The sequence below is a fragment of the Litorivivens sp. genome, assembly GCF_041624475.1.
Taxonomy (GTDB): domain Bacteria; phylum Pseudomonadota; class Gammaproteobacteria; order Pseudomonadales; family Spongiibacteraceae; genus Litorivivens.
This window is the reverse complement of the sequence record NZ_JBFJUX010000017.1, coordinates 1-51145: the sequence shown is the minus strand read 5'-3', so window position 1 is coordinate 51145 and position 51145 is coordinate 1. Positions and strand designations below refer to the sequence as shown.

Below are 51145 nucleotides of genomic sequence, written 5' to 3'. Positions count from 1 at the left end.
GCGACCGCTTCAATCGCGTCCACTTCCAAGCCGGCCATCGTGATCTGGTCGGCCAGTTGCTGTGTATTCAGCTCCGGATTTACCCATTCTCGAAGCCACTGTTCGCTGAATTTCATCGCTATTCCAATCGCTGTGCCCGCTATCTACGGGCGGAAGTTTTGTTGTCTGATGTCATTGCGAGGAGGATACGGCGAAGCAATCTCTCTGCGCTGGTGCCACAACCGATAAGATTGCTTCGCTGCGCTCGCAATGACGAAATCCCTACGCAAACTGCCGTAAAAACTGCAGATCACTCTCAAAAAACAGGCGCAAATCGTTTACCCCATAGCGCAGCATGGAGAGACGCTCCACGCCCATACCAAAGGCAAAACCGCTGTATTTGTCGGGGTCGATGTTCGAGTACTCAAACACTTTAGGATGGACCATGCCGCAGCCCATGATCTCGATCCAGCCTGTCTGACTGCACACCCGGCAACCCTCACCGCCGCAGATCACACACTGAATATCCACCTCAGCCGAAGGCTCGGTAAAGGGGAAATAGGAGGGACGAAAGCGCACGGCCAGCTCTTTCTCGAAAAAGGCGCGCAGGAAGGACTCGATCAAACCCTTTAAGTCCGCAAAGCTGCTGTCTTCAGAAATCAACAGCCCTTCTACCTGATGAAACATGGGTGTGTGAGTCAGGTCTGAATCGCAACGATACACGCGCCCGGGGCAAATCACCTTCAGCGGCGGTTCGCGCTCTTCCATCACCCGCACCTGTACCGGCGAGGTATGGGTGCGCAGCACGGTGTTGTCCGACACATAAAAGGTGTCGTGCATGGCGCGCGCCGGGTGATGGGCCGGAATATTAAGGGCTTCGAAGTTGTGGTAGTCGTCTTCGATTTCCGGGCCTTCGACCGATTCAAAACCAATGCTGCCAAAGAAGGCCTCGATGCGCTCGATAGTGCGCGTTACCGGATGCAGGCCTCCGCTGTCCACGCCGCGACCGGGCAGCGTGACGTCGATAGTTTCCTTGGCGAGTTTTTCAGCGACAGCGGCGTTTTCCAGGTCGGCTTTGCGGGCCTGAATCTGGTCCGACAGCAGCGCTTTCACGCGGTTGATCTCAGCTCCGGCCTTGGGCCGCTCTTCGGCCGACAGACCACCCAAGCCTTTCAGCAGGGCCGTGATCGAGCCTTTTTTGCCCAGATAGGCCACGCGCACATCATCCAGCGCTCTGGGGTCGCTCGCGGCTTGAATTTTTTGACTTGCCTCGTCAGCCAATGCTTCGAGGTTTTCCATGCTTTTGCCTCTGCTTGTTACCGCCGGCGGCGGATCACGATACAAAAAAATAGGGAAAGAGCGGCAGCCCTTTCCCTATCTGTAAACTTATACTGGCGGCACTGCGAGCCGCCAGGGCAATTACGCCAAGGCTGCTTTTGCTTGCTCTACGATGCTCGCAAAAGTGTCTTTGTCGTGCACTGCCAGATCAGCCAGAACGCGACGGTCCAGGCCAATTTCTGCCTTTTTCAGGCCAGCGATCAGACGGCTGTAGCTCAGGCCGTTAGCACGGGATGCCGCATTGATGCGGGTGATCCACAGTGCGCGGAACTGGCGCTTCTTCTGACGACGGTCACGGTAAGCATATTGACCGGCTTTGATGACCGCTTGCTTGGCTACGCGGAATACACGTGAACGTGCACCGTAGTAACCTTTGGCTTGCTTCAGTATTTTCTTGTGGCGACGGTGTGCTGTCACACCACGTTTTACGCGGGGCATAGTCTACTCCTTACCTTAGTTAGCGCGCATCATGCGATCGATAAGCACTTTGTCTGAAGCGTGAACTTCAGAAGTGCCACGAAGCTGACGCTTACGCTTGGTGGTCATCTTGGTCAGGATGTGACTCTTGTGCGCGCTTTTACGCTTGTAGCCGGAAGCCGACTTCTTGAAGCGTTTAGCTGCCCCACTGTGTACTTTCTGTTTAGGCATCTTTCGATACTCCGCATTTTTGCAAAAATATAAAGCAGGCCCTACGAGCTCACTGCTTGCGTTTTTTGGGAGCGATAACCATTGTCAACTGGCGGCCTTCCATTTTTGGAAACTGTTCAACAGAACCGTATTCTTCGAGGTCTTTTTCAACCCGCTTCAACAGTTCCATACCAATTTCCTGGTGGGCCATCTCGCGGCCTCGGTAACGCAGGGTTACCTTGGCTTTGTCCCCGTGCTCAAGGAAACGCATCAGGTTGCGCAGTTTTACCTGATAGTCACCTTCTTCAGTTCCTGGACGGAACTTGACTTCTTTCACCTGGGTTCGCACTTGTTTCTTTTTCTGGGCGTTCTGTTGCTTCTTCGCCTCGAAAACGTGCTTACCGTAGTCCATCACCTTGCAGACAATCGGGTCTGCGTCGGCAATCTGAACCAGATCCAGTCCGGCCTCTGTTGCGACCTGCCTTGCCTGATCAATGGGTACAATGCCTACCTGTTCACCGTCGGCACCTATCAAACGCACTTCGCGCGCAATAATTTCATCGTTCAGTGGCGGCTTTTTCTCGCGGCCCTTACTGTTATCTCGTCTGATCGTTAACTCTCCAATGCAACGCGGCCGCGACGCTCGACATCAGCGGCGAGATGTTCAGCGATCTGGTCCCATGTCATGGTTCCCAGATCCTCGCCCTGACGCGCACGTACGGCCACGGTTTGATTCTCGACCTCCTTATCACCCATGACGAGGATGTAAGGAGCCTTCTGAATAGTGTGCTCGCGGATTTTAAAGCCGATCTTCTCATTTCTCAAGTCCGCATTTACCCGGAAACCCTTGTGAGCCAAGAAATTTTCCAGTTTTTTGACTGACTCGGCCTGATTGTCGGTGATATTACAGATTACTGCCTGCGTCGGCGCCAGCCAGGTGGGGAAAGCGCCCTCGTAATGTTCGATCAGAATACCAATAAAACGCTCGAACGACCCCAGAATGGCGCGGTGCAGCATAACCGGAGTTTTGCGCTCGCCGCCTTCCGATACATACTGCGCCCCCAGACGCCCCGGCATGGAGAAATCCACCTGGATGGTGCCCAACTGCCAGACGCGACCGATACAGTCTTTGAGGGAGAACTCAATTTTCGGACCATAGAATGCGCCCTCGCCCGGCAATTCCTCCCAGGGCAGCCCCTTGGCGTCCAGCGCTTGAGCCAGTGCCTTTTCGGCGCGATCCCAGTCTTCATCGCTTCCCACTCGTTTTTCCGGGCGGGTCGAGAGGCGGTAGATCACCTCGGTAAAACCAAAGTCGTCGTACACGCTGTGCAGAAAATCAATAAAATCAGCCACTTCGGGCTGGATCTGATCTTCGGTACAAAATATATGCGCATCGTCCTGGGTAAAGCCTCGCACCCGCATAATGCCGTGCAGGGAGCCCGAAGGCTCATTGCGGTGGCATGAGCCGAACTCCGCCAAGCGTAGCGGCAGATCACGATAGCTGCGCAAGCCCTGATTAAACACCTGCACATGGCAGGGACAGTTCATGGGCTTGACCGCAAAATCGCGCTCTTCTGCCTTTAGCATAAACATATCGTCGCCGAACTTGTCGGCATGTCCCGACTTCTCCCACAACGACAGATCCACCACCTGCGGTGTGCGAATTTCTTCGTAGCCATTCCAGTTCTGCTGCTCGCGCATGTACTGTTCGATGGTTTTGTAGATGGTCCAGCCCTTGCTGTGCCAGAACACCATGCCCGGCGCCTCTTCCTGCATATGGAACAGACCCAGCTTTTTGCCAATCTTGCGGTGGTCGCGCTTTTCCGCCTCTTCCAGACGGGTCAAATAGGCTTTCAGCTCTTTCTTGTTACGCCAGGCGGTGCCGTAAACCCGCTGCAGCATGGCGTTGTTGCTGTCGCCGCGCCAGTAGGCGCCAGCCACTTTGGTCAGCTTGAAGGCTTTCAGTTTGCCGGTTGACGGCACATGAGGCCCCCGGCACAGATCCATCCAGTCGCCCTGCTTATAAAGAGATATCTCTTCACCGGCAGGCAGATCGCGGATAATTTCGCATTTGTACTCTTCGCCGAGCTTTTTGAAGGCCTCAACCGCTTCGTCGCGATCCATGACAATGCGCTCTACCGGCAGATCTTGCGAGGCCAGTTCACCCATGCGCTTTTCAATGGCTTCAAGATCTTCCGGGGTAAAGGCGCGCTCGTAGGCAAAGTCGTAGTAAAAACCGTCTTCGATGGTCGGGCCTATAGTGACCTGAGCACCGGGAAACAGATCCTGCACCGCCATCGCCAGCAAGTGGGCGGTGGAGTGACGAATCACCTCCAGCCCGGCTTCGTCCCGCTCGGTGATGATGGCGAGCTGGGCATCGTCAGTAATCGTGTAGCTGGTATCGACTTCGCGGCCGTCGACCACACCCGCCAGTGCCGCCTTTGCCAGGCCAGGGCCGATATCCATGGCGACATCGGCAACAGAGACAGGATTATCGAAAGAGCGTTGACTTCCGTCAGGGAGGGTTACAACAGGCATTGTGCGTCCTTTTTCCAGTGGTGACCCCTACTAAAGGCCACGTGCAAGGCTATTTTGACACCGCGAAACACGGTGAGTAACAGCATGAATTTAGTGGAGGCGTATTATCGGGAAGTATGAGGGTTGTTACAAGCGTCAAAGCCCCTCCCCCCAAGGAGCGAGGCGTACTGAAGCAGATAATTGGAATCCCCTCTCCCGGGGGAGAGGGTTAGGGTGAGGGGAAAGCCTTACGCTGCAGGCTTGATTTCCGCTTTGGTCGGTCCAATACGCTCCGCAATCGGCACCAGCTTCTCACGGTCAAAGCCATAGAACTTGATCGCATTCTCGCCCAGCATTTTCGCTACTTCGTCATGCGGCAGGTCATGAAAGGTGTCGATCATTGCATCGCGAGTACTCGGCCAGGTGCCTTCCGGGTGCGGGTAATCACTGCCCCACATCACCTGATCAATACCCATATCGTGACGGTACTTCATATCGCCACGGGGTATGCAGGACGCGCCAATACCCACATTGCGCTTGAAGTATTCCGTAGGCGCCATAGAGAGGTGAGATCGGAAGTCACCCAGCTTGGCAGAAAAATGCACGTCGTTGTAATTGTGATCCAGCAATTGCAGGTAAGGCGGCAGCATCCAGCTGGTGCCGGTTTCTGTTACCGCGACCTTGAGCTTGGGAAAACGCTCGAAAACACCGGCCCAAATCATGAAAGTGAGGGGACGATAGGTCCAAAAGAAAACTTCCGACACGTAGATACCCATCCCGCCAGGGTAATTGTCAGGCGCTTCTTCTGGGAAATTCGGCCCAAAGTATTCCTTGGTCATGGCGCCACCGGAGTGGAAATTTACGATCACACCGAGGTCTTCACAGGCACGCCAGAAAGGGTCGTACTTCACATGATGATAGGGTTCGAAGGGACCGGTAGAAAGTGGAATAAGCACCGCTTTCAGGCCGCTTTCCTTCACCCACTTCACTTCTTTGACTGCTTCCTCGATATCCCACAACAGCGGGATTGAGGCTACACCCGCGTGACGCTCCGGCGCCTGTGAGCAGAACTCAGCCAGCCAGCGGTTGTGGGCGCGGGCACCGGCCCACTGTAATTCAGGCACGATGGTCTCGTCTGAAGGCAAGCCCAAACCGGCACCAAAAGGTGGGCTGTTGCGCTCGGTGATACCGTCGACGAACACCACCTCACCGGCAATGCCGTCTTCGTCGAGCATCTTAATACGCTGGTCATGATCCCAGGCACCGTGCAAGCCATCTTCCACACCGGCTCGCCACTCGTCATTGATGTCTTTCATCAAAAAACTCTGCTCAGCCTTTTCCGTCATTTCCAACTGGATGGGCAGAGCCATATCAAAGGTTTCGCGGTACTGAGGGTCCAGGTAGTCGCGATATTTTTCAGGGGGCAAGCCCGCGTGACAATCTGAGGAAATAACGATGTAGCGATCCATAACATACTCCTGCGGTTGCGCCGGCCGGGGCCGAATCCGTCGTTATTGTAAGTTTAGACCGGTAAATTTACACACCGTTCTACTTTTTTCAACAAAGGCCTCATTACACTTTTGTAGGGAAGCGTTTGTAGAAAACCCGATCGGAATTGTGAAAGCCTCGAAGTTCGCCGCGGGCCAGTGCTTCAGGCTTTCAGCGCCAATATCCGGCGCGAACCGTTCAGCACAACCCCGGTAATCAGCAAACCGATCACCAGGTCAGGGTAAGGCGACTGGGTGAGCATAACCAAGAACCCGGCCACGATGACGCCGGCATTGGCAATCACATCATTGGAGGAGCAAATCCAGGTTGCGGTCATATGCACACCGCGGTCTTTTTTCTTGGCCAGCAATACCAAACAGGTAATATTCGCCATCAGCGCCAGCGCCCCTACTCCCATCATAAACAGGGATTCAGGTTCGCTGCCATAAACGAAGCGTCGCAAAACCTCGACCAACACGCCGACCCCAAGCAACAACTGCAGCCAACCCATTGTGCGTGCAGCCGTCAGTTTCAGCGAAGCAGCTCGGCCGACGGCAAACAGCGCCAGGGCATAGACACTGGCGTCTGCCAGCATGTCGAGGGAGTCGGCAATCAGCCCTGCGGATTGAGCCCAGATACCCGCGACGATTTCCACCACAAACATGACTAAATTAATGACGAGCAGCCAGCGCAGTGTTCTGGCTTCTTCCTCATCACCGGCCGACTGTTTTTGTACCAGCTCAGCGCCCTCGCAGGGTTCTGAATCGATTTGTTCAGCACCAAGCCGCAGGCCGCTCATTGTGCTGTCAATTTCTAAAGATGTCTGGCTGTGAATGATAGCGACCTGACGGCGGCGCATATCGAAACTCAGGGACAATACCTGAGCGCTGCCCTCAAGGGCGCTTTTCACCAGTTGCTGTTCGGCCACACAGTCCATTTTGCGTACAACGTAGGTTGTGCGGTACAGCGGCTTCTCGTTGCCTTCAGGCATGAGCGATAACTCTCAGTATGAACAACGCAGAGGCTAAAGCCTAAACCCAGGAACAGGGTCAATCACCGAGTGTGACCAAACCCACCCAGCACGATCGTCACAACGCCGATCAATATGATTGCTCCGCCGAGCAGGTCGGCGGCTGTCAATTCGATACCATCAACAATACGCAACCACACCAGAGCCGTAGCCACATAAACACCGCCGTAAGCCGCGTAGACACGACCACTGGCGGCCGGGTGCAGGCTCAACAGCCACACAAACATAGACAGACTCACGGCGGCCGGCAGCAATAGCCAGACCGAGCCGTCTTTCTTAAGCCACAGCCAGGGCAAGTAGCAGCCGATAATTTCAGCAACTGCCGTCACAACAAACAATATCGCTGTTTTCAGAATCAGCATCGCCCGGCCTCTCGGTAAGCATGGACACCATCATGCCGCATTGTCGCACCTGCTGCGCCAGCTTTTCACGACGCTCGGGCCACTAAAACCAAGCGCGAATACCCAACACTAGCTGGGTGTCTTCGACGTCATGCCCGGCAGCACTGGCAAAATCTGCGCTGTTACCATATTTTTTCTGCCAGTTAAGCCCGAGATAGGGCGCAAACTCCCGGCGAATTTCATACCTAAGACGCAGTCCCAATTCGGCGTCCGCCAGACCCGAGCCGACTCCAGTTTGCCGATCATTATGACCGTAGGCGTTAAGCTCGATTTCCGGGACCAGCACCAGCCTCTGAGTGAACAGCAGTTCGTACTCTGCCTCAAGGCGCAAGCCAGTGCGCCCGGCACCGCCAATAAAAAGCGAAGCATCCACTTCAAAGTGATACGGTGCCAGGCCCTGCAGCGCAATAACGCCCCACTCGCGCGTTGGCTTGGGCTGGAAGTCTTTACGGGCACCCAGTTGTATGTCCCAGAAAGCAGAGATAGCTCGACTGTACAGGGCCTGAAGTTCCAGCTCTTCACTTTCGTTGTCGACGCGCTCGGCTTCTGCTTTGAGCCAGAACTTATTCAGGTCGTAGCCGGCCCACAGCGCGCCTTCCAACACCAGTGGATCGTCGCCTTCAGTATCGCGCACTTCCAATTGATCCAACTTGCCCATAATCAGAAAGGGATCATCCTTGCCGCCGGCAAATGCTGCACTCCCTACAAAGACGGTTGCTGCAATGAGGCCGACAGATCGAGAAATTCTTATACGGTTAAAACATTTCATGCGCGACCTCCTTTTTCCACCCGCACTTCACGCATCATGCCCGGCATGTGATATAGCAAATGACAGTGGTAGGCCCAGCGACCCAAGGCGTCGGCTGTTACCAAGTAACTGATGGAGGAACCCGGCTGAACAATCACCGTGTGTTTTCGCGGAATATAAGCGGCGTCACCGGTTTCCAGCTCACTCCACAAACCATGCAGGTGAATGGGGTGAGTCATCATGGTGTCGTTAACGAGGGTAATGCGTACCCGCTCGCCGTAGGTCAGCCGTAGCGGCTCGGCGTCGGCAAACTTGATGCCGTCAACGGACCACATATAGCGACTCATATTGCCGGTCAGATGGAGCTGAATTTCGCGCTCAGGGTCTCGCTGATCGATCGTCGGATAGAGGTTTTTAATATCCCCGTAGGTGAGCACCTTTCTGCCGTAACGCTCTTGGTGATCACGTAAACCTACACCGGGATCGTTCAAGCCATTCTGCGGTGCGGGCGCAAGCATATCGACATGTGGTCCGTATTCGGTCGAATCATGCTTTATGGGGCTATTGCTGCCCTCGCCTGCCCTGGCGATTGATTGCATACGGTGCTGACTATGATCCATCCCCTGCATGCCATGCATCTTGTGCATGCTGTGATCCATGCGCTTGTCACCCATTGCGGACATATCATGCTTCATACCCTTCATGCCGCCCATATCATGGCCGCTATGATCCATGCCGCCCATTGCCGCCATCCCCATATCGGCGTGGCTGAGCACCGGGGTGTAATCCATTGCGGGCACTTCGGCTGTCCACGCGGGATCTGGTGTGAGCGTACCGCGAGCATAGCCGGAGCGATCTATGGTCTGGGCGAAGATGGTATAGGCGCTGTCGTCACTGGGCTCAACCACTACATCATAGGTTTCGGCGACGCCAATACGAAACTCGTCAACACTGACCGGCTCGATATTCTGGCCGTCGCTCGCGACCACGGTCATTTTCAAACCCGGAATACGAATATCAAAAATGCTCATGGCAGCGCCGTTGATAAAACGCAGGCGCACTTTTTCACCGCGCTTGAACAAGCCCGTCCAGCCGCTATCGGGTGTGATGCCATTCATCAGGAAGGTATAGGTGTAACCAGTAACATCAGCGATGTCGGTCTGACTCATGCGCATGGTGTTCCACATCTTGCGCTCGTTCCAGGTTTGCGCCAGCCCTTTCTCCTTAATGTCTTTCCACAGGTCGCCCGCCGTACGTTCCTGAAAATTGTAGTAGTGACTCATCTTTTTCAGTTTGGCGTAGATATCGTGGGGGTTCTCATCCGACCAGTCCGACAAAAGAACCACGTAATCCCGATCACATTCCACGGGGTCTTGCTCTTTCGGATCAATCACGATGGCGCCGTATAAGCCGGTCTGTTCCTGAAACCCCGAGTGGGAGTGGTACCAGTAGGTACCGCTTTGATTGACATCAAATTCGTAGTGGTAGGTTTCGCCCGGCTTTATACCGGCAAAACTCAAACCGGGTACACCGTCCATATCTGTCGGTAAAATCATGCCGTGCCAGTGAATGGAGCTGGTATGCGCCAAATGATTAGTGACATTCAATCGGACCCGCTCCCCCTCCTTCCAGCGCAAAATCGGGGCCGGCAGGCTTCCATTGACCGTGGTAGCAGTACGCTCGGCGCCGGTGCAGTTGACTGACTGATAGCCAATGGAAAGATCAAAGTTATTGCCTGTAAGCACTCGAGGCCGGGGATTGACCTCTGCAGCTCTAAGGGGCAAACCGAGCCCCGCAAGCGCGGCGCCAGCCGCCGCGCCAGTGACAAATCGACGTCGGGAAAGGGACGAAAACTGTTCCAGATTCACGATAAACACCTCTTTTACCTGATAGCCATAACAATAAGGGTGGTTATGGCGCAACACACTGCGCTGGCTCTTTTATGCTTGGCGCAGACGGACTGATCCTGTGTCAGGCGAAAATCGGTGGGCGGAAGTGACTCTGGTTCGTAGTGCGAGTTGATTGAGAGGCCGCCGGAAAACGACGATGGTTTGAATGGTAGAGGTTAAGACTTGGCGACACGAGCGCGAGTGTAGACTGACAATGCCCGACGCAGCATTCACACTCCAGGTTGCAACAGTCTTCTGCTTCTGACGCTGCAACGGACTTCCTTAGATCGGCGTGGTGAGCCTGCTCGGTGTCACAATGCCCGGCCGTCGCGTCGTCTGCAACTGACGCGACAGAGGGAAGGCCATGGGAATGGCCGCTGAACATCGCGCTAGCCCACACTGAACCCGCCTGCTGTCCCAGGAAGATCAGTATGACCACAATGGCTACACGTCGTATGTTCATAAGCGAAATTCTATCACCTTCCCTCTGTTCATCTAAGGCCTCTATACGGTTAATGGCAGGCCTTGCCCAGTTTGCGCAGGCGCCAGTAGTTATAGGGCCAGGGGGTCAGGAAACCGGCCAACAGGCTCGGGCCGATTGACCACCAGGTGAGAGCTGCCTTGCCTACCAGCAAATAGTCGGTGAGGTTCATGGCAAATTCCATGGCCAGCATACTCACCAGACTCATGCCAATCGCCGTTTTAAAGGCCAGCTTTAACACCATTTGTCGACTGAGGATAAAGGTTTCCAGCGCAATACTGGTCAGCAGGCCATTTAACATGGCCAGCCCCATCACCAACATCGCATTGGTTTCCGGCGCATAGATCTGAAAGGCCAGAATGGTGCCGAAATCCCCTATCGCACAGCCCAGCAAACACCAACCGGTATTCTTGGCAGACTGACGCCAAACCGAACCCGTGGTCCAGTCAAAACTGGAGGTAGCGGGCTTTGTTTCTTCTTTTACGCAACATGCATGTTCCATAGTACGCTCCTTGAAAGAATCTGCCCTTTGACGGAAGTTTGTCTGGCATTGGTGCCATCTAAAACCCTGTAGTCTACTTTAGAGTCAACTGGAACCAGATTATTTAATACTTTTCTTCCATTTAGGCAGTCTATGCACCGGCTTTCGGATCACAGCATCCTCCGCCTGATTGTATCGGCGGGCATGGCACGCTCCCGTAGGAACAATAAACGCAGCAATCACCGGGAAGCGGCTTCAGAACCGCGTTGCAGTGCCGACATTCGTAGAACCATTGGCAAGCATCAACCGGCATGGTTTCCGATGAGGTTTCGCCGCACTCAGGGCACGTTAATACGGTTTTCAACGCTACGTTCGACATTGAATCGCCCCCGCAGGTTTCAACAAATCAAAGATGGACATGGCAAACATTGCGACCAGCGCCGTGTAGAAAAGTATGGTGCTCCAGCCATAAGCCCACAGGGGATACAGCGCCAGCAGAATGACGATCGGCGGCAACACTGACAGCAAGCCCCGCCAGAATACGCGGTGTCGCGTCCAGCTAACGGCGTTCAAAAACAGCACGAGCAGCGCAAAAAGCGGCAGCAGTGTATTGATAAAAAGGCCTTCGTACTGGGAGAGAAAGCCCAGCCCTAGGATAGCTGCTAAGGCCCCCAGGGCAGGAAAGCAGCCTGCGCACCCCAGGGCGCTGATTACCGCGCCGAGGCTGCCTAACTTTTCAAATACTCAGGGATCCATCATAGTCAATCCTGTGCCAAGCTTTGATCGACGATAAACCCTGTAGTTACTTTAGAGTCAAAGCTACTCCCGATTGAGCAGCACATAGAGAGCGGGGGCAACACTGGTAATACAGCTAACCGTGCCGTTTGCTTGTCTTCAGTCATCGACGGGGTAATGAGCTTTATAGCGGGACACCCGCACAATCGCTGACCTTCACTATTGTCACGGAGAACAGTAGCGAGCAGCCCGCTTTTGGAAGTAAAGGCTGCGATATCCGCAGGCGTTGAGGTTACTGACTAGGGCGCTACTTCAAGGATTGTCTCAAACCTGCCCCAACCAACTTGTTCATCGAACGCAAGGCTGCGTAGACCTTGTGGGAGGTAGTATCCTGCACCTGTCGAAGCATAAACGTTTTATCCGACGGTGCTCCCAAACGGTCAAACAGGGAAAACACTACGCGGGCTACCAGGAAATGCATAGTTTCTATGCCTTGGACTGCGCCGTCGACACCCTGCTCGGTATTGGACTGCCAGCTCTTCAATCGTAAACGCTGCTTTGCCAGCAAATGAAGATCGTTTCTAGCAATCGCTATGCGATTAAGCTCCGAAGCAACTTCACCGATGTTTCTGTTAAGTCGCCAAACCATCGCGCCCAGAACCCATGACGCAAGCATAGTCAGGCCGACACTAGCCCAAACGAACCAAACGGACATCGACTTCTACTCCATTCTCTTTCAGGCCGTTACGCAACTGATCGCGAGTTTGTTTCAATACGATCTTTCGCATTAACTCCGGTGAGAGCGCACTGAACTTGCCGCCAATCCACGAACGCTCTGCCACTAGTGATAGTGGATTAAGAATCTCCAGAGTAATCAGGGTCCTCGGGCCCTGCTCACTCCAGCCGGGAGGAAAGTTTTGCTCTCCACCGCCAAGCTTCGCAGTACTCTCACGCAGCCGTTGCAGATGGGAGTGCAGCCGCCAGACAATTAGGGCCAGCACGACCAAGAGAAGCACATTCAGGGATAGTGCGATATACAGCCAATTCATACCCATAAAGCCCATGTTTTCATTGCGGCCTATTATGCCTGAAACTGTGTTACCAGAGCCTGCCAAATTTAGCTGGAATGTGCACTTCTGCTGCCTGTATTGCCGTTTTTCCACCGGGCAAAGCAGCGCTCCTCTAGCAGGAAGCACCCGTAAAATCTGGAATTTTCCCATTAACCCCTTTTCGATTTTCGGCGTATAGTATTTTCAAAGAAAGACGCTCAGGAGTTCGGATATGACCCAGATTCTGGTTAAAGATGTGATGATCGACAATCCACCTAGCATTAAATGCGGGGAATCACTTGATGGCGCCGTAGAAAAGCTGATTCAGCATAAATTGCTGGGGCTGCCGGTAGTGGACGAGAAAAAGCAGGTGCTGGGTTTTCTGTCGGAACAGGATTGCATACACACGATGCTGATCAGCAGTTACCACTGCGAGGAATCCCGCTCGGTAGACGACATCATGAGCCATCAGGTACTGACGGTGGGCCCCAATGAGTCCATCATTGATGTGGCCCAACGCATGGGCAAGGAAAAGCCAAAGTCCTACCCGGTGGTGTCGGAAGGAAAGCTGATCGGCCTGCTGACCCGCAACAATATTTTGCAGGCTCTGTGGGAAAACCACGCCGAGTGCAGCACCTGAGACGTCGACTCCCTGCCCCATCCCGCTCCAGTAAGAAAATGCCTGATTACTCAGGCATTTTCCGCACTTAGCTGAAATTCCAGGTTATTGACGTCACCCGTTCCTTCACCAGAGTACAGACTCACCAGAATAGGCTGACAGCAAACAGAGCAATCTTCGACATAGCTATCCCCTGCCTGCGTACAATCGAGCAATAGACTGATTTTTTCCCCGCAGTAGGGGCACATGGCCGATCTTTCCTGCAGAGCTTCCATCACTGCCTCCTGTTTAAGGTCTCAGTCGACGATAGTCTTCATAGTGGTGAATAGCAACGCCGCGATAGGCGGAATATTGCCCTCGAAGGCGGGTATTCACTCTGCGCAGAACACCCTGCATAAACCGATCCCCTTCTTCACAGAAAGTAATCTGCTCCGGCTCTATGCACATGGTTTCAACACCGACGATCATGGCCTTACCGGTCGCATTCGCATATCGAAGCTCGGTGTCCGCATCGTTCAGTATGCGGGACTCCGTATCCCGGTAGTCCATCAATGCTACGCCATCGGTCGCATCGATAATCCACTCATGCATCGGCCTCGAGCGTCCGTAGCGCGGCAAGGTATAAATGTCATACCACACCGGCATATCCACCATCAAAGGCATCGATACTGCCGCCAGCCTTCTATCCACTTCCTGATAGAGATCCAGCAACTGATTGGCCACGCTGTTGCGATCACTCTGCCAGTCGTGAATCAAGTGGGCCTCAATATCGAGATGAACAGCGGTCGGCCTTGCTTGGGGATAACGGCGGGTAAACTCAACCGCCTGGTCGGCCAGTGTCAGCACTTCATGGTGGTTGGAATACAGCGCCCATTCGGGTTTACCGAACAGCAGTTCGACCGACAACCCACGGCTTTGTGCCAACTGGATAAATTCAGCCAGCGCCGGCTGGTTGTGCAGCACCGGGGTTCTGGCATCAATATACAAGGTATTCAATTCGCGGTTGGCAGCAAAAGTGAACAGTTCCTGTCGCCGCGTGGCGTTCAACACGGTATCAGCCTTCCACACCCACACAGCGCGGGTGGCCGCCGCATTGCCTTCTGCACCTGCTGTTTGCGACGCCGCCGGTGAATCCGGCGATTCCAGCTTGACGTCTGAGAGATAGATGCGATCAGTACCGTGGTTGGCCGCAAAGAACGGCACGCCATCAGCGGCTGCTACCCCAACATAAACGGTTGTGACATCAGACACGTCGAAGCCCAGCGAAGCGCGATACCAGCCACCTCCCTGCGCATTGAAGCCGACCTGATGACCCGCACTGCGCTGACCAACACCGCCCGTCGCCAAGTCAAAGTAGGTACGGCGTATTTCGCCACTTTGGTGGCGGGTAGCAAGATACACCCAGCGGGCACCGGTATTTTTCATTTGCGCGGAGACAATCCGGTAACCCGATCCGCGTTGTGAGGCGGTCAAATCGTGAATGTAATCGTGCGCGCCGCTGCCGTAAGCCCGCACCGAATAAAACACTTCACCGCTTGGCCCGGATGGACCAGCCCCAACCACCTCTACCTTGTTGGGGCGCATGTCGTTTAACGGCTCTGCAAAAAGTGATGAAACCGGAAAGATAATCAGAATAGCCAGAAGCAATAAATAGGGTGAATTGCGATGTAAAACCGCAGCAAAGGGTTGTGTAACCTGCATGAAAAGAATACCTGCTTTGTTATGACAATAATAAAGCTGGCAGCGCGATGAGCTATGCAATCCCGAGAATACGCCCAACCCTTGCGGCCGACTGCGAAAACTCCCCGATATGAAGCGTCGAAATACTGCGGCTATCAAGATTATTTAGTAAACGTGCCGCCAGACTCGCGCGGATACTACGTGCGACGCCGATCGTTAGAAAGTGTGAGAAAAGCTGAAAAAATAAAGAGTGTGCGCCAGGTCATTGTTAACGTTTTAGCTTGCTCGCAAGTGTCGCATCGCTGCGACATGGAGCGTTACCTGAAAGCAACAGCTTTCAGAACAAAAAGCGCAACCCTAGCTCTGCATGGTGACTGTCGGCGCCCTGCGACTGATCCTGCCGGTGAAGATAAACGTAGGACACCCACGACGGTGAGTGCAGAAAATCGACGCCTGCGCTGAATAAGTATGTATCAACCTGATTCAGGTCAGACTTTCCAAATTGCATTTTCAGAATTCGCGACCTTGAGTTGTGTGCAACACTAAGCAACCTAGCCAGTGAATCAGCTTGGCCCGGCAAGGATTCGCGCTCAGCGGCCAGCCCCAGTTCAAAGGCTCCCAGGCTGCGAAACAGGGTGACTCTGTGGCGACGGGAATAGTCCCCCGCCACATGCTCTTCCGAGGCCAGCGCAATACCGCCCGACTCAGACTCAAACCACAGCGCCGCTGAAATGCCATTATGGCGGTTATCCGCATCGTGCTTGACCACCGCCAGCTCAGCACGAAGGCCCCGCCACGCCGGACTTTGATAGTACAACGAGTCGGTGGCCTGAATATCGCCATTCCAGAGTTTAGAGGGATCAGAAATTGTATCGGGAAAGCGATCAACCGGGTCAGCCAGATGACGCAGTGGCGTTTCAAGGTTGCCGGCACGAATACTACCCAGAGGCGTCTCCAGGCCGAGAAAAGTATCATTCTGGCCGAGATCCTTATCGGCGTCGGCGTCCGCATCAACCTCGTACTCAAACTGCAACAGCAGTTTTATGTTAGCTGTTAAAGCCTGCTCTGCCGAATAGCCCAGATAGGAACCCCGACTATCCATAAAGTAGTCGCTCTCGCCGTCTACTTCACTGTAGCGCGGCCCAAGGTCGAGATAGCCGTACCAACCAGCCTCAACTAGCGGCGCATACGATGCGATGATGCCTGCTAATAATCTTCCACCCAGCCTGTTCAAACACTCCCCCCGAATAACTGCAGGCCTTAGCTTAAAACAAGTTGAGTTTAAGTGTTAGTCAAGCCCCAGCATTTGCACGATACCGTGGGAGTGGCCTGCGGTATAACCGCCATCAACCACGAGTGAGTGACCGGTAATGTAAGAAGCCTCATCCGACGCGAGGAAGTTGGCCGCAGCAGCAATTTCCTCTGGCTTGCCAAATCGACCTAGCTTGACCTGGTTTTGTATGCTTGCTCTGACTTCGGTCATTGAACTGTCGTTCATGATGTCGTCGAACATGGGGGTCTCGATAAAACCCGGGCATATGGCGTTGCATCGAACCCCTTTGCGACCGTAATCCATCGCAATATTTTTGCTCAGCAGCACCACACCGCCTTTCGATGCGTTGTAGGCACCGCCGCCTTCATTGGCGACCAGCCCCTCGATACTGGCAATGGTGATGATGCTGCCTTTACCTTTGTTGATCATGCCGTTGAGTACAGCCTGCGCCGAAAGAAAAGTACCGTTGAGGTTGATATTGATGACCCGTTCCCATTGCACTTGATCCACCATGGTAATGGGGCCTGCCTCACCAACGCCTGCAGCGGTTACCAGTATGTCAACAGCGCCGAATTTTGCTTCGATCTCGGCGACCACCGCTTTTTGTGCGGGGCCATCGATGACATCGATACTGTAGAAAAGAGCGGAGGGATGGTCTGCGGCAAAAGCTTTCCAGCCTTCCGTTTCCTTCAAATCAAAAGCGATAACCCTTGCCCCTTCGCTGGCAAAGCGGTGGGCACAGGCCAGGCCAATACCGGAGGTTCCACCGGTAATCAGGGCAACACGATCTTTGAGTGCGTTTGTCATTATTATTCCTTGCAGGATTTTTTATAACGAAATTTACGAACTAACCACCCTCACCCTGTCCCTCTCCCAGAGGGAGAGGGCGCACTTAAGCCAAAATGTAGGTTCCCTCTCCCTGTGGGAGAGGGACAGGGTAAGGGGGGGTTGTCGCAGAGATTAAAAGCTAACTTAAGCCGCGACGGTCTGCTCCGGCTTCTCCTGAGAACCCCGAACCAAACGTCCCGGCAAGGCTCCGGTAGGTTGACCGTGATCCATCACTACCTGGCCGCTGACGATGGTGTAGAGGTAACCCTTGGCACCCTGAAATACTCGGCGGCCGCCTGCGGGAAGGTCAAAGATCACTTCCGGCGGCAATACCTGCAGCTCATCAAAATCGATGACGTTGATATCCGCTTTCATGCCAATTTCGAGCGTGCCGCGATCATTCAGGCCCATGCAGCGCGCCGTTTCCTGGGTGTGCATCTGTACCGCACGCTCCAGCTCGAAACGCTCGCCGCGCTGACGATCGCGTACCAGATAGCTCAGCAAGTAGGTGGGCACGCTGGCGTCTGACAGCACGCCACAGTGAGCTCCGGTATCGGCCAGACTGATAACCGTGCTCTCATCCTGCAGCATGGCCATCTGTCGACGTAAATCGCGGGCGCCGTAACCGAATAAGGGGCAGTAAATCATCTGCTTGCCGTCTTTTTCCATTAGCGCGTCGAAGGCGTAGGCCTGCGGCGTAACTCCGGCCGCTTTCGCCTTGTACTCAATGCTGTCCTCGTAGGCCGGTTCGTAGTTGGGAACATCATCCATTACGTACAGGTTGCTGTAGCCGTTGGTGATCGCCTCCAGGAAAAAGTCACCGCCGGTATCCATGGGCGGCTCTTCAACAATCGCCTTGCGAACCGCCGGATCACGCAGTTTGGCCAGCCGTTCTTCGCGTGGCAGTCCGCCCAGTTCGGCGAAAGCCGCCGAGAACATAAAGGGGTGTACGGTGCCGTCCCAGGCCATCAGGATATTGACCGGCCGTGCGCCTACATGGGGAATCAATCGCGCGCCGTCTTTGGCGGCTTCACGTACATAGGCGAGCTGCTGCTCGACTCGCTCCCAATCCTTTTCTTCGCGGAAAAACAGTACAAAGTTGACCTGGCAATTGTTATCGATGGACAGCTTTTTCATCCATTCCATTTCTTCGCGCCAGTTGTGAAAATCCGACACCAGACCATAAATACCTTTGCCGATTTCGCCAATGGCCTGTCCGATTCCCAGCAGCTCCTTGGAATCCGCATAGGTTCCGGGCATGACCTGACCGTGGCGGGTGGTATGCAGCTCGGTGCGCGAGGTAGTGAAACCAATGGCGCCGGCATCGATACCTTCACGCACGATTTCGATCATCTGCCGCACGTCTTCGTCGCTAGCCGGTTCGTTGTTGGTGCCGCGATCGCCCATCACGTAGGTGCGCACAGCACAGTGAGGAACCTGAGCACCAATATCGATGGCGCGCGGCATTTTATCGAGGGTATCGAGATATTCTGGGAAGGTTTCCCACTGCCAGTCGATGCCTTCGCTGAGGGCCGCGCCGGGAATGTCCTCGACGTCTTCCATCACTTCGATCATCTGCTGGCGTGCGGATTCAGTCGGTTTGCATGGTGCAAAGCCCACTCCGCAGTTACCCATAATCAAGGTGGTAATACCGTGATTGACCGCCGGGCTGCAATAGGCGTCCCAGCTGGCCTGACCATCCATATGCGAATGGGTGTCGACCCAGCCCGGTGTGACCAGCTTGCCCTCGGCGTCGATGGTCTGACGAGCGTCACCCTGCACCTTGTTGCCGACCGACACGATCACACCGTCCTGAATGGCGATATCGGCGCTGCGCGCAGCGGAACCTGTACCGTCTACCACGGTGCCGTTTTTTATGATCAGGTCGTACATTGGGAGCCTCCGGAATTCTATATGAACAGAACGGAAGTGTAGTTTGTGGAAGCATTACCTTTAAGATACGATGCCGCAAAACATTATTGCCTTAAAAGAAACAATAAACCGACGATTGAGAACTCATATGGCACGCTGGGACGGAATCTACGAATTTGTGCAGGTGGTCGAACACCACAGCTTCACGGATGCCGCCAAGGCCTTGGACATGTCGACCTCTCAGGTGAGCAAACTCATCTCCCGTCTGGAAGACCGTCTCGGCACCCGCCTGTTACTGCGCACCACGCGCAGCCTCGCGCTCACTGACGAGGGCCAGCAGTTCTACCGCCGCAGCAAGCTCGCCATCGATACCTTTGAAAAAGCGGAAGAAGATCTGGCCCTGTCTCGCAATGAGCCGCGCGGCAACCTGAAAGTAAATATCTCAGGGGTGTTTCAGGAACGCTTTCTGGTACCCATTCTTGCCAATTTCACCAAACAATATCCCCACTTGCAGGTGCAGCTGGACTTTACCGACAAACAGCCGGATCTGGTCAAAGAAGGATACGATTTGTCGGTCTGTTATGGAGAGCTGAAAAGCTCGACACTGGTTGCTCGCAAACTGGCCGATAATTTCAACTACCTGGTTGCCAGCCCTGACTATCTGGATGACAAAGGAGAACCCGAGACGCTGGAAGACCTGCAGCAGCACAATTGCCTGATGGGAGTGGATGCCCTCTGGTATCTGAGCGACGGCAGTGAAACCGTACAGATCCACCCCGATGGCAACTGGCGCAGTGACAACGGTGCCGCCCTGTTAAGCGCCGCCCGCTGCGGGCTGGGCATCGCCAGCCTGCCCTTCTTTTCGGTAATGGACGACATTTCACAGGGCACCCTGAAACAGGTACTGCCACAGTGGAACCAGTACCCACAGCCGGTCTGGATCATGTACCCACAGCAACGCCACCTGCCCATTAAAGTGCGTCTGTTTATCGATTACCTACTGGAGGAACTGAACAATATCGTTCTGTGAACGCAGAACTTTGCCAATTAGACCATATTGACGATTCCGCCCTTCACCTGCCAGCCTATAGTCGCTATTCTCAAGCGTAAGCCCGTGATAATCCAACCAAAAAACCGATAAGGTACAGAGAGTTATCCATGCAGCCTAAAACCTATCCCGTACCCGAAGCTTTTGCCCGCCAGGCCCATATCACCGCGGAAAAATACGAACAGATGTACCGCCAGTCTGTTGAGCAGCCGGAGGCTTTCTGGGCTGAACAGGCCCGCGAGTTTCTGAGTTGGCAGCAGGAATGGGATCAGGTAGTCAGTGCCGATCTCGCCAAGGGCGAGGCGGCCTGGTTTGCCGGCGGCAAGCTGAATGTAAGTGTTAACTGTATCGATCGACACCTGGAAAACCGCGCCGATCAAACCGCCCTGATCTGGGAAGGCGACAACCCAAGCGATGACAAGACCATCACCTACCGGGAATTGCATGAGCAGGTATGCCGCCTGGCCAATGCCATGAAGGCCCGCGGCGTGACGAAAGGTGATCGCGTCTGTATCTACATGCCAATGATTCCCGAGGCGGCCTACGCGATGCTGGCCTGCACCCGCATCGGCGCCATTCACTCGGTGGTGTTCGGCGGCTTTTCCCCTGATGCACTGAAAGACCGGATTAACGACTCCGCATGCAAACTGGTGATAACCGCCGATGAAGGGGTGCGCGGCGGCAAGACTATTCCCCTGAAAGCCAACACCGACAAAGCACTGGGCAACTGCCCCTCCATCGAAACCTGTCTGGTAGTCAAACGCACCGGCGGCAACATCGACTGGCAGGAAGGCCGGGATGTCTGGTATCAGGAGGCGGTAGACGCCGCTGCTGCCGACTGCGAACCGGAGTGGATGGACGCGGAAGACCCGCTGTTCATCCTCTACACATCCGGCTCCACCGGCAAACCCAAGGGCGTACTGCATACCACCGCAGGCTATCTGTTGCAGGCGGCCATCACCCATAAATACACCTTTGATTACCACGACGGCGACGTGTACTGGTGCACCGCCGATGTGGGCTGGGTGACCGGGCACAGCTACATTGTCTACGGCCCACTGGCCAACGGCGCTATCTCGCTGATGTTTGAAGGCATTCCCACCTACCCGGACGCCTCGCGCCACTGGCAGGTAATCGACAAGCATCAGGTGAATATCTACTACACCGCCCCCACCGCCATTCGCGCCTTGATGGGCGCTGGCGATGACTTCGTTACCAAAACCTCGCGCAAGAGCCTGAAACTGCTGGGTACCGTAGGCGAGCCCATCAACCCGGAAGCCTGGGAATGGTACCACCGCGTCGTGGGTGAAGAGCGCTGCCCCATTGTCGACACCTGGTGGCAGACCGAAACCGGCGGCCAGATGCTCACTCCCCTGCCCGGCGCGATTGCCACTAAACCGGGTTCCGCCACAAAACCCTTCTTCGGCGTACAGCCGGCCCTGCTGGATCAGGACGGCAAGGAAATCGAAGGCGCGGGCTCCGGCTATCTGGTGATCAAGGCCAGCTGGCCCAGCCAGATTCGCACCGTATATGGCGATCATCAGCGCCTGATCGATACTTACTTCAGCCAGTATCCCGGCTACTATTTTACCGGCGACGGCGCCCGCCGCGACGAGGACGGTTACTACTGGATAACCGGTCGGGTAGACGACGTACTCAATGTCTCGGGCCACCGCATGGGCACCGCCGAGGTGGAAAGCGCACTGGTGCTGCATAAAGATGTCGCCGAAGCCGCCGTTGTCGGCTACCCCCACGACGTGAAAGGTCAGGGAATTTACTGTTATGTCACCCTGATCGCCGGCCACGAGCCCAGCGATGAGCTGAAGCAGGAGCTGATCCAGCTGTGCGTGAAAGAGATTGGCCCCATTGCCAAACCGGACCTGATTCAATGGGCACCGGGCCTGCCGAAAACCCGCTCGGGCAAGATCATGCGCCGCATCCTGCGCAAGGTGGCAGCCAACGAGCTGGACAATCTGGGGGACACCTCAACCCTGGCCGATCCGGCGGTAGTAGACGAGCTGATTGAAAACCGCCTCAACCGTTAGTCCCTCTCGATACTGGCGCCGTCCCGGCGCCAGCTCCTTAAATTTTTGGCAGAACGCTGATCTCCCCGGTATCAGAACATAAACCGCTGCACAGTATTTGCGTTATGGGTCCGTTTTTGGCGAGTTAATTTTGCCCAATTAACCTTACGTCATTAATAAATTTCACTTACAATCAGCTCAGGCGCAAGAATAAAGAGGCAAGCCATGGCTGGCGAAACACGCTGGGGAAAGCGAAGTCGACACGACGATCCTGATCAGGCACGAAACAATATTCTGTCTGCGACCTACCGGGTGGTAACCCGCAAAGGCGTGGACAAAACCACCATTTCAGAAATTGCCAAACAGGCCAAAGTCTCCCGCCCGACGATCTATCGCTACTTTGACAGTCGCGACGACATCATCCAATGCCTTATGGACAAGCGGCAGGGAGATTTCTTTCAGAGCATGTATGAAGCAACACTGCCGTACCGGGACGACTTCCCGAGACTGGTCGAGGAAATGCTTTGTTTTACGCAGGACTTCAATTCACAGAATCAGGCAAAGGACCTGGTCTCCGGCCCCAATACCGGCCGAATGTCACCCTATCTCTCCGGTGAAGACACGGACCGGTACTTCAGCATGATGCTCGATGAGCCATACCGAAAATACCGGGAAAAAACCGGCAACGTCGTTGACCTGGAAAGCCTGAAGGGATTTCTCGGGGCAATGATTTTGACCATTCGTATCGCCCCTTATAAGAACCACGAAACCCTGCGCAACCAGCTGCAGGCCATCATGGCGCTTGGCCGCACCAACGGCTGAGCGCCCCGCTCAGAACGGCCAGATCAAGGGCACAATAGCCACCGTCACGATACCAACGGCTACTGTCAGCGGCACGCCCATTTTAAGAAAGTCCTGAAATTTATAGTTGCCCGGGCCGTAGACCATCAGGTTGGTCTGGTAGCCAATTGGAGTGGCAAAACAGGTAGAGGCGCCAATCATCAAGGTCACCGCCAACGGCTCCGGTGCGACCCCTAGGCCCTGACTGGCGGCGATGGCCACGGGGAACAGGATAACCGCCGCCGCCATATTGGAAATGACCGCAGAAAACGCTGCGGTCAGCGCAAACAGGCTGATCAAAAGCCCGGTCGGCGAGCCCACCGAAGCGCCAATAATCAACTCCGCTATCGATTGGGCTGCACCGGTTTTTTCCATCGCAGCACCCAGACCGATCGACGCCGCGATAACCAGCAAAACCTCCCAGTCGATACTGCGCCTTGCATCGCGAATTCGCACGCAGCGAGTGAGAACCAAAAGCGCTGCCGCGAGCAGGGCCGCCTTGAACATGGGCACGACACCGGCGCCCACCAAGGCCACCATACCCAGCAGGATTAGCCCGGCCGTACCGCGCTGCTCGTGGCGCACAGGGCGTGAATTCTCGATTTGACTGACCAGCAGAAAATCCCGGGAATAACGCTGGTTTTCAATAAAATCTTCGTGGGTTTCCAGCAACAGAGTGTCGCCGGGTCGCAAATCTACGTCACCGATTTTGGTTTTCAGGTGGCGACCGTCACGGGAAATGGCAATTATCGCCGCGCCGTAGTGATTGCGGAAGCCCATATCGCGAACGGTTTTCCCCAAGTGCGGAAAGTTGGGTGAAATCACAACTTCAACCAGACTGCGCGTTGATTGATGGGCATCGAGTTTGAAAACCTGATCATCAGCCACTCGCAGACCATGAATATTTTTCAAGTCCACAACCGAGCGCACATCGCCCGCAAAAATCAGTCGGTCATTGGCCTGCAGCAACTCACGCGGTGACACCGCCGTCAAAATGCGCCCGGCGCGGTCTATCTCAATCAGAAACATGCCCGGCAACTGGCGCAGGCCGGCATCTTCGATGCTCTTCCCAACCAGCGGGCTGGCCGGCTCCACCAGCATTTCGACAACATACTGGCGGGCATCTTCAAAACGCTGGGCCTGCCCCTTCCTATCCGGCAACAGCCAGCGACTGGTCGCCACGGTGAGGCCCAGCACAACCAGGGTGCAGGGAATACCGACCCAAGCCAGTTCAAACAGAGCCAGGCCATCAATGCCCGGCTGGGCCTTTAGCATGTCGTTAACCACCAGGTTGGTACTGGTGCCCACCACAGTGCAGGTACCGCCAATAATGGCGGCGTAACTGAGGGGAATCATCAGCTGTGAGGAGGAGATATTATTGCGCCGCGCCCAATCGCGCACCGCAGGCACCATCATTGCAACGACAGGGGTGTTGTTGAGTACCGAGCTGAAAATCGCAACCGGCGTCATCAAGCGGATCTGGGCACTTGCCACACTTTTGGGCCGACCGAGCAGGTTATAGGAAATCCAGCTGACCACCCCGGTATCGGACAGGGCCTGAGCCACCACAAAGAGCACCGCCACGGTCGCCAAACCTTCGCTGGCAGCTCCGGCCAGCGCCTCGGCAGGCGTCAGTATATTGGCAAACACCAGCACTGCCACACCGGCCAGCAGTACCATGTCCGCAGGCAAGCGGGTTGTGATCAACAGACCGAAGCAGCCGGCAATCACAAATAGAGTGGCGAGTGCCTCCGGAGCCAGCACGCTATCAGGCCCAGTGGGTAAAGAAGTCAGTGAACTGATCGATAAACTGGCCGAGCTGATCCGCCGGCAGATCATTCACTCCCGCCGCCGCCGCGCGTCCGCCGCCGGTTGGAAACTGACGGCACAACTCATCGGCACCGGTTTTGTTGTTCAATGGTGCGCGCACGCTGATCAGGAAATTGCCGTTGTCTTTGACCGTCAGCACCGCATGGGCGCGATCCGGGCTGCCATTGGCCAGATCATTGCTGTAGACACCGCTGACCCGTCGCGCCCAGGCTTCATTCGGCAGTACAAACACCGCCGCCGAATCCGTGGCCGACTGCGGGCCAACATTGCCCGCCGCTGCCATATCCGCCTGATAACCGTGTTCCAGTTTTTCAAAGGCCTCGCGGTTGTCAGAGATAAAATCGAAGGGCGAGGCATAACCGGCTACCTGCCGGTAAAGCTCCGCCGGATGAAAATGCAGATCTTCCAGATTTGAACCGTAACCGTTGTAGTTGATGTAGATACCAAGATTTTCGAGTTGTTCTACATTCTCTTCGCTGAGATTCAAGGGTTTGGCGGCGACTTGGGCGCTGTTTCTGAGGTTGTCACCAAAGGCACCGGTGACCGCCCACTCCGCAAACTGGCCTTGCAAGTGGCCATTGATAAGCAGGCTGGTGCAAACATCAGACGCGGTATTGATCAGCGCAGTGAGCTTGCCGTGCTCGGGAATGTCACCGGCAAAATGGTGGTCTGAGTAAAACACCTCAGCCCCCTGTTCCAACACCGCCAGCAGCGCCTCCTTGTTTTTGTCCATGGAGACATCGAGCACGGTGATCTGGTCGCCCTGGCTGGCCTGCACCTGGGAAAGCAGCGCGATATCGCGTTTGACACCCGTAATCAAAGTACTTTCGCGGGGCTCGGCATTGCGCAGCTGAACCAGTGAACAGATGCCGTCGGCATCGCCATTAAATACATCCCAGAACGCCATTATTATTCCTGCAGCTAATAAAAAATCCGGCCCAGAATAGCATAGCGGCAAGAGTCGCCCCAACTCCGAATGGGTGAGCCCGGAACGGAAAAAGCCGCCCGAAGACGGCTTTTTGCTCTGATTACACTCGAGCTACTGCAGGACAATCCGCTCGCGATTTTTCTCTATCACCCGGGCGCCCACACCCTTAACCTCGGCCAGCTGCTCAATCGAGGTAAAGTTGCCGTGGGCATCTCGCCATTTCACAATCTCCTGAGCCCGAACCTCGCCAATACCCGTAAGCACCTCAGCCAGCGTTGTGGCATCGGCGGTATTGATATTGACTGTCGCGGGAACATCAGCAGACACCAGGCCACTGACCAGAACAAGCGAGAGGAAAAGGCGTTTCAGCCAGATAGAAAGGTTCATAACACACTCCTTTGTGTTGTCAGAAAATATATGCGCTGCACTGAGGCAGCGCCAATGGCAGTTTAGCGTTGACCGAGGCCTGCGACAATCTGTTTAAGCGCATCCGGCGGCGAGTCTGCGCGAGTGATCGGGCGGCCGATAACCAAATAGTCGCTACCATTACTGATGGCTTGCGCCGGCGTTGCCACACGCCGTTGATCGCCTCGCTCGCTGTCCTGGGGGCGGATGCCCGGCGTTACCAGACAGAAGTCCTTCGCAACCAGCTTGCGCAGCATGATGGTTTCCTGTGCAGAGCAAACCACGCCGTCCATGCCGCTGCGCTCAGCCAGCTGTGCCAGCTCACACACCTGCTCTTCAAGGGCGCGGGTTACGCCCACCTGCATAAGTTCCGCCTGCTCCATACTGGTCAACACGGTTACGGCCGTCAGCAAGGGCGCCGAATCCTTCATGGGCTCCAGCGCCTTGCGAGCGGCCTCCATCATCCGTGGGCCGCCGCTGGCGTGGACGTTAACCATCCAGACACCCAGCTCCGCAGCTGCTGCCACCGCAGCGGCCACCGTATTGGGTATGTCGTGAAACTTCAGATCGAGAAAAACATCGAAGCCCGAATTCACCAATGCCTTGACCAGCACCGGCCCTTCCCGGGTAAATAATTCTTTCCCCACTTTCACCCGGCACAATTTGGGGTCGAGCTGCTCGGCAAGGCTGAGTGCCGGCGCCGACGCAGGGAAATCAAGGGCAACTATAATCGGGGAAATCTCAGACAAGGTTTACTCCAGAAGTAAAAACTGTTTACGCGCGTTAATCGCCTTCGGCACCGCGAATTGGGGCCATCCTCCCCCAGTGCTTGCAGGTTGGGCACAGCCAATGCAGATGGTGTCCGGAAAACCCACAGTGATCGCATTTATACGTGGCTTTTTCCTGCAGGAGCTCGGTCAGCATGGCCTGCAAAACCGTCAGGTTTTCCCGACCACTGTCGGTGACTTTCGGTGCCTGGTAATTGATAACCTGCAACAAGCCTCGCAGCGTAGGCCGCCGTTTCAGTTGCTGGGCCAGAAACTGCTCAGCCAGCTCACTCGACTGCTGTTTCTCAATCAATTCTACCAGCTTGAGCAGCACAGAGCTGCTGGGATATTCATCGTAACAGGCGGTCAGGTAATCCGTGAATTCCAGCTCTTCACCCCGCTTGCGATAGGCCTGATGCATCGGTTCCAGCACTTCACTGATGTACAGCCGGTTTTGGGTAAACACCCGTTTCAGGGTTTTGATCGCCGCCTGAGGGTGGCCGCAGTCGAGCTCGATATGGCCCAGCATCATGGTCGCGCGCACACATTGCCGGTCGTACTGCAGCGCCAGCTTCAGATCTGCGCGGGCGGTATGCAGGTCATTAACGGCACGCGCTTGCTCTGCTTTTTCACAGTAAAAATGAGCGAGACAGCGGTAGGTATCGTCGTCGACCGGGGCGCCTGAGCGCAGCCAGTTTTTCTTGGGTACCAGCTCCTTGCCGACCTCGATGGCTTTATCCCACTCTTTTTCATCCTGATAGATAGACAGCAGATGGCGAAGGGCCGTGCGCCGCCAGGCCGGTGATTGCTGCACCAGATCCTTGAGCATGCGCTCGGCGCGATCCAGCAAACCGGCACTGATATAGTCCTGCGCCAGCTCCATATGCACCTGATGCAGCTGATCGCCACCCAGATTCGGCCGTGCCAAAAGGTTCTGGTGAATGCGGATAGCCCTGTCGACCTCGCCCTTGCGGCGCAGCAGATTACCCACCGCGAGATGAGTTTCTAGAGTGTCGCGATTGACTTCAAGGGAGTTAACAAAGCTGTCGATAGCAACGTCAGGCTGCTCGTGAAGGAGGAAGTTGAGACCCTGATAATAAGAGGGAGCTGTGGAATCGTCCCGATGCGCTTCTTCATCGGGACGCCGCCAGCGACCCAGTGACCAGCCGATGGCAATCGCCACTACGAGGAGCAGCACCTGACTGAATTCGGGCATAGTCGGCCTGGATTAACCGGTTTTGAGCTGGGTCAGCTCTTTTTCTGATTTCGCCAGCTTGCGGCACACCCCCTGATACTGGGCCTGAAGCTGTAACAACTTGAGGCCGCAGACAACGAGCCCGGCAATGCCGCCAACGATAAAGGACAGCACCAGCCATACGGACACGCGCAACTCGGGTAATTCCACAATCAACAGATCAAGCGGGACTCTGGCGTCATTTTCAATCGCAAACACCGCGCCAAACACCACCAGCGCTAGCAGAAACAGAATAAAGAGGATTTTTTTCAGCAGGCCCATCGCATCTACCCAAAAAAAACGGCATGGCCAATTGACCATACCGTTTCTACCCATATTTCACCAGCTCAGTTTTTCTGGAGCCCCAAATTCACACGTTCACGCATTTCCTTACCAGGCTTGAAATGTGGCACGTGCTTGCCTGGGAGTTGAACCGTCTCGCCGGTTTTCGGGTTGCGCCCCTGGCGCGGCGCCCGGTAGTGCAGCGAGAAACTACCAAAACCACGAATCTCGATACGCTCACCAGTCGCCAGCGTTTCCGACATATGCTCAAGCATTGTCTTCACGGCCAGCTCGATATCCTTGTGTGAAAGCTGGGTCTGCATCCCGGCTATCAGGTCAATCAGTTCTGATTTGGTCATAGCGATATTCCATTAAGTCGCTACAAGATTAGTAGTAACTGCCCGATTTCTCAAGGTTTTTAGCAAAAGTAGCCCACATTCAGGCACAAAAAAGGGCGCCGTAGCGCCCTTATCCAAGCAAAACCTCAGCCGGAGCCTCAGTCTTTGTCCATCTGCGCCTTGATCAGGTCGCCGATAGTGCCCGGGCTGGCTGATTCAGTGCTCTGCTCGCGCAGGTTCTTGACAGCCTCTTTCTCTTCGGCAATGTCCTTCGCCTTGATAGACAGGTTGATGATGCGGTTTTTACGGTCAACATTGATGATTTTGACCTCCAGCTCATCGCCTTCTTTCAGGGCATTGCGGGCATCTTCAACACGGTCACGGCTGATTTCGGAGGCCTTGAGAACGCCTTCGATCTCTTCTGCCAGCGTGATCACTGCCGCCTTGGCATCAACTTCCTTGACGGTACCCTTAACAATAGTGCCCTTGTCGTTCAGGTTCACATAGTTGGAGAAGGGATCGTCTTCCAGTTGTTTCACACCCAGAGAGATACGCTCGCGCTCGGGGTCGATAGACAGGATAACTGTCTCGATCTCGTCGCCTTTCTTGAAGTTGCGCACCGCTTCTTCGCCGGTTTCGTGCCAGGAGATGTCGGACAAGTGAACCAGACCGTCAATGTTGCCTTCCAAGCCGATGAAGATACCGAAATCAGTGATCGACTTGATCGCACCGCTGATTTTGTCGCCTTTGCTGTACGTGGCAGCAAACGCATCCCAGGGGTTCTGTTGACACTGCTTGATACCCAGAGAGATACGGCGACGCTCTTCGTCGATATCCAGAACCATAACCTGAACTTCGTCACCTACCTGTACAACCTTGGAGGGATGAATGTTCTTGTTGGTCCAATCCATTTCGGATACGTGTACCAGACCTTCAACACCCTCTTCGATTTCAGCAAAGCAGCCGTAATCGGTGAGGTTGGTAACACGGGCGTTGGTCTTGGTGCCTTCCGGGTAACGGGCAGTGATTTCGACCCATGGATCTTCACCCAGTTGCTTGAGACCAAGAGAAACGCGGTTGCGCTCGCGATCAAACTTCAGGATGCGAACTTCGATTTCGTCGCCGACATTGATGATTTCGCTTGGGTGCTTGATGCGCTTCCAGGCCATATCAGTAATGTGCAGCAGGCCGTCAATACCACCCAGATCTACGAATGCACCGTAGTCGGTCAGGTTCTTGACGATACCTTTGACAACCAGACCTTCCTGCAGAGAGGCCAGCAGCGCTTCACGCTCTTCGCTGTTTACACTCTCCATAACCGCGCGGCGAGAAACCACCACGTTGTTACGCTTCTGGTCCAGCTTGATAACCTTGAATTCCAGCTCTTTACCTTCCAGGTGGGCGGTATCACGCACCGGGCGCACATCTACCAGTGAACCGGGCAGGAAGGCACGAATGGAATTGATGTCGACGGTGAAACCGCCTTTTACCTTACCGTTGATTACACCGGTAACGGATTCTTCATGAGCAAACGCAGATTCCAGATCTTTCCAGGCTTCAGCACGCTTGGCTTTTTCGCGTGACAGACGGGTTTCACCGAAACCGTCTTCTACGCTTTCCAGAGCAACCTGTACTTCGTCGCCGATTTCCAGCGAGAACTCGCCAGAATCGCTCAGGAATTGTGAACGGGGGATTACGCCTTCAGACTTCAGACCGGCGTGTACAGTGACCCAGTCACTGTCGATATCGATAACAACGCCGGTCACGATGGATCCGGGCTGCATGTCGATGGTTTTTAAACTTTCTTCAAAAAGTTCTGCAAAGCTTTCGCTCATGTGTTGGTTACCTATGGGGCAGACTATCTGCCGACTTTTTCGCCGCACATCCAGCTTATGCGGGTCAATGGGTTCGGCCAAAGAAAGGTGCCAGCTGGAGTCACACAATCTTCGACACTGTTACTTCATTAAAACTAAGGTGTTGATTTACAACTAAATCAACCCGCGCTCTCGCACACTGGCAAGAACCCGGTCAAACACTTGCTCTATTCCCAAGCCGCTGCTGTCTATAATGACAGCGTCTGCGGCGGGCTTCAGGGGGGCCACTTCGCGCTCGGAATCTCTCTTGTCCCGGGCGCGGATGTCCTCCAAAAGGGCGGCAAGGCTAACACTTTCACCCTTATTAATCAACTGTTTATAGCGCCGATCCGCGCGCTCCTCGGCACTGGCCGTCAGGAAGATTTTCAGGTCGGCATCGGTAAACACCACAGTGCCCATATCGCGGCCATCGGCGACCAAACCGGGCGCCTGAGCAAAGGCCCTCTGGCGACCCAACAGCGCCTGGCGAACCCCCGGTAAAACGGCAACTTGCGAGGCCAACTCACCGGTGGACTCACTGCGCACCACATCACTGACATCCTCGCCTTCCAGGATAACCGCTGTTGGCTCTCCTTCGGCGCCCGGTTCAAAGCGCACATCCAGATCCCTGGCCAGCGCCGTTAATGGCGCCTCCTGATCCAGCGGAATACCGTGTTTGACTCCGGCCAGCCCCACCAGACGGTAGAGCGCCCCGCTATCGAGCAAGGCCCAACCGAGATGCTGAGCCAGCTTTTGACACAGCGTTCCCTTGCCCGAGCCACTGGGGCCGTCGACGGCAATGACCGGGGCGCTCATTTGGCTGCCTCAACGCGCATACCAACCTGCCCGGCCAGCTCCAGAAAATTGGGGAATGAGGTGGCAACGTTATCCGCGCCGCGAATATGGATGGGCTTGGATGCGCGTAAGGCCGCCACCGAAAATGACATGGCGATGCGGTGATCGTGGTGACACTCAATCTCGCCGCCACCGATGTGACCGCCGACAATCTCAATACCGTCTTCCGTCGGCGTCGCCTGGATACCCAGAGCCTGCAGGCCGTCAGCCATCACCTGAATGCGATCGCTTTCTTTGACCCGCAGCTCTTCAGCTCCCCGCAATACGGTTTTGCCTTCGGCGCAGGCCGCCGCCACAAACAGCACGGGGAACTCGTCTATTGCCAGCGGCACCTGATCTTCAGGGATATCGATCCCCTTCAGCTGGGCCGAGCGAACGCGAATGTCCGCCACCGGCTCGCCACCCACTTCGCGACGATTTTCCACGGTTATATCCCCGCCCATGGCTTTGAGAATATTGACTACACCGATGCGGGTGGGGTTGATGCCCACGTGCTGCAACAGCAGCTCAGAATCCGGCGCAATACTCGCCGCCACCATGAAAAACGCCGCCGATGAAATATCGGCAGGTACATCTATATGCATACCCTGCAGGCGCTGCCCCCCAATCACACTGGCGGTATTGCCTTTGCGCACCACCGGATAGCCGAAGCCGCGCAGCATACGCTCGGTGTGGTCCCGGGTAGGTGCCGGCTCAGACACGGAGGTTTCACCGGTGGAATACAATCCAGCCAACAGGATGCAGGATTTCACCTGGGCGCTGGCCATAGGCATGTCGTAATGAATCGCCTTGAGTGCGGAACTGCCAGTAATTTTCAGCGGTGGCCGCCCGCCTTCCGCCGTTTCCACCGTCACACCCATGTCGCGCAGGGGTTTGGCGACACGCTCCATCGGGCGCTTGTTCAGGGACACATCACCGCTCATGGTGACCGAGAATTTCTGCCCGGCCATCAGCCCCGACAGCAGGCGGATGGTGGTGCCACTGTTGCCGACATAAAGCTCGCCCTGAGGCGCCTTCAGACCTTCGCGGCCAACGCCGTGCACGGTCACTCGCCCATTTTCCGGGCCTTCGATCTTTACGCCCATGGCTTTGAACGCATTCAAGGTCGCAAGCGCATCCTCACCTTCGAGAAAGCCATCCACGGTGGTATCACCATCGGCAATGGCCCCCAGCATGATGGAGCGGTGAGAAATTGACTTGTCGCCGGGGACGCGAATGCTGCCGTTAACAGCACCGCCCGGCTTGGCAATAAAATCCAAGGTTAATCTCCAGATTTGATCTGATACTGGGACAGAAAGTGCTCGTCGCGGGCTTTCTTCGCCCGCTCGAAAGTGGCCAGAATAGCTTCACTGTCGTCAGATTCAATAGCCTTGCGCATTCCGGCAAGGTGTTCGGTAAAGGTGTCGAGGGAGCCCAGCACCGCCTCGCGATTGGCTCGCACAATGTCGTGCCACATCACCGGGTCGCTGGAGGCTATGCGGGTAAAGTCGCGAAAACCGCCTGCCGCGAAGCGGAAAATAGCCTGAGCCGAGCCGCTCTGTGCCAGGGCGTCCACCAAACCATAGGCCAGCACATGTGGCAGGTGACTGGTCGCAGCCAGCACCACATCGTGCTCGGCCACATCCATATCCACCACTTCCGCACCGGTTGCCTGCCACATGGCGCGAATGGTTTCGAGGGCATCAGTGCGGGTAGTGGAAAGAGGCGTGAGAATAACCCGGTGATCAACGTACAGATCACCTGTCGAAGCCTCCACCCCACTCTGCTCGGAGCCGGCGATAGGGTGCCCCGGCACAAACTGAGCGGGAACCTCGCCAAAAATGCGCTCGGCCGCCGTGACCAGAGAGCCTTTCACGCTGGCCACATCGGTCACAAGCAAATCATGACGCATATGAGGTTTGAGAGATTCCAGCACTTTTTCGGCCGCCAGCGTCGGCGCGGCGATCACCACCACATCTGCGTCTTTCACCGCCTCACCCAGATCCAGTGTCCAGCGGTCGATAACACCCAGTTCCTGACCGCGAATCAGGGAGGCTTCGCGCCGACCGGTTCCGATGACTTCGCCCACAGCATTGCGCTCTTTCAGCGCCCGCGCCAGCGAGCCGCCAATCAGACCCAAACCGACTATGACGAGACGATCAATCACAAGGCATCCAGTACATTCGGCAACACTTCGAGAAAGCGTGCGTTTTCAGATTCCAGCCCTACCGACACCCGCAGGAAGTCAGGCATGGCATAAACACCCACCGGGCGGACAATAACACCTTTGTGTAGCAGCCCCTGGTAGACCTGGGCCGCATTCACGGAAACGCCATCCTTTGAGGTGCGAAAGGCGATGAAATTTCCCACCGAGGGTATCCATTCAAGGCCCAGCCGGTCAAAACCTGCAGCGAGCTGCTTCAAACCTGCGGCATTGACCTCGCGGCTTTTGCGCAGATACTCAGCATCGTCGAGCACAGCTACTGCCGCGGCCAAAGCCTGAGTACTGACATTAAAAGGCGCGCGTACACGGTTCAACAGGTCGCAGATTTCCGGCGAAGAAATCGCGTACCCAACGCGCAGTCCAGCCAGACCGTAGGCCTTGGAAAAAGTGCGCGTCACTATGACATTGGGGTAGCCCGCCAGATAATCCAGACCATTGGGGTAGTCCGGCTCGTCTACGTATTCCACATAGGCTTCGTCCAGTACCACAATGACATGTTCCGGCACCTTGGCAAGAAAGGCTTCCAGCTCGGTTTTTCTCAGCCAGGTTCCGGTCGGGTTGTTCGGGTTGGCGATAAAAACAACTTTGGTGTCGTCTTCTATGGCTGCCGCCATCAGATCCAGGTCGTGGCCCCAGTTTTTGGCCGGCGTCACGATAGCCCGCGCGCCGCAGGCCTTTACCGCTATCGGATAGACCACAAACGCGTGCTGGGAAAAGACTGCGCTTTTACCCGGCTCCAGAAACACCCGCGCAATCAGATCGAGAACGTCGTTGGAACCGTTGCCCAGAGTAATCTGCTTGGGCGACACCTTAAGGCGTTCAGACAGCTTGTTTTTCAGCTCAAAGCCGCTGCTGTCCGGATAGAGGTACATACCCTCCGCTGCCTTACGGCAGGCTTCAACAGCCATTTCGCTGGCGCCCAGGGGGTTTTCATTGCTGGCCAGCTTAACTACATCTTTCAGGCCCAGCTCGCGTTCGAGCTCTTCAATGGGCTTGCCCGGCTGGTAGGGTTGCAGCGCCTGAACACCGACGTTAGCCAAGGCGATAAAGTCACAGGACATAATCAGTACCGATCAGAGTGCCGCGCGTGGGTAGGAACCCAGCACTTTCAATAGAATGGAATGCTCTTCAATCTCTTTCAGAATGGTGCTGACCACCGAATCATCCGCGTGGCCTTCAAACTCTATAAAGAAAACATAGGCCCAGGTTTCGGTGCGCGACGGACGCGTATCAATGCGCGTGAGCATGACCCCGTTGCGATGGAAGGGCTCCAGCAAACCGAACAGAGCCCCCGGCTTGTTACGGGTAGACACCACAATCGACGTTTTGTCGTTGCCGCTCGCGGGCACGCTTTCCCGTCCGATAATTAAAAAGCGCGTGGTATTGTCGGCACGGTCCTCAATATTCGAGGCCAGCTTGGACAGGGAATACTGTTGCGCCGCCATATCGCCTGCCACCGCAACGATGCCGGGCTCTGCCGCCGCCATGCGCGCGGCTTCCGCATTGCTGCTGACGGCAATACGCTCCACCTGCGGAAAATTCTGATCAAGCCAGTTGCGACTCTGGGCCAGCGCCTGCTGGTGAGCACAGATACTTTTGATATTGTCGCTGCTGGTGCCCTCGCCGACGAGCAGATGCAGGCGTATGCGAAGTTCCACCTCGCCGCAGATTTTCAGTGGCGAATTGATGAAGTTATCCAGCGTGTGAGCAACCATCCCTTCGGTGGAATTTTCCACCGGCACCACGCCATAGTTGCACTGTTCGGACTCCACCGCCGCAAATACCGCCTCGATGGTCGGCTGGGAAATTCCGATCACCGCATGGCCAAAATGCTTTAAGGCTGCAGCCTGGGTGAAGGTACCTTCCGGCCCGAGATAAGCCACTTCCATGGGCTTTTCCAGCGCCAGACAGGCGGACATGATCTCGCGGAAGATATAGGCCACCGCATCATCAGCCAGTGGGCCCTGATTGGCTTCACGAATGCGCGCCAGCACCTGGGCTTCGCGCTCCGGGCGATAAAACAGCAGTTGCTGGGTGCTGCTTTTATCCGCGTCCGATTCAAATTGCCGGGCCTGCTCAAAGGCCCGGGTTTTCACCCGCGCCACTTCCTGGGCACAACCGGCCCGCCGATTCAGCAATGCGTGAATTTCTGAATCGATGGCATCAATCTGCTGACGCAGTTTATTCAGCTCGGACTGCTCATCCATAAACCGTTACCCGTTCGCCTCGGCAAAGGCTTTCATATATGTAATCAGGGCATCAACCGCCTCTTCCGGCACGGCATTGTAAATACTGGCGCGCATACCACCGACGCTGCGATGACCCTTCAGGTTAAGCAGACCGGCCTCTTCCGCACCCGCCAGAAAGGCTTTATCCAGACTGGCGTCTTTAAGAGTGAAAGGCACATTCATCAAGCTGCGGCTGGCCACTTCTACCGGGTTGGCATAAAAGCCACTGTTGTCGATATAGCCGTAGAGTTTTTCCGCCTTGCGGCGGTTCAGCGCTTCCATCGCCTTCAGGCCGCCCTGTTTTTTCAGCCACTTGAACACCAGCCCCGCCAGATAGATACCCATGGTCGGCGGCGTGTTGTACATGGATTCATTTTCGGCAGCGACCTGATAGTCCATACCAACCGGACACAGCGGGTGAGCATTGCCCAACAGATCCTTGCGCACAATCACAATGGTCAGGCCCGCCGGGCCGATATTCTTCTGGGCACCGGCATAGATCAAGCCGAATTTGCTGACATCGATCGGGCGCGACAGGATAGTCGACGACATGTCGGCCACCAGCGGCACATCCACTTCCGGCGTCCAGAAAAATTCAACGCCGCCAATGGTTTCGTTTGGCGTGTAATGCAGGTAGGCCGCATCCTTGCTCAGTTTCCAGCTTTCAAACGCGGGAATGCTGGCAAAGTTGTCGTCTTCCGAGCTGGCAACAACATTGACCTCGCAGTAGCGCTTGGCTTCTTTAATGGCCTTTTTCGACCACTGCCCGGTATTCACATAATCCGCGGTTTTCTTATCGCCCAACAGGTTCAACGGAATAGCTGAAAACTGTCCGGTGGCTCCACCCTGCACAAAGAGCACGGCGTAGTCATCGGGTATGCTCAGCAATTCGCGGAGGTCACTTTCTGCCGCGTTGGCGATACCCACGATTTCCGACGAGCGATGGCTCATTTCCATCACCGACAAACCGCTGCCCTGCCAGTTCACCAGGTCGCGCTGGGCTTCTTCCAAAACGTCCAGCGGAAGGGCCGCCGGGCCTGCACAGAAATTGTATTTACGGGTCATTTTGGTCTCTATATCAGATAGTACTCATTAATCCGAAAGGGCGATCCCTCACCCCGGCCCTCTCCCAAAGGGAGAGGGAGCCCACTATTCGGCAGCGGCAGAATCCATCCCCTCTCCCTCTGGGAGAGGGTTAGGGTGAGGGAGGTTTTGATCAGGCTTCCGGCTCAGCAAGAACCTCGCCCTCTACCTCTTCATCACTTTCTTCAATACGCTCAACGCCCACCAGATTCTCACCGGCTTTGAGGCGAATCAAACGCACACCCTGGGTGTTACGGCTCAACACAGACACTTCGTCCGTGCGCGTGCGCACCAGGGTGCCCTGATCGGAGATCAGCATCAGCTCATCGCCCTCGAACACCTGCACTGCACCCACCAGCGCACCGTTGCGATCGCTGGTCGCCATGGCGATAACGCCCTGGGTACCACGGCCTTTAGTTGGAAATTCACTCAACTCCGAGCGTTTGCCGTAACCGTTCTCGGAAACCGTCAGTACCCGGCCACCCTCTTGCGGAATGATCAGCGAGATCATGCTGTGGCCTTCGGCCATACGAATACCGCGAACACCCTTGGCGGTGCGCCCCATCGAACGCACGTCTCCACCCTTAAAGCGCACGGCTTTACCGGAGCTGCTGAACAGCATGACATCACTGTCGGCGCCGGTAATGGCGGTACCCACAAGGCGATCACCCTCTTCCAGCTCAATGGCCCGCAGCCCGACACTGCGCTGACGGGAAAAGTCCACCAGCGGAGTTTTCTTGACGGTTCCGTTGGCTGTCGCAAAGAACAGGAAGTGGTCTTCCAGGTATTCAGTAATCTTCAGAATAGAAGTGATTTTCTCGTTTTCATCCAGCGGCAGCAGATTGACGATAGGCCGCCCACGGGAGTTTCGACCCGCCACCGGAATCTGGTAAACCTTGATCCAGTAAACCTTACCCAGGTTGGAGAAGCACATCAGGGTGTCATGGGTGTTGGCAATCATCAGGTGTTCGATGAAGTCTTCATCTTTAACCTGGGTTGCGCTCTTGCCCATGCCGCCACGCTTTTGCGCCTGATAATCATCCAAGGGCTGAGTTTTGGCGTAACCGGCGTGAGAGATGGTCACAACGCGATCTTCTTCGTTGATCAGATCTTCCATAGTGAGATCCATCAGCGACTCAATGATCTCAGTGCGACGCTCGTCACCGTACTCTTCTCTTACCGCTTCCAGCTCTTCGCGAATAACGGTTTTCAGTTTTTCCGGGTCACCCAGAATGGTCAGGTATTCGGCGATTTCAGCCAGTTTTTCCTGGTATTCACTAAGCAGTTTTTCATGCTCGAGACCGGTCAGTTTCTGCAGACGCAACTCGAGAATCGCCTGAACCTGAGCCGGTGACAGATGATACTTGTCAGCGTGCATTCCGTATTGGGGTTCGAGCTCGTCCGGGCGGCAGGCGTCTTCACCCGCACGTTCCAGCATGGCCATCACACTGCCCGGCTCCCAGCCTTTAGCCAGCAACGCGTCTTTGGCGTCCTGCGCCGTGGGCGAGGCTTTAATCAGCGCGATAACCTCGTCGATATTGGCAATCGCAACCGCCAGACCTTCCAGCAGGTGACCGCGTTCACGCGCCTTGCGCAGCAGGTAAATCGTGCGGCGCGTGACCACTTCCCGGCGGTGACGCAGGAAGTATTCCAGCAGGCCCTTCAGGTTGATCTGCTTGGGCTGTTCGTCGACCAGCGCCACAATATTGATACCGAAAACGGTCTGCAGCTGGGTCTGGGTGTAGAGGTTATTGAGAATGACCTCGCCGCTTTCGCCGCGCTTCATCTCGATGACCACTCGCAGGCCGTCTTTGTCCGACTCGTCGCGCAGCTCGGATATGCCTTCGATTTTCTTTTCTTTGACCAGCTCGGCGATTTTTTCAATCAACCGGGCCTTGTTCACCATATACGGCAGTTCGGTAATGATGATGGTGTCTTTGTTGGTTTTCTCGTTGGTGATCACTTCCGCCCGCGAGCGTACATAAATGCGTCCACGCCCGGTGCGGTAAGCCTGCAGGATGCCAGCTCGACCATTAATGATACCTGCCGTGGGAAAATCGGGGCCCGGGATAAACTCCATCAGCTCATCAACGGTAATATCTTCGTTGTCGAGCAGCGCCAGACAGCCGGTGACCACCTCATTCAAGTTGTGAGGCGGGATATTGGTCGCCATCCCTACGGCGATACCGGAGGAGCCGTTAATCAGCAGATTGGGGACCTTGGTGGGCATAACCGCGGGAATGGTCTCAGTGCCGTCGTAGTTGGGCACCCAATCCACGGTTTCCTTGTCCAGATCGGCAAGGATTTCATGGGAGATTTTCTGCATGCGGATTTCGGTGTAACGCATCGCCGCCGCAGAATCGCCGTCGATGGAGCCGAAGTTGCCCTGCCCGTCCACCAGCATGTAGCGCAGTGAAAAGGGCTGAGCCATCCGTACGATGGTGTCGTAAACTGCCGAATCGCCGTGGGGGTGGTACTTACCGATAACATCGCCCACCACACGCGCCGACTTCTTGTAGGCCTTGTTCCAGTCGTTGTTCAGTTCGCTCATGGCGTATAGCACACGGCGGTGCACAGGCTTCAGGCCGTCGCGCACATCCGGCAAAGCGCGCCCGACAATAACGCTCATGGCATAATCGAGGTAGGACTTCTTCAGTTCGTCCTCGATATTGACCGGCAATATTTCTTTCGCTAACTCACCCATCTACAACGGCGTCCTCAGTCTATCGAATTGTTATAGCTGTATTGGTTGTCACCCAGACACGGCAAATCCCAGATAAATAAAACCGGAATGCAGACCGTCACAGGACGCCGCAGTCGCGCAAGGTAACCACCGGGGAAATCCCCTCGAGAGCTGGCACCGCAGTCGGCACCAGACACCGAAATCAAGTCGACTAGAATAGCACAAGCAGCCTCATTTCTCACAGTAAATTGCAGGCAGATACAGGCTCTTAGCTCAGATTTGGCAGCACATTGAGCGACATTGCGGTTATACTCACGGCCTTTGTCATCCACAGCACAACGGCCGCCATGCAACAGCCCGCAGATTGTTTAATTTTTGCACGATGGATTATCACCATCGACCCCTCGCAACCCGTTCTGAGCGACCATGCACTGGCCATTCAGGGCGACAGGATCAGCGCCATTCTACCGGCTAGCAAGGCGCGATCGCTGGAAGCCAAAAAGGTTATTGAACTGCCCGATCACGCTCTGATGCCGGGCCTGATCAACACCCACGGGCACGCCGCCATGAGCCTGTTTCGGGGCCTGGCCGACGACCTGCCGCTGGACATCTGGCTGAATGAACACATCTGGCCCGCAGAAGGTCAGTGGGTAAATGAGGATTTCGTGCGCGACGGGGTTGAGCTGGCGATGGCGGAAATGATCCGCAGCGGCACCACCACGTTTTCGGATATGTACTTCTTCCCGAATATCGCCGCCAAAACCATCAGTAAGGCCGGCATGCGCGCCCAGCTTGCCTTCCCGGTTTTCGAGTTCCCCAGTAACTGGGGGCAGAATCCGGAAGACTACATCCACAAAGGCCTGCAGGTTCACGACGACAACAAGCACAACCCGCTGATTAGCGTGGCCTTTGGTCCGCACGCCCCCTACACCGTCGCCGACCCGACCATGGACAAAATCGCCACGCTGGCAGCAGAACTGCACGGCGGCGAGATCAACATTCATATTCACCTGCACGAAACCGACTCTGAGGTGGAGCAGTCTTTGCAGGAACACGGCATGCGCCCCATTCAGCGTCTGGCCGAACGCGGCCTGCTTGGCCCGCGCACCCAGTGTGTGCACCTGGTCAGCCTGAACGATGAGGATATCCGCACACTGGCTGACTACAACTGCCATGCGGTGCACTGCCCCGAATCCAATATGAAGCTGGGCAGCGGTTTCTCCCCCGTCCACAAAATGCTCGACGCCGGCATCAACGTGGCGCTTGGCACCGATGGCGCGGCCAGCAATAACACCCTGAACCTGTTCAGTGAGATGCGCACCGCAGCCCTGCTGGCCAAGGGCCTTAGCGGCGATGCCAGCGCTCTGCCGGACAGCCTGGCGCTACAAATGGCCACTCTTAACGGTGCCCGCGCAATGGGACTGGATGCCGAGCTTGGCTCGCTGGAAACCGGCAAACTGGCCGACCTGATTGCGGTAGATCTTTCCGCCATTGAACAGCAACCGGTCTATGAACCCATATCACAACTGGTCTACACCCAGGCGGGTTCCGCCGTCACCCACAGCTGGATCAACGGACGGCAGGTGATGGACAATCGCCGCCTGACCACGCTCAATATCGATGATATTCGCGAACGGGCCCAATCCTGGCGCAATCAGATCGCCAAGGTCTAGCTGCGAAAAACCTGCGTAGATAAGGCCAGAACACACGAGGTAGCCCCCGATGTCCGAGGAAACCATGTCAAAGCAAAACGTAGATCCCGCCGAAATTGCCAAGTTCGAAGAGCTAGCCCACCGCTGGTGGGACCGGGAAAGCGAATTCAAGCCACTGCATGACATCAATCCTCTGCGCGTCAATTATATCGACGAGCGGGCACCACTGGCCGGAAAGACGGTTATCGACGTCGGCTGCGGCGGCGGCATACTGGCTGAAGCCATGGCCCAGCGCGGCGCTGCGGTCACCGGCATTGATATGGGCGAAGCTCCCCTGAACGTGGCGCGGCTGCACCAGCTGGAATCCGGTGTACAGGTCGACTATCAACAAACTACCGCTGAAGACATGGCCAAGGCCCACCCGGAAGCTTTTGACCGGGTAACTTGCCTGGAAATGCTGGAACACGTGCCCGAGCCGGGCTCAGTCGTCAAAGCCTGCGCCGATCTGTGCAAGCCCGGCGGCGAGCTGTTTTTCTCGACCATCAATCGCAACCCCAAAGCCTTTGCCTTTGCCGTGGTCGGCGCCGAATACGTGTTACGTCTGCTGCCTAAGGGAACTCACGAATACGCCAAGTTTATTCGCCCATCCGAACTGGCCGCTTATATTCGCGAGGCGGGACTGGTGCTGAATGACGTTACCGGCATGACCTACAACCCTTTCACAAAGCGCTATAAGCTCGGCGGCGACACCGACGTCAACTACATCGTTCACGCCAGCAAGCCCGCATGATTTCAGCCCTGCTGTTTGACCTAGATGGCACGCTGATCGACACGGCGCCGGATTTTGCGTTGGTGCTCAATGGCATGCGCCGGCGACGCCAGCTTAGCGATATTCCGTTTGAGGACATTCACGCGACCGTCTCCGAGGGCGCACGGGCTTTGGTGGAGCTTGGCTTCAAGCTGAATGAGGGCGACGAGGGCTTCGAGGCCCTGCGCCAGGAACTGCTGGACGACTACCTGCAGAACCTGTCGCAACAATCGCGCCTCTACACCGGCATGGAAGATGTGCTGAGCTGGGCCGAATCCCGCGACATTCCCTGGGGCATTGTCACCAACAAACCTGCGCGCTACGCTGAACCCCTGCTGCGCGACCTCAAGCTGGCGGAGCGCTGCGCCAGCCTGGTTTGCCCGGATCACGTGAAGCAGCGCAAACCCCACCCGGAACCCATCCTGCTGGCCTGCGCCCAGATGAATGCAAACGCTGCTACCGCCGTTTACGTAGGCGATCACAGGCGCGACATTGAAGCAGGCAAAAACGCCGGCAGTACAACGGTTGCCTGTACTTACGGCTACATTCACTCCAGCGATCCGGCACCGAGCTGGGGCGCCGACTATACTATTGAGACAGCCAGCGAACTGGTACCCATACTGGAGACTTTGTGATTCATACGCTTCCCGACACCTTTGAAGCCGCCCCTGACTGCCTTCAGGGCAAAAACATTCTGGTCACCGGTGCCGGCGACGGCATCGGTCGCGCCGCCGCGCTGACCTTCGCCAGACACGGCGCTACCGTGGTGCTGCTGGGCAAAACGGTCGAGAAGCTCGAGGCCGTCTACGATGAAATCGAAGCTTCGGGCGGCCCCCAGCCAGCCATTTACCCCCTGCATCTCAACGGCGCGGTATATAAGGATTACGAGGATCTGCGCGACACACTGGAAAAGGAGTTCGGCGCCCTCCACGGCTTGCTCCACAACGCCAGCGTACTGGGTGAACGCAAGGCGATCGGCCAGACTTCAATAGACAGCTGGAATGAAGTGATGCAGGTCAACGTCAATGCCCAGTTCATGCTGACCCGGGCGCTGCTGCCGATCATGGATATTCCGGACACTGCCTCGGTGATTTTCACCTCGTCCAGCGTCGGCCGCAGCGGGCGCGCCTACTGGGGTGCTTACGCCGTATCGAAATTTGCTACCGAAGGGCTGGTGCAGGTACTTGCTGACGAACTGGCCAACACCAGCAATATCCGGGTGAACAGCCTGAACCCCGGCGCCACCAATACCGCCATGCGCCGCGCGGCCTATCCCGGTGAAAGCCCGGACACCAACCCCTCACCTGAAGAGATCATGCCGCTTTATCTCTACCTGATGAGCGATGCCAGCCGCGAGCAGACTGGCCTGCAGTGGAATGCGCAGCAGTAGGCTGAAAAGGGTAACAACGTCTCATGGGTAGATTATGCTGAGCAATGCAATCAGCGATCGCGGATCGCATTGACCGCATCACTGATCAGCTCTGGCCCTGAATAAATAAAACCACTGTAGATCTGCACCAGTGAGGCGCCGGCCCGAATTTTCTCGGCCGCGTCTTCACCGCACATAATGCCACCAACACCGATAATGGGTATCTCTCCGCCCAGATACTCGGCCAGTTTTCGAATCACAGCAGTCGATTTGTCACGCACCGGAGCGCCGCTCAGACCACCGGCTTCCGCACCGTGCTCAAGGTGTTTCACCGCGTCGCGCTCAATGGTGGTGTTGGTGGCAATCACTCCATCGATACTGTGTTCAAGAAAGGCGCCGGCAACATCAGCAATGTCGCTGTCGGCCATATCCGGCGCAATCTTTACGGCGAGGGGCACATAACGACCGTGCTCCTCAGCCAACTCAGCCTGCGCTGCTTTCAGCTGTGCCAGCAATTGCTTAAGCGGCTCACCAAACTGCAAATCGCGCAGTCCCGGTGTATTGGGTGAGGACAGATTAACGGTGATATAGGACGCGTGCGGATAAACCTTGCGCATGCAGATCAGGTAATCCTCTACCGCCCTCTCCGCCGGCGTATCCTTGTTCTTACCGATATTGATACCCAGCACGCCCTGGTAGCGGGATTTTTCAACCTGCTCGACCAGATGGTCAACGCCCAGATTATTAAAACCCATCCGATTAATAATGGCCCGAGCTTCCGGCAAACGGAACAATCGCGGCAGAGGATTTCCGGGCTGGGGCTTTGGGGTCACGGTGCCCACCTCAAGAAAGCCAAAGCCCAATGCGCCAAGGCCATCGATGTGTCTGGCGTCCTTGTCCAGCCCTGCCGCTAGCCCCACCGGATTGGCAAATCGGATGCCCATCACATCTACCGGCGCCTCAATCGCTTTCGGGGCGACCAAGCGCGAGAGACAGAGCTTATCGACCAGAGAAATACCAGCCATCCCGAGATGGTGAGAGGTCTCTGTGGGGAGTTTGAACAAGACTTTCTGAAACAAGGAGTACATTGCGTTAAAAACCCGACGTTGCGAAAAACCGGAGCAGAAACTGCCCTGCCCCAGCCACTCCGCTATGGGAGTGGTGTCAGTGCCGTCTAAACAACCGGCGAAGGTCCTGCTCAAGTGCATACATGCTCGGCAGGTAGAAGAGCGTGATTATACTACCGAATACAACCCCCCACAGCATTACCATGGCCAGAGGTGCAACAACGATATTCAGGCCGAACAGACCGTAGGCGACCGGATAGAGCCCGGCTACAGTGGTGAGCGTCGTAATAAAAATAGGACGCAAACGGGTACTGGCCGTTTTCACCAATACCTCGCTGCTAATGGTCCCGTCGGTTGAACGCGCCCGATTTAGCTGGTCGATCATGATTAGGGAATCGTTGACCAGAATGCCCGCCAGCCCGGCAATCCCGGCCAGCGCAGACATACTCAATACCATCCCCTGCAGGGCAAACGCGATCATGACACCGAGTATGCCCAGCGGAATGACCAGCAAAACCAGCACCGGTTGCGATACGGAGTTAAACAACAGTACCAGCAGCACAAGAATGCCGGCCAGACTGAGCAGCGCCGCACTGGCGATATTGCCCAGCGCGTCTTGCTGACGATCTGCCTCGCCGCCCTGAACAAAGTTCAACTGGCTGTAGCGCTTACGCATGTTCTGCTTTTCCAGAAAGTCCGCCAGCTTGCGGTTGATTTCCGCGACAGAGAGGCGGCTCTTATCAATATCCGCGAAGACGGTCATTGTCCGCTCACCGAAGTAGTGAAACACCGTTGCCTGGGCGGGCTTGGTTTCAAAATCCGCCACGCTGCGCAACAGTACCGGTTCACCCCGTGAATTAATCAGTACCAGACCATAAAGCGTTTCAAGCTGGCCCTGTTCGGGCTGACGGTACTGCAGGCGGAAGCGTATCCGCTCGTCAACGGTTTGCATCTCCTCCACCAGCAGGCCGTCAAAGGCAACCCGGACAGCGCGCGTGACATCCTGTACGGTTAAGCCGTAGTTGGCGAGAAGTTCATGCCGGAGCTGAAGATCGATAATGTCCTTGCCGCGCTTGTAGGACGTCCAGACCCGGCTGACGCCCGGCGTTTCCAGCAGAAATCGGGTTACCTGTTCCGCCGCGAGATAGCGGTCGTCGCTGTTCCCCACAATATCGAGCTCAACGGCCTCACCGGAAGGTGGTGAGTTCTCCTGTGGCACCACGCGCGCCAGCAGAAAATCACGCTGTGTCTCCAGAAAATCAGCCATGCGCGATGCAACCTCGCTCGAGGTATGTCTGCGCTCGGATTGTCGCACCAGATACACATCGATTAATCCCCAGGAGGGCTGACGCCCTTCCGTGACCGATGCTTCATTCGGCAGGTCGTGGTGACCTATGGTGACCTTGCTCGCCAGAATATCTTCCCGGGGCAGCGATGCCAGCAAATCCTGCTCGAGCTGACGCAGGCGATCGCGGGTGGTGTCAAAGGAGGTGCCCAAAGGCAGTTCAAGTTGCACGGTAATGGCATCAGTATCACCCTCCGGGTACAACTCCAGCGTGAGCTTGTGATAACTGAACAGTGCCGCAGCGCCGGCCAGTGTCAGAATCGTCAGAAAACTGATCACCCGGTGACGAAACATATGGCCCATTATCCAGATATAAGCGCGCTCAACCGGATTAAACCACTGTCTCGATAAGCTTTTGCGCCCGTCCCGCTGACGGCCATGCAGGGCATGAGCAATATGGGCCGGCAGCATGAGCTTGCATTCGATCAAGGAGGCAATCAGGACCATCACCACCACCGCCGGCAGCATCCACAGATACTTGCCTTCTATGCCGGATAGAAAAACCAGCGGCATAAACGCCAACACCGTCGTGGCCGAGCTGGTCAGCACAGGGGCTGCCATCACGGCCGTACCATCCACCGCCGCCTGCAGCGGTGGCTTACCCCGCTCCGCCTCGCGGAAAATACTTTCCGCAATAACCACAGCGTCATCCACCAGCACACCCAGCATCAGAATAACGCCAGAAATACTCAATTGATTAACCGTGATATTGAACGACGGCATAAACATGAAAGTGAGCATCATCGCCGTGGGAATACCGATCACCACCCATACCGTAAAGCGGAAGGGAAAGAATGCCAGCAAAGTGACAAACACCAGCAACATTCCCAGCAGCGCATTACTGGTCAGCATTTCCAGCATATTGCGCGCATAGCGGGTGGTATCGTTAAACACTTCCAGGGTAACCCCCGGAGGCATCAGGGCCTGCTGCTGTTTCAGAAACTCGCGCAGTTCGGCCGCGACGGCGACGCCGTTAGCCTGGGCAGTCTTTTTCACCAGCAGACTGATACCGGGCTCGCCATTGGCCAGCGGCTGGATCATCCAGTCCTCGTAGTCCACAACCACATCGGCGATATCCCGCACCCGGGTAAAATTGTCGCGACCGGAAGCCCGAACAATCACCTCCGCCACATCCTTGGGGTTCTGAAACTGCCCCACCGTCACAACATCACGCTCGGAGGTGGTGGAATCCAGCGCGCCACCCGAATCGCGAACATTGCGCGCGGCAATTGCCCGGGTAATTTCTGCCGCATCGATCCCTAACTGCTGAAGGCGCTGGGGATTAAGGAGAATGCGCACTTCCTTGCGTCGATAACCAAGCCGGTCAGAGCCCGCCACACCGTCAACCTGTCGCAACTCAACCTGCAGACGTCGCGCAGCACGGCGCAGCACATCTTCATCCACCTCGCCGCGAATCAGGATTTCCATAATGGGTGTGCGATCCGGGTCTTCGACGACCAGCAGCGGTTTTTCCGGAACATCGTCAGGCATACGCGGATAGGCCCGGTCAATCGCTCGCTGCAGATCGTCCCGAAATACACGGTTCTGGGCGCGGGAATTGTCGGGGTTTGCCTGTATCAAGAGGCTAGACAGGCCTTCCATACTGGCCGACCGCAGTTTGTCCAAACCCTCGATCTCGAGAATCTCCTCCTCCAGCGGGACCGTGACTGCCAGTTCCACATCGCCAGCCGCCGCCCCCGGCCACGCCGTCGTCAGATAGAACATACCCGTATCAAGCGCAGGAAAACTGCTGACGACCTGACTGCGCGTCACCACAAAACCGCTGAGGAAAATCATAACCAACAGCAGATTGACCAGCATCGGCCGGCGGGCAAAAAAGTCGACAACAGACCTCATGGCTGCTCGCTCAGCACATCAACCGGCTTGCCATCGGCCACCAGTTCCAGATGACTGGTAATCAAACGATCACCGGGCTTGAGCCCGGCCAAAACCGGCAGCTCGCTCCCGGCACTGGCAGCAAAACTGGGCTCCACTTCCCGCGCAACGCCATCTTCGACAATAAAAACCACGCGGCGGAGATTGCGATCAACCAGATGGCTCTCGTTCACTACCAGCGTGTTGCTGCGCACCACCCCTTTCATACTCACCTGGGCTGACATACCGGGCCGCAGGGCGCGGTCACGGTTGTTCACCGTGAGTTTTACCGGAAAGTTGCCGGTATTGGGGTCCGCCTCAGAGCCCACCAGTTCAACTCTGGCTTCGAATTCCCGGCCGGGCACTGCCGGTGTCAGCACTTTCGCCTTGTCACCGAGTCGCAGTTGATTGACCTCGCGCTCGCTGACAAAAGTGACCACCCGCAGCGTATCGGTGACCTGCACCACCGCCAGTGGTGAGCCGGGCAATACGGTTTGGCCGGGCTCTACTCGCTTTGACTCAATTACCCCGTCGACCGGACTGATAATTCGGGTTTCCCGCAGATCCTGTTCGGCCAGCGCCAGTGCCGCCTCTGCTTCTTCGACCCCGGCGCGGGAGCGTTCGTAATTGGCCTCACTGTCCTTCAACTGCTCTCGGGACAGTGCGCCCTTGGCCATCAGGTCGCGATAGCGAAAGTAGGTTTGGCGGGACTTTTCCAGATCAGCACGGGCACTTTCCAGGTTTGCCCTGGACTGCCGCACCCGCAACTGCTGCTTGTGGTCGTCCAGCTCTATCAATAGGTGTCCGGCCCGGACGTTTTCTCCGTCGCGGAAATGAACCTTTTCCACCGTGCCGGAAAAATCGACGGTAATGGTGATTTCTTCTGTCGTTTCGAAGTGCCCGTAGGCCGTGAAGGCTAGCTGCCAGTCGATGGGTTCCAGTCGCTGGGTCGTTACCGTCAAACGCGCAGGTGCGTCAAAGGTAGAGGGCGGTGGCGGCGCCTGCTCACAGGCACTGACGAAAAGCGCGAGCAAAAGCACACACGCAGAGAGCTTGAACGTCCCGAAGCATCGCATCTAACGGATTCCTTGTATGGATAGCGTTAGTTTACGCGATGGCTGCTGGCTATACAGGAGTGATTAACAAGAGTTAACGAGCTGACTGAAAAACACGCAGTTCAGGCTGCGGTGTGCAAACCGCATTCGGCGTTTTCAGCAACCTTGGTCGGGTCGAAATAGTGCTTGCAGCTGGGCAGCTGATGCTCGTCCATATACTGCTGCACGTCGTCCGCTGTCCAGTGAAAAATGGGAGCCACCTTGAGCAGCCCTCGTGCATCCCAGGACAGGATGTCCAGGCCCTTGCGAAAATCCGTTTCTTCCTTGCGAATGCCGGTAATCCAGATCTTGGGCTTGATTTCATCCAGCGCGCGGGAAAACGGCTCCAGCTTTACCTGCCGGGAAAACTCCTTGAACAATTCCGGGGTATCGTCCGGATGCGGAATGCCTCCCATAATGGCGTTGCGACGCTCGGCGGTCATTTCCGGGATATAAATCTGCATGTTGGGCTTGAGCTCTTTCATCAACCGCTCCGCAACCCGGTAGGCGTCAGGCACGTTATAGCCGCTATCAACCCAAACAACCGGCACACTGCGGTCCACCGAGGTAACCAGATGCAGCATGACGGCGGCGTTCTGCGAAAAGCTCGTGCTCGACATTACCGGCTCGCCCAGAGACAAAGCCCAGCGGATAATGTCCTGCGGGGACTGCTGTGCGAGTTCGGCACTGATTTTGACTAGGTCGAGGTCTTTCACGGTCTTTGCTCAAAGGATTTCCAATAGGCTGGGAACCTTAGCACAGCAAATTTTCAATTAGAAGAAAAAACTCAGTTAAAACAGTTAGTTATAATATTTCGAAATAAGGTTATAACCTTTGAAGTGGAGAGCCTCTCCCCTCTCTGCGCGGCGGCAGACACGGCGTGGGCTTGAGGCCCCGCAATGATCAGTCAAAGCCGTAAAGGCCAAATTGAATAGCGATGGGTCGAGGGACTTAAATCCGGGGGTTTAACACCCCGTCGAAATGACACCAGGCGCCGGAGACGCTCGGCAAACGGAAACCGCCCGCCAACTCGCTGTTCGAATACCGAGGCGGCGGGCAGGATAAGTCAGAGGAAAAAGTCGCCGTTTTCGGCGCCCAGCTGAACCGCCCCCCAGTTACCACCAAACTTCTGCGGGTTGTTAGCCGTGTGAGCACGGGAGGCATGAATATCCACAAAGGTGCGCATTAAGGCGTTGCCCTGGTAAATACCGGCGCCACCGGCGAAGGCAAACAGGGGATCTATTCCCTCAATGCAGCGCTGCGGTACAGCCGCAGATTCCCAGCGGAACTTGATGCGTTCTTCCATCGTCAACTCAGGGCCGCCCTCGGCTGCTTCCAGCAGACGGTCGAAGTTGCGAAACAGCACCAGTTTCAGTTCATCCACAATGGAGTCTGCCTGAGCCAGCGCGTAGCGAGCGTGCGGATCTTCACCGGCTGACTTGCCATCGTTCTTGCCAACACGCTTGGCCGTCTTCTCGATAAAGTTATCGCAAGCGCCTTTCAAGGCACCGATCGCTGCAGTGGAAACTGCGCGCACAAACATCTGACCAAAGGGAATTTTAAACAGTGGCGCAGTGTTGACCGCATTGCCGGGACTGTTACAGGTAAAACCGTCCATCGCTTTGTGGGTGCGATATTCAGGCACAAAGGCATCCTTGACCACGATGGTTTTGGAGCCGGTCCCCTTCAGGCCCATCACGTGCCAGTCATCGACGATCTCGTAATCGCTGCGCGGCACCAAAAAGGTTCGCATATCCGGTGGGCCGCCCGCACTGTCACCGTCTTTTGGTGGCACCATGGCACCGAGAAAAACCCAGTCGCAGTGATCACTGCCTGAGGAAAAGCCCCACTGGCCACTCAGTTTCAAGCCGCCATCGACGTGTTCAACCTTGCCCACCGGCATGTACGAGGACGAAATCAGCACGCTGTCGTCCTCGCCCCACACATCCTGCGCCGCGCGATCATCAAACAACGCCAGCTGCCAGTTGTGAATGGCGATGACGCCCAGGCACCAGGCGCTGGACATACAACCTTCGGCTACCGTCATCTGCACGTCGTAGAAATCGTGCGGGTCCAGCTCGTAGCCACCCCACTTTTTAGGCTGCAAAATGCGGAAGAAACCGGCCTCGGCGAAATCCTTGATGGTTTCCGCCGGCACCTGCCGCGCCTGCTCGCAGGCATCCGCCCGCTCACGCAATACCGGCACGAGTTTACGTGCCGCAGCACGCACCTGTTGCTGAAGTTGTGCTTTATCTGACATCAAACAGTCCTCTTGTTACTGCTTACTGCGCTGAGCAGG

At 55.9% G+C, this 51145-nt stretch carries 45 protein-coding genes and 2 pseudogenes; 8 read left to right on the top strand and 39 right to left on the bottom strand.

What is annotated here, in order from left to right; translation table 11 throughout:
• Positions 1–261: 261 nt before the first annotated feature.
• From pheS to ABY734_RS14680, 15 genes and pseudogenes are all read right to left on the bottom strand, one after another.
• On the bottom strand, positions 262–1278 hold the full coding sequence (gene pheS / locus ABY734_RS14750; protein ID WP_372780071.1) for a phenylalanine--tRNA ligase subunit alpha: 1017 nt from the start codon (positions 1276–1278) through the stop codon (positions 262–264).
• Between the two features lie 120 nt (positions 1279–1398).
• Positions 1399–1755: a 50S ribosomal protein L20 gene (gene rplT / locus ABY734_RS14745; protein ID WP_183409422.1), complete on the bottom strand. Its 357-nt coding sequence runs from the start codon at positions 1753–1755 to the stop codon at positions 1399–1401.
• Positions 1756–1770: 15 nt separating this feature from the next.
• Positions 1771–1965 carry a 50S ribosomal protein L35 gene (gene rpmI / locus ABY734_RS14740; RefSeq protein WP_372780069.1) on the bottom strand — a complete coding sequence of 65 codons (195 nt, stop codon included), beginning with the start codon at positions 1963–1965 and terminating at the stop codon, positions 1771–1773.
• Positions 1966–2014: 49 nt separating this feature from the next.
• Positions 2015–2554, bottom strand: a complete 540-nt coding sequence (infC, locus tag ABY734_RS14735; protein WP_372780077.1) for a translation initiation factor IF-3 — start codon at positions 2552–2554, stop codon at positions 2015–2017.
• Positions 2555–2556: 2 nt separating this feature from the next.
• Positions 2557–4482 (bottom strand): threonine--tRNA ligase, encoded by a 1926-nt coding sequence (gene thrS / locus ABY734_RS14730; RefSeq protein WP_372780068.1) that lies wholly within the window; start codon positions 4480–4482, stop codon positions 2557–2559.
• A gap of 227 nt (positions 4483–4709) precedes the next feature.
• Complete coding sequence (locus ABY734_RS14725) at positions 4710–5930, bottom strand: amidohydrolase family protein (protein WP_372780067.1); 1221 nt, start codon at positions 5928–5930, stop codon at positions 4710–4712.
• A 182-nt stretch (positions 5931–6112) separates the two neighbouring features.
• Complete coding sequence (locus ABY734_RS14720) at positions 6113–6940, bottom strand: cation transporter (protein WP_372780066.1); 828 nt, start codon at positions 6938–6940, stop codon at positions 6113–6115.
• 62 nt (positions 6941–7002) lie between these two features.
• Entirely contained in the window at positions 7003–7335 is a 333-nt protein-coding gene (locus ABY734_RS14715) for a YnfA family protein (protein WP_372780076.1), read from the bottom strand.
• A gap of 88 nt (positions 7336–7423) precedes the next feature.
• Positions 7424–8149 (bottom strand): copper resistance protein B, encoded by a 726-nt coding sequence (locus ABY734_RS14710; RefSeq protein WP_372780065.1) that lies wholly within the window; start codon positions 8147–8149, stop codon positions 7424–7426.
• The gene (locus tag ABY734_RS14705; protein WP_372780075.1) at positions 8146–10005 is read right to left on the bottom strand and encodes a copper resistance system multicopper oxidase; all 1860 of its coding nucleotides are present in this window, start codon (positions 10003–10005) and stop codon (positions 8146–8148) included. Before ABY734_RS14705 ends, ABY734_RS14710 begins: the two co-directional genes overlap by 4 nt.
• A 524-nt stretch (positions 10006–10529) precedes the next feature.
• Positions 10530–11000, bottom strand: a complete 471-nt coding sequence (locus ABY734_RS14700) for a DUF4396 domain-containing protein (protein ID WP_372780064.1) — start codon at positions 10998–11000, stop codon at positions 10530–10532.
• Positions 11001–11130: 130 nt separating this feature from the next.
• On the bottom strand, positions 11131–11358 hold the full coding sequence (locus tag ABY734_RS14695; RefSeq protein WP_372780063.1) for a GDCCVxC domain-containing (seleno)protein: 228 nt from the start codon (positions 11356–11358) through the stop codon (positions 11131–11133).
• A pseudogene (gene merC / locus ABY734_RS14690) lies at positions 11346–11708 on the bottom strand (organomercurial transporter MerC); the annotation flags it as partial. The gene ABY734_RS14695 and the pseudogene merC, both read right to left, overlap by 13 nt.
• Positions 11709–12021: 313 nt before the next feature.
• Positions 12022–12429, bottom strand: coding sequence for a hypothetical protein (locus tag ABY734_RS14685; RefSeq protein WP_372780062.1), 408 nt, complete (start codon positions 12427–12429; stop codon positions 12022–12024).
• Complete coding sequence (locus ABY734_RS14680) at positions 12404–12934, bottom strand: hypothetical protein (RefSeq protein WP_372780061.1); 531 nt, start codon at positions 12932–12934, stop codon at positions 12404–12406. The genes ABY734_RS14685 and ABY734_RS14680 overlap by 26 nt, the downstream gene beginning before the upstream one ends.
• A gap of 61 nt (positions 12935–12995) precedes the next feature.
• On the opposite strand from ABY734_RS14680, the gene ABY734_RS14675 reads away from it, so the two are divergent.
• Complete coding sequence (locus tag ABY734_RS14675; protein ID WP_372780060.1) at positions 12996–13403, top strand: CBS domain-containing protein; 408 nt, start codon at positions 12996–12998, stop codon at positions 13401–13403.
• A 50-nt stretch (positions 13404–13453) separates the two neighbouring features.
• Here ABY734_RS14675 and ABY734_RS14670 read toward each other — a convergent pair whose 3' ends face one another.
• The 5 genes from ABY734_RS14670 to ABY734_RS14650 all read right to left on the bottom strand — a co-directional run bounded on the left by ABY734_RS14670 (position 13454) and on the right by ABY734_RS14650 (position 19056).
• Positions 13454–13657: a CPXCG motif-containing cysteine-rich protein gene (locus tag ABY734_RS14670; protein WP_372780059.1), complete on the bottom strand. Its 204-nt coding sequence runs from the start codon at positions 13655–13657 to the stop codon at positions 13454–13456.
• A gap of 13 nt (positions 13658–13670) precedes the next feature.
• Complete coding sequence (locus ABY734_RS14665) at positions 13671–15083, bottom strand: hypothetical protein (protein ID WP_372780058.1); 1413 nt, start codon at positions 15081–15083, stop codon at positions 13671–13673.
• Positions 15084–15399: 316 nt separating this feature from the next.
• Positions 15400–16296, bottom strand: coding sequence for a porin (locus ABY734_RS14660; RefSeq protein ID WP_372780057.1), 897 nt, complete (start codon positions 16294–16296; stop codon positions 15400–15402).
• Between the two features lie 54 nt (positions 16297–16350).
• A complete protein-coding gene (locus tag ABY734_RS14655) occupies positions 16351–17142 on the bottom strand; it encodes an SDR family NAD(P)-dependent oxidoreductase (protein WP_372780056.1) in 792 nt (263 codons plus the stop codon).
• A 165-nt stretch (positions 17143–17307) separates the two neighbouring features.
• Positions 17308–19056: an amidohydrolase family protein gene (locus tag ABY734_RS14650; RefSeq protein WP_372780055.1), complete on the bottom strand. Its 1749-nt coding sequence runs from the start codon at positions 19054–19056 to the stop codon at positions 17308–17310.
• 127 nt (positions 19057–19183) lie between these two features.
• On the opposite strand from ABY734_RS14650, the gene ABY734_RS14645 reads away from it, so the two are divergent.
• From ABY734_RS14645 to ABY734_RS14635, 3 genes are all read left to right on the top strand, one after another.
• A complete protein-coding gene (locus tag ABY734_RS14645) occupies positions 19184–20065 on the top strand; it encodes a LysR family transcriptional regulator (RefSeq protein WP_372780054.1) in 882 nt (293 codons plus the stop codon).
• Positions 20066–20193: 128 nt separating this feature from the next.
• Entirely contained in the window at positions 20194–22128 is a 1935-nt protein-coding gene (gene acs / locus ABY734_RS14640) for an acetate--CoA ligase (RefSeq protein ID WP_372780053.1), read from the top strand.
• 204 nt (positions 22129–22332) lie between these two features.
• Complete coding sequence (locus ABY734_RS14635; RefSeq protein ID WP_372780052.1) at positions 22333–22929, top strand: TetR/AcrR family transcriptional regulator; 597 nt, start codon at positions 22333–22335, stop codon at positions 22927–22929.
• Positions 22930–22938: 9 nt separating this feature from the next.
• Here ABY734_RS14635 and ABY734_RS14630 read toward each other — a convergent pair whose 3' ends face one another.
• The 14 genes and pseudogenes from ABY734_RS14630 to gyrA all read right to left on the bottom strand — a co-directional run bounded on the left by ABY734_RS14630 (position 22939) and on the right by gyrA (position 39657).
• Positions 22939–24786: an SLC13 family permease gene (locus ABY734_RS14630; RefSeq protein WP_372780051.1), complete on the bottom strand. Its 1848-nt coding sequence runs from the start codon at positions 24784–24786 to the stop codon at positions 22939–22941.
• Positions 24716–25684 carry a DHH family phosphoesterase gene (locus tag ABY734_RS14625; RefSeq protein WP_372780050.1) on the bottom strand — a complete coding sequence of 323 codons (969 nt, stop codon included), beginning with the start codon at positions 25682–25684 and terminating at the stop codon, positions 24716–24718. Before ABY734_RS14625 ends, ABY734_RS14630 begins: the two co-directional genes overlap by 71 nt.
• Positions 25685–25816: 132 nt before the next feature.
• Positions 25817–26092: a ComEA family DNA-binding protein gene (locus tag ABY734_RS14620; protein ID WP_372780049.1), complete on the bottom strand. Its 276-nt coding sequence runs from the start codon at positions 26090–26092 to the stop codon at positions 25817–25819.
• 62 nt (positions 26093–26154) lie between these two features.
• Positions 26155–26859, bottom strand: coding sequence for an orotidine-5'-phosphate decarboxylase (pyrF, locus tag ABY734_RS14615; RefSeq protein WP_372780048.1), 705 nt, complete (start codon positions 26857–26859; stop codon positions 26155–26157).
• A 34-nt stretch (positions 26860–26893) separates the two neighbouring features.
• Positions 26894–28093, bottom strand: coding sequence for a lipopolysaccharide assembly protein LapB (lapB, locus tag ABY734_RS14610; protein ID WP_372780047.1), 1200 nt, complete (start codon positions 28091–28093; stop codon positions 26894–26896).
• Positions 28094–28105: 12 nt separating this feature from the next.
• On the bottom strand, positions 28106–28393 hold the full coding sequence (locus tag ABY734_RS14605) for a lipopolysaccharide assembly protein LapA domain-containing protein (RefSeq protein WP_372780046.1): 288 nt from the start codon (positions 28391–28393) through the stop codon (positions 28106–28108).
• A gap of 65 nt (positions 28394–28458) precedes the next feature.
• Positions 28459–28752 carry an integration host factor subunit beta gene (gene ihfB / locus ABY734_RS14600; RefSeq protein WP_372780045.1) on the bottom strand — a complete coding sequence of 98 codons (294 nt, stop codon included), beginning with the start codon at positions 28750–28752 and terminating at the stop codon, positions 28459–28461.
• Between the two features lie 137 nt (positions 28753–28889).
• Complete coding sequence (rpsA, locus tag ABY734_RS14595; protein ID WP_372780044.1) at positions 28890–30566, bottom strand: 30S ribosomal protein S1; 1677 nt, start codon at positions 30564–30566, stop codon at positions 28890–28892.
• Between the two features lie 153 nt (positions 30567–30719).
• Entirely contained in the window at positions 30720–31400 is a 681-nt protein-coding gene (gene cmk, locus ABY734_RS14590; RefSeq protein WP_372780043.1) for a (d)CMP kinase, read from the bottom strand.
• A pseudogene (locus ABY734_RS14585) lies at positions 31397–33585 on the bottom strand (bifunctional prephenate dehydrogenase/3-phosphoshikimate 1-carboxyvinyltransferase). Before ABY734_RS14585 ends, cmk begins: the two are co-directional and overlap by 4 nt.
• Positions 33582–34703, bottom strand: coding sequence for a histidinol-phosphate transaminase (hisC, locus tag ABY734_RS14580; protein WP_372780042.1), 1122 nt, complete (start codon positions 34701–34703; stop codon positions 33582–33584). Before hisC ends, ABY734_RS14585 begins: the two are co-directional and overlap by 4 nt.
• A 12-nt stretch (positions 34704–34715) precedes the next feature.
• Positions 34716–35849, bottom strand: a complete 1134-nt coding sequence (gene pheA / locus ABY734_RS14575; protein ID WP_372780040.1) for a prephenate dehydratase — start codon at positions 35847–35849, stop codon at positions 34716–34718.
• Between the two features lie 6 nt (positions 35850–35855).
• Positions 35856–36935 carry a 3-phosphoserine/phosphohydroxythreonine transaminase gene (gene serC / locus ABY734_RS14570; protein ID WP_372780039.1) on the bottom strand — a complete coding sequence of 360 codons (1080 nt, stop codon included), beginning with the start codon at positions 36933–36935 and terminating at the stop codon, positions 35856–35858.
• Between the two features lie 151 nt (positions 36936–37086).
• On the bottom strand, positions 37087–39657 hold the full coding sequence (gene gyrA / locus ABY734_RS14565; protein ID WP_372780038.1) for a DNA gyrase subunit A: 2571 nt from the start codon (positions 39655–39657) through the stop codon (positions 37087–37089).
• A 326-nt stretch (positions 39658–39983) separates the two neighbouring features.
• Here gyrA and ABY734_RS14560 point away from each other — a divergent pair, with 326 nt between their 5' ends.
• The 4 genes from ABY734_RS14560 to ABY734_RS14545 all read left to right on the top strand — a co-directional run bounded on the left by ABY734_RS14560 (position 39984) and on the right by ABY734_RS14545 (position 43486).
• Positions 39984–41309 carry a TRZ/ATZ family hydrolase gene (locus tag ABY734_RS14560; protein WP_372780073.1) on the top strand — a complete coding sequence of 442 codons (1326 nt, stop codon included), beginning with the start codon at positions 39984–39986 and terminating at the stop codon, positions 41307–41309.
• A 64-nt stretch (positions 41310–41373) separates the two neighbouring features.
• Positions 41374–42078, top strand: coding sequence for a bifunctional 2-polyprenyl-6-hydroxyphenol methylase/3-demethylubiquinol 3-O-methyltransferase UbiG (gene ubiG, locus ABY734_RS14555; RefSeq protein ID WP_372780037.1), 705 nt, complete (start codon positions 41374–41376; stop codon positions 42076–42078).
• A complete protein-coding gene (locus tag ABY734_RS14550; RefSeq protein WP_372780036.1) occupies positions 42075–42731 on the top strand; it encodes an HAD-IA family hydrolase in 657 nt (218 codons plus the stop codon). Before ubiG ends, ABY734_RS14550 begins: the two co-directional genes overlap by 4 nt.
• Positions 42728–43486 carry a YciK family oxidoreductase gene (locus tag ABY734_RS14545; RefSeq protein ID WP_372780035.1) on the top strand — a complete coding sequence of 253 codons (759 nt, stop codon included), beginning with the start codon at positions 42728–42730 and terminating at the stop codon, positions 43484–43486. Before ABY734_RS14550 ends, ABY734_RS14545 begins: the two co-directional genes overlap by 4 nt.
• 50 nt (positions 43487–43536) lie before the next feature.
• On the opposite strand, the gene ABY734_RS14540 is transcribed toward ABY734_RS14545, so the two are convergent.
• The 5 genes from ABY734_RS14540 to ABY734_RS14520 form a co-directional block, all read right to left on the bottom strand.
• Positions 43537–44553, bottom strand: a complete 1017-nt coding sequence (locus ABY734_RS14540) for a quinone-dependent dihydroorotate dehydrogenase (RefSeq protein WP_372780072.1) — start codon at positions 44551–44553, stop codon at positions 43537–43539.
• Between the two features lie 76 nt (positions 44554–44629).
• Positions 44630–47734, bottom strand: a complete 3105-nt coding sequence (locus ABY734_RS14535) for an efflux RND transporter permease subunit (protein ID WP_372780034.1) — start codon at positions 47732–47734, stop codon at positions 44630–44632.
• On the bottom strand, positions 47731–48828 hold the full coding sequence (locus tag ABY734_RS14530) for an efflux RND transporter periplasmic adaptor subunit (protein ID WP_372780033.1): 1098 nt from the start codon (positions 48826–48828) through the stop codon (positions 47731–47733). The genes ABY734_RS14535 and ABY734_RS14530 overlap by 4 nt, the downstream gene beginning before the upstream one ends.
• Positions 48829–48929: 101 nt before the next feature.
• Positions 48930–49562: a phosphoadenosine phosphosulfate reductase family protein gene (locus ABY734_RS14525; RefSeq protein WP_372780032.1), complete on the bottom strand. Its 633-nt coding sequence runs from the start codon at positions 49560–49562 to the stop codon at positions 48930–48932.
• Between the two features lie 350 nt (positions 49563–49912).
• Positions 49913–51106, bottom strand: a complete 1194-nt coding sequence (locus tag ABY734_RS14520; RefSeq protein WP_372780031.1) for a flavin-dependent monooxygenase — start codon at positions 51104–51106, stop codon at positions 49913–49915.
• Positions 51107–51145 lie beyond the last annotated feature (39 nt).

Excerpts from the sequence above, each read along its gene's own strand:
- pheS (WP_372780071.1), bottom strand. The coding sequence starts at position 1,278 with ATGGAAAACCTCGAAGCATTGGCTGACGAGGCAAGTCAAAAAATTCAA.
- rplT (WP_183409422.1), bottom strand. The coding sequence starts at position 1,755 with ATGCCCCGCGTAAAACGTGGTGTGACAGCACACCGTCGCCACAAGAAA.
- rpmI (WP_372780069.1), bottom strand. The coding sequence starts at position 1,965 with ATGCCTAAACAGAAAGTACACAGTGGGGCAGCTAAACGCTTCAAGAAG.
- thrS (WP_372780068.1), bottom strand. The coding sequence starts at position 4,482 with ATGCCTGTTGTAACCCTCCCTGACGGAAGTCAACGCTCTTTCGATAAT.
- ABY734_RS14725 (WP_372780067.1), bottom strand. The coding sequence starts at position 5,930 with ATGGATCGCTACATCGTTATTTCCTCAGATTGTCACGCGGGCTTGCCC.
- ABY734_RS14720 (WP_372780066.1), bottom strand. The coding sequence starts at position 6,940 with ATGCCTGAAGGCAACGAGAAGCCGCTGTACCGCACAACCTACGTTGTA.
- ABY734_RS14710 (WP_372780065.1), bottom strand. The coding sequence starts at position 8,149 with ATGAAATGTTTTAACCGTATAAGAATTTCTCGATCTGTCGGCCTCATT.
- ABY734_RS14700 (WP_372780064.1), bottom strand. The coding sequence starts at position 11,000 with ATGGAACATGCATGTTGCGTAAAAGAAGAAACAAAGCCCGCTACCTCC.
- ABY734_RS14695 (WP_372780063.1), bottom strand. The coding sequence starts at position 11,358 with ATGTCGAACGTAGCGTTGAAAACCGTATTAACGTGCCCTGAGTGCGGC.
- ABY734_RS14685 (WP_372780062.1), bottom strand. The coding sequence starts at position 12,429 with ATGTCCGTTTGGTTCGTTTGGGCTAGTGTCGGCCTGACTATGCTTGCG.
- ABY734_RS14680 (WP_372780061.1), bottom strand. The coding sequence starts at position 12,934 with ATGGGAAAATTCCAGATTTTACGGGTGCTTCCTGCTAGAGGAGCGCTG.
- ABY734_RS14675 (WP_372780060.1), top strand. The coding sequence starts at position 12,996 with ATGACCCAGATTCTGGTTAAAGATGTGATGATCGACAATCCACCTAGC.
- ABY734_RS14670 (WP_372780059.1), bottom strand. The coding sequence starts at position 13,657 with ATGGAAGCTCTGCAGGAAAGATCGGCCATGTGCCCCTACTGCGGGGAA.
- ABY734_RS14665 (WP_372780058.1), bottom strand. The coding sequence starts at position 15,083 with ATGCAGGTTACACAACCCTTTGCTGCGGTTTTACATCGCAATTCACCC.
- ABY734_RS14655 (WP_372780056.1), bottom strand. The coding sequence starts at position 17,142 with ATGACAAACGCACTCAAAGATCGTGTTGCCCTGATTACCGGTGGAACC.
- ABY734_RS14650 (WP_372780055.1), bottom strand. The coding sequence starts at position 19,056 with ATGTACGACCTGATCATAAAAAACGGCACCGTGGTAGACGGTACAGGT.
- ABY734_RS14645 (WP_372780054.1), top strand. The coding sequence starts at position 19,184 with ATGGCACGCTGGGACGGAATCTACGAATTTGTGCAGGTGGTCGAACAC.
- acs (WP_372780053.1), top strand. The coding sequence starts at position 20,194 with ATGCAGCCTAAAACCTATCCCGTACCCGAAGCTTTTGCCCGCCAGGCC.
- ABY734_RS14635 (WP_372780052.1), top strand. The coding sequence starts at position 22,333 with ATGGCTGGCGAAACACGCTGGGGAAAGCGAAGTCGACACGACGATCCT.
- ABY734_RS14630 (WP_372780051.1), bottom strand. The coding sequence starts at position 24,786 with ATGATCTGCCGGCGGATCAGCTCGGCCAGTTTATCGATCAGTTCACTG.
- ABY734_RS14625 (WP_372780050.1), bottom strand. The coding sequence starts at position 25,684 with ATGGCGTTCTGGGATGTATTTAATGGCGATGCCGACGGCATCTGTTCA.
- ABY734_RS14620 (WP_372780049.1), bottom strand. The coding sequence starts at position 26,092 with ATGAACCTTTCTATCTGGCTGAAACGCCTTTTCCTCTCGCTTGTTCTG.
- lapB (WP_372780047.1), bottom strand. The coding sequence starts at position 28,093 with ATGCCCGAATTCAGTCAGGTGCTGCTCCTCGTAGTGGCGATTGCCATC.
- ABY734_RS14605 (WP_372780046.1), bottom strand. The coding sequence starts at position 28,393 with ATGGGCCTGCTGAAAAAAATCCTCTTTATTCTGTTTCTGCTAGCGCTG.
- ihfB (WP_372780045.1), bottom strand. The coding sequence starts at position 28,752 with ATGACCAAATCAGAACTGATTGACCTGATAGCCGGGATGCAGACCCAG.
- rpsA (WP_372780044.1), bottom strand. The coding sequence starts at position 30,566 with ATGAGCGAAAGCTTTGCAGAACTTTTTGAAGAAAGTTTAAAAACCATC.
- cmk (WP_372780043.1), bottom strand. The coding sequence starts at position 31,400 with ATGAGCGCCCCGGTCATTGCCGTCGACGGCCCCAGTGGCTCGGGCAAG.
- hisC (WP_372780042.1), bottom strand. The coding sequence starts at position 34,703 with ATGTCCTGTGACTTTATCGCCTTGGCTAACGTCGGTGTTCAGGCGCTG.
- pheA (WP_372780040.1), bottom strand. The coding sequence starts at position 35,849 with ATGGATGAGCAGTCCGAGCTGAATAAACTGCGTCAGCAGATTGATGCC.
- serC (WP_372780039.1), bottom strand. The coding sequence starts at position 36,935 with ATGACCCGTAAATACAATTTCTGTGCAGGCCCGGCGGCCCTTCCGCTG.
- gyrA (WP_372780038.1), bottom strand. The coding sequence starts at position 39,657 with ATGGGTGAGTTAGCGAAAGAAATATTGCCGGTCAATATCGAGGACGAA.
- ABY734_RS14560 (WP_372780073.1), top strand. The coding sequence starts at position 39,984 with ATGCAACAGCCCGCAGATTGTTTAATTTTTGCACGATGGATTATCACC.
- ubiG (WP_372780037.1), top strand. The coding sequence starts at position 41,374 with ATGTCAAAGCAAAACGTAGATCCCGCCGAAATTGCCAAGTTCGAAGAG.
- ABY734_RS14550 (WP_372780036.1), top strand. The coding sequence starts at position 42,075 with ATGATTTCAGCCCTGCTGTTTGACCTAGATGGCACGCTGATCGACACG.
- ABY734_RS14540 (WP_372780072.1), bottom strand. The coding sequence starts at position 44,553 with ATGTACTCCTTGTTTCAGAAAGTCTTGTTCAAACTCCCCACAGAGACC.
- ABY734_RS14535 (WP_372780034.1), bottom strand. The coding sequence starts at position 47,734 with ATGAGGTCTGTTGTCGACTTTTTTGCCCGCCGGCCGATGCTGGTCAAT.
- ABY734_RS14530 (WP_372780033.1), bottom strand. The coding sequence starts at position 48,828 with ATGCGATGCTTCGGGACGTTCAAGCTCTCTGCGTGTGTGCTTTTGCTC.
- ABY734_RS14520 (WP_372780031.1), bottom strand. The coding sequence starts at position 51,106 with ATGTCAGATAAAGCACAACTTCAGCAACAGGTGCGTGCTGCGGCACGT.